This is a genomic window from Azospirillum soli (assembly GCF_017876165.1).
Lineage (GTDB): Bacteria > Pseudomonadota > Alphaproteobacteria > Azospirillales > Azospirillaceae > Azospirillum > Azospirillum soli.
This window is the reverse complement of the sequence record NZ_JAGINQ010000001.1, coordinates 339,321-394,511: the sequence shown is the minus strand read 5'-3', so window position 1 is coordinate 394,511 and position 55,191 is coordinate 339,321. Positions and strand designations below refer to the sequence as shown.

At 66.4% G+C, this 55,191-nt stretch carries 58 protein-coding genes and 4 tRNA genes (1 of these 62 cut by a window edge); 53 read left to right on the top strand and 9 right to left on the bottom strand.

What is annotated here, in order from left to right; all coding sequences use genetic code 11:
• Positions 1-28: 28 nt before the first annotated feature.
• On the bottom strand, positions 29-310 hold the full coding sequence (locus tag J2852_RS01910; RefSeq protein ID WP_209870035.1) for a hypothetical protein: 282 nt from the start codon (positions 308-310) through the stop codon (positions 29-31).
• Positions 311-403: 93 nt separating this feature from the next.
• Positions 404-479, bottom strand: a tRNA-Thr gene (locus J2852_RS01905).
• Between the two features lie 143 nt (positions 480-622).
• Between J2852_RS01905 and J2852_RS01900 the strand changes: the two genes are divergently transcribed.
• Positions 623-2,557 (top strand): bifunctional 2',3'-cyclic-nucleotide 2'-phosphodiesterase/3'-nucleotidase, encoded by a 1,935-nt coding sequence (locus tag J2852_RS01900; protein ID WP_209870032.1) that lies wholly within the window; start codon positions 623-625, stop codon positions 2,555-2,557.
• Positions 2,558-2,680: 123 nt separating this feature from the next.
• Here J2852_RS01900 and rlmB read toward each other — a convergent pair whose 3' ends face one another.
• Positions 2,681-3,547 carry a 23S rRNA (guanosine(2251)-2'-O)-methyltransferase RlmB gene (gene rlmB, locus J2852_RS01895; RefSeq protein ID WP_209870029.1) on the bottom strand — a complete coding sequence of 289 codons (867 nt, stop codon included), beginning with the start codon at positions 3,545-3,547 and terminating at the stop codon, positions 2,681-2,683.
• Positions 3,548-3,690: 143 nt separating this feature from the next.
• Between rlmB and J2852_RS01890 the strand changes: the two genes are divergently transcribed.
• From J2852_RS01890 to J2852_RS01700, 39 genes are all read left to right on the top strand, one after another.
• Positions 3,691-3,776: transfer RNA gene (locus J2852_RS01890), tRNA-Tyr, on the top strand.
• Between the two features lie 66 nt (positions 3,777-3,842).
• A tRNA-Gly gene (locus tag J2852_RS01885) sits at positions 3,843-3,916 on the top strand.
• Between the two features lie 79 nt (positions 3,917-3,995).
• The gene (gene tuf / locus J2852_RS01880) at positions 3,996-5,186 is read left to right on the top strand and encodes an elongation factor Tu (RefSeq protein ID WP_209869998.1); all 1,191 of its coding nucleotides are present in this window, start codon (positions 3,996-3,998) and stop codon (positions 5,184-5,186) included.
• 140 nt (positions 5,187-5,326) lie between these two features.
• Positions 5,327-5,402, top strand: a tRNA-Trp gene (locus tag J2852_RS01875).
• Between the two features lie 81 nt (positions 5,403-5,483).
• On the top strand, positions 5,484-5,681 hold the full coding sequence (gene secE, locus J2852_RS01870) for a preprotein translocase subunit SecE (protein ID WP_209870026.1): 198 nt from the start codon (positions 5,484-5,486) through the stop codon (positions 5,679-5,681).
• A gap of 5 nt (positions 5,682-5,686) precedes the next feature.
• Positions 5,687-6,217 (top strand): transcription termination/antitermination protein NusG, encoded by a 531-nt coding sequence (gene nusG / locus J2852_RS01865; protein ID WP_209870022.1) that lies wholly within the window; start codon positions 5,687-5,689, stop codon positions 6,215-6,217.
• A gap of 139 nt (positions 6,218-6,356) precedes the next feature.
• Positions 6,357-6,788, top strand: coding sequence for a 50S ribosomal protein L11 (gene rplK, locus J2852_RS01860; RefSeq protein ID WP_209870019.1), 432 nt, complete (start codon positions 6,357-6,359; stop codon positions 6,786-6,788).
• A 4-nt stretch (positions 6,789-6,792) separates the two neighbouring features.
• The gene (gene rplA / locus J2852_RS01855) at positions 6,793-7,497 is read left to right on the top strand and encodes a 50S ribosomal protein L1 (protein ID WP_209870017.1); all 705 of its coding nucleotides are present in this window, start codon (positions 6,793-6,795) and stop codon (positions 7,495-7,497) included.
• Positions 7,498-7,776: 279 nt separating this feature from the next.
• Positions 7,777-8,295 carry a 50S ribosomal protein L10 gene (rplJ, locus tag J2852_RS01850; protein WP_209870014.1) on the top strand — a complete coding sequence of 173 codons (519 nt, stop codon included), beginning with the start codon at positions 7,777-7,779 and terminating at the stop codon, positions 8,293-8,295.
• A gap of 58 nt (positions 8,296-8,353) precedes the next feature.
• Complete coding sequence (gene rplL, locus J2852_RS01845) at positions 8,354-8,731, top strand: 50S ribosomal protein L7/L12 (RefSeq protein ID WP_209870012.1); 378 nt, start codon at positions 8,354-8,356, stop codon at positions 8,729-8,731.
• 227 nt (positions 8,732-8,958) lie between these two features.
• The gene (gene rpoB, locus J2852_RS01840; RefSeq protein WP_209870009.1) at positions 8,959-13,152 is read left to right on the top strand and encodes a DNA-directed RNA polymerase subunit beta; all 4,194 of its coding nucleotides are present in this window, start codon (positions 8,959-8,961) and stop codon (positions 13,150-13,152) included.
• Positions 13,153-13,252: 100 nt separating this feature from the next.
• Positions 13,253-17,425, top strand: coding sequence for a DNA-directed RNA polymerase subunit beta' (gene rpoC / locus J2852_RS01835; RefSeq protein WP_209870007.1), 4,173 nt, complete (start codon positions 13,253-13,255; stop codon positions 17,423-17,425).
• A gap of 372 nt (positions 17,426-17,797) precedes the next feature.
• On the top strand, positions 17,798-18,169 hold the full coding sequence (rpsL, locus tag J2852_RS01830) for a 30S ribosomal protein S12 (RefSeq protein WP_012973201.1): 372 nt from the start codon (positions 17,798-17,800) through the stop codon (positions 18,167-18,169).
• Between the two features lie 12 nt (positions 18,170-18,181).
• A complete protein-coding gene (gene rpsG / locus J2852_RS01825; RefSeq protein ID WP_209870004.1) occupies positions 18,182-18,652 on the top strand; it encodes a 30S ribosomal protein S7 in 471 nt (156 codons plus the stop codon).
• A 26-nt stretch (positions 18,653-18,678) separates the two neighbouring features.
• Positions 18,679-20,757 (top strand): elongation factor G, encoded by a 2,079-nt coding sequence (gene fusA, locus J2852_RS01820; RefSeq protein ID WP_209870001.1) that lies wholly within the window; start codon positions 18,679-18,681, stop codon positions 20,755-20,757.
• Between the two features lie 37 nt (positions 20,758-20,794).
• Positions 20,795-21,985, top strand: coding sequence for an elongation factor Tu (gene tuf, locus J2852_RS01815; protein WP_209869998.1), 1,191 nt, complete (start codon positions 20,795-20,797; stop codon positions 21,983-21,985).
• 474 nt (positions 21,986-22,459) lie between these two features.
• Entirely contained in the window at positions 22,460-22,768 is a 309-nt protein-coding gene (gene rpsJ, locus J2852_RS01810; RefSeq protein ID WP_014241039.1) for a 30S ribosomal protein S10, read from the top strand.
• A 60-nt stretch (positions 22,769-22,828) separates the two neighbouring features.
• Entirely contained in the window at positions 22,829-23,539 is a 711-nt protein-coding gene (rplC, locus tag J2852_RS01805; protein ID WP_209869995.1) for a 50S ribosomal protein L3, read from the top strand.
• Positions 23,540-23,544: 5 nt separating this feature from the next.
• Entirely contained in the window at positions 23,545-24,165 is a 621-nt protein-coding gene (rplD, locus tag J2852_RS01800; RefSeq protein WP_209869993.1) for a 50S ribosomal protein L4, read from the top strand.
• Entirely contained in the window at positions 24,162-24,479 is a 318-nt protein-coding gene (locus J2852_RS01795; RefSeq protein WP_209869991.1) for a 50S ribosomal protein L23, read from the top strand. Before rplD ends, J2852_RS01795 begins: the two co-directional genes overlap by 4 nt.
• Before the next feature lie 16 nt (positions 24,480-24,495).
• Positions 24,496-25,326, top strand: coding sequence for a 50S ribosomal protein L2 (gene rplB, locus J2852_RS01790; protein WP_209869988.1), 831 nt, complete (start codon positions 24,496-24,498; stop codon positions 25,324-25,326).
• A gap of 12 nt (positions 25,327-25,338) precedes the next feature.
• On the top strand, positions 25,339-25,617 hold the full coding sequence (gene rpsS, locus J2852_RS01785) for a 30S ribosomal protein S19 (protein WP_209869985.1): 279 nt from the start codon (positions 25,339-25,341) through the stop codon (positions 25,615-25,617).
• A gap of 3 nt (positions 25,618-25,620) precedes the next feature.
• Positions 25,621-26,013, top strand: a complete 393-nt coding sequence (gene rplV, locus J2852_RS01780) for a 50S ribosomal protein L22 (RefSeq protein WP_209869982.1) — start codon at positions 25,621-25,623, stop codon at positions 26,011-26,013.
• A 1-nt stretch (position 26,014) separates the two neighbouring features.
• Complete coding sequence (rpsC, locus tag J2852_RS01775) at positions 26,015-26,785, top strand: 30S ribosomal protein S3 (protein WP_209869979.1); 771 nt, start codon at positions 26,015-26,017, stop codon at positions 26,783-26,785.
• 12 nt (positions 26,786-26,797) lie between these two features.
• Positions 26,798-27,226: a 50S ribosomal protein L16 gene (gene rplP, locus J2852_RS01770; RefSeq protein WP_035675044.1), complete on the top strand. Its 429-nt coding sequence runs from the start codon at positions 26,798-26,800 to the stop codon at positions 27,224-27,226.
• Positions 27,223-27,429, top strand: coding sequence for a 50S ribosomal protein L29 (gene rpmC / locus J2852_RS01765; protein ID WP_209869976.1), 207 nt, complete (start codon positions 27,223-27,225; stop codon positions 27,427-27,429). Before rplP ends, rpmC begins: the two co-directional genes overlap by 4 nt.
• 12 nt (positions 27,430-27,441) lie before the next feature.
• The gene (rpsQ, locus tag J2852_RS01760; RefSeq protein ID WP_209869973.1) at positions 27,442-27,696 is read left to right on the top strand and encodes a 30S ribosomal protein S17; all 255 of its coding nucleotides are present in this window, start codon (positions 27,442-27,444) and stop codon (positions 27,694-27,696) included.
• A 17-nt stretch (positions 27,697-27,713) separates the two neighbouring features.
• On the top strand, positions 27,714-28,082 hold the full coding sequence (gene rplN / locus J2852_RS01755) for a 50S ribosomal protein L14 (RefSeq protein WP_209869970.1): 369 nt from the start codon (positions 27,714-27,716) through the stop codon (positions 28,080-28,082).
• Positions 28,079-28,399, top strand: a complete 321-nt coding sequence (gene rplX / locus J2852_RS01750; RefSeq protein ID WP_209869967.1) for a 50S ribosomal protein L24 — start codon at positions 28,079-28,081, stop codon at positions 28,397-28,399. Before rplN ends, rplX begins: the two co-directional genes overlap by 4 nt.
• 11 nt (positions 28,400-28,410) lie before the next feature.
• Positions 28,411-28,953, top strand: a complete 543-nt coding sequence (gene rplE, locus J2852_RS01745) for a 50S ribosomal protein L5 (protein ID WP_209869964.1) — start codon at positions 28,411-28,413, stop codon at positions 28,951-28,953.
• A gap of 19 nt (positions 28,954-28,972) precedes the next feature.
• The gene (gene rpsN, locus J2852_RS01740) at positions 28,973-29,278 is read left to right on the top strand and encodes a 30S ribosomal protein S14 (RefSeq protein WP_209869961.1); all 306 of its coding nucleotides are present in this window, start codon (positions 28,973-28,975) and stop codon (positions 29,276-29,278) included.
• 12 nt (positions 29,279-29,290) lie between these two features.
• Positions 29,291-29,689 carry a 30S ribosomal protein S8 gene (gene rpsH / locus J2852_RS01735; protein ID WP_209869958.1) on the top strand — a complete coding sequence of 133 codons (399 nt, stop codon included), beginning with the start codon at positions 29,291-29,293 and terminating at the stop codon, positions 29,687-29,689.
• 13 nt (positions 29,690-29,702) lie between these two features.
• Positions 29,703-30,236: a 50S ribosomal protein L6 gene (gene rplF / locus J2852_RS01730; protein ID WP_209869955.1), complete on the top strand. Its 534-nt coding sequence runs from the start codon at positions 29,703-29,705 to the stop codon at positions 30,234-30,236.
• 8 nt (positions 30,237-30,244) lie between these two features.
• A complete protein-coding gene (gene rplR / locus J2852_RS01725; protein WP_209869953.1) occupies positions 30,245-30,607 on the top strand; it encodes a 50S ribosomal protein L18 in 363 nt (120 codons plus the stop codon).
• A 12-nt stretch (positions 30,608-30,619) separates the two neighbouring features.
• Positions 30,620-31,192 carry a 30S ribosomal protein S5 gene (gene rpsE / locus J2852_RS01720; RefSeq protein ID WP_209869950.1) on the top strand — a complete coding sequence of 191 codons (573 nt, stop codon included), beginning with the start codon at positions 30,620-30,622 and terminating at the stop codon, positions 31,190-31,192.
• 2 nt (positions 31,193-31,194) lie between these two features.
• The gene (rpmD, locus tag J2852_RS01715) at positions 31,195-31,386 is read left to right on the top strand and encodes a 50S ribosomal protein L30 (protein WP_209869947.1); all 192 of its coding nucleotides are present in this window, start codon (positions 31,195-31,197) and stop codon (positions 31,384-31,386) included.
• 4 nt (positions 31,387-31,390) lie between these two features.
• On the top strand, positions 31,391-31,876 hold the full coding sequence (rplO, locus tag J2852_RS01710; RefSeq protein ID WP_209869945.1) for a 50S ribosomal protein L15: 486 nt from the start codon (positions 31,391-31,393) through the stop codon (positions 31,874-31,876).
• A gap of 147 nt (positions 31,877-32,023) precedes the next feature.
• Positions 32,024-33,364, top strand: coding sequence for a preprotein translocase subunit SecY (gene secY, locus J2852_RS01705; RefSeq protein WP_209869942.1), 1,341 nt, complete (start codon positions 32,024-32,026; stop codon positions 33,362-33,364).
• Positions 33,364-34,011, top strand: a complete 648-nt coding sequence (locus J2852_RS01700) for an adenylate kinase (RefSeq protein WP_209869939.1) — start codon at positions 33,364-33,366, stop codon at positions 34,009-34,011. The genes secY and J2852_RS01700 overlap by 1 nt, the downstream gene beginning before the upstream one ends.
• A gap of 121 nt (positions 34,012-34,132) precedes the next feature.
• On the opposite strand, the gene J2852_RS01695 is transcribed toward J2852_RS01700, so the two are convergent.
• Both J2852_RS01695 and J2852_RS01690 read right to left on the bottom strand, forming a co-directional pair.
• The gene (locus tag J2852_RS01695) at positions 34,133-34,894 is read right to left on the bottom strand and encodes a FadR/GntR family transcriptional regulator (RefSeq protein ID WP_209869936.1); all 762 of its coding nucleotides are present in this window, start codon (positions 34,892-34,894) and stop codon (positions 34,133-34,135) included.
• A 74-nt stretch (positions 34,895-34,968) separates the two neighbouring features.
• Positions 34,969-35,919: a DMT family transporter gene (locus J2852_RS01690; RefSeq protein ID WP_343206659.1), complete on the bottom strand. Its 951-nt coding sequence runs from the start codon at positions 35,917-35,919 to the stop codon at positions 34,969-34,971.
• Between the two features lie 309 nt (positions 35,920-36,228).
• On the opposite strand from J2852_RS01690, the gene J2852_RS01685 reads away from it, so the two are divergent.
• On the top strand, positions 36,229-37,119 hold the full coding sequence (locus J2852_RS01685; protein WP_209869934.1) for an N-formylglutamate amidohydrolase: 891 nt from the start codon (positions 36,229-36,231) through the stop codon (positions 37,117-37,119).
• 3 nt (positions 37,120-37,122) lie between these two features.
• Positions 37,123-38,265 (top strand): carboxylate-amine ligase, encoded by a 1,143-nt coding sequence (locus J2852_RS01680; RefSeq protein WP_209869931.1) that lies wholly within the window; start codon positions 37,123-37,125, stop codon positions 38,263-38,265.
• A gap of 39 nt (positions 38,266-38,304) precedes the next feature.
• On the opposite strand, the gene J2852_RS01675 is transcribed toward J2852_RS01680, so the two are convergent.
• Entirely contained in the window at positions 38,305-39,999 is a 1,695-nt protein-coding gene (locus J2852_RS01675) for a methyl-accepting chemotaxis protein (protein WP_209869928.1), read from the bottom strand.
• 308 nt (positions 40,000-40,307) lie between these two features.
• Here J2852_RS01675 and J2852_RS01670 point away from each other — a divergent pair, with 308 nt between their 5' ends.
• The 3 genes from J2852_RS01670 to J2852_RS01660 all read left to right on the top strand — a co-directional run bounded on the left by J2852_RS01670 (position 40,308) and on the right by J2852_RS01660 (position 44,426).
• Positions 40,308-41,618 (top strand): O-acetylhomoserine aminocarboxypropyltransferase, encoded by a 1,311-nt coding sequence (locus J2852_RS01670; RefSeq protein WP_209869925.1) that lies wholly within the window; start codon positions 40,308-40,310, stop codon positions 41,616-41,618.
• A 10-nt stretch (positions 41,619-41,628) separates the two neighbouring features.
• Positions 41,629-42,423: an alpha/beta fold hydrolase gene (locus tag J2852_RS01665; protein ID WP_209869922.1), complete on the top strand. Its 795-nt coding sequence runs from the start codon at positions 41,629-41,631 to the stop codon at positions 42,421-42,423.
• A gap of 110 nt (positions 42,424-42,533) precedes the next feature.
• Positions 42,534-44,426 (top strand): PAS domain S-box protein, encoded by a 1,893-nt coding sequence (locus tag J2852_RS01660; RefSeq protein WP_209869919.1) that lies wholly within the window; start codon positions 42,534-42,536, stop codon positions 44,424-44,426.
• A 95-nt stretch (positions 44,427-44,521) separates the two neighbouring features.
• Here J2852_RS01660 and J2852_RS01655 read toward each other — a convergent pair whose 3' ends face one another.
• Positions 44,522-44,980 carry an Hsp20 family protein gene (locus tag J2852_RS01655; RefSeq protein WP_209869917.1) on the bottom strand — a complete coding sequence of 153 codons (459 nt, stop codon included), beginning with the start codon at positions 44,978-44,980 and terminating at the stop codon, positions 44,522-44,524.
• Between the two features lie 267 nt (positions 44,981-45,247).
• Between J2852_RS01655 and J2852_RS01650 the strand changes: the two genes are divergently transcribed.
• The gene (locus J2852_RS01650; protein WP_209870694.1) at positions 45,248-45,661 is read left to right on the top strand and encodes a DUF1465 family protein; all 414 of its coding nucleotides are present in this window, start codon (positions 45,248-45,250) and stop codon (positions 45,659-45,661) included.
• Between the two features lie 101 nt (positions 45,662-45,762).
• Here the strand turns inward: J2852_RS01650 and rpmE are convergent, their stop codons facing one another.
• Positions 45,763-45,984 carry a 50S ribosomal protein L31 gene (gene rpmE / locus J2852_RS01645; protein WP_209869914.1) on the bottom strand — a complete coding sequence of 74 codons (222 nt, stop codon included), beginning with the start codon at positions 45,982-45,984 and terminating at the stop codon, positions 45,763-45,765.
• Positions 45,985-46,172: 188 nt separating this feature from the next.
• On the opposite strand from rpmE, the gene J2852_RS01640 reads away from it, so the two are divergent.
• The 3 genes from J2852_RS01640 to J2852_RS01630 all read left to right on the top strand — a co-directional run bounded on the left by J2852_RS01640 (position 46,173) and on the right by J2852_RS01630 (position 49,861).
• Complete coding sequence (locus tag J2852_RS01640; protein WP_209869911.1) at positions 46,173-48,014, top strand: ABC transporter transmembrane domain-containing protein; 1,842 nt, start codon at positions 46,173-46,175, stop codon at positions 48,012-48,014.
• A 273-nt stretch (positions 48,015-48,287) separates the two neighbouring features.
• Positions 48,288-48,758 (top strand): spore coat protein U domain-containing protein, encoded by a 471-nt coding sequence (locus J2852_RS01635; protein ID WP_209869909.1) that lies wholly within the window; start codon positions 48,288-48,290, stop codon positions 48,756-48,758.
• A 437-nt stretch (positions 48,759-49,195) separates the two neighbouring features.
• Positions 49,196-49,861, top strand: coding sequence for a DedA family protein (locus J2852_RS01630; protein WP_209869906.1), 666 nt, complete (start codon positions 49,196-49,198; stop codon positions 49,859-49,861).
• Here the strand turns inward: J2852_RS01630 and J2852_RS01625 are convergent.
• A complete protein-coding gene (locus tag J2852_RS01625) occupies positions 49,830-50,483 on the bottom strand; it encodes a LysE family translocator (protein ID WP_209869903.1) in 654 nt (217 codons plus the stop codon). The two genes, J2852_RS01630 and J2852_RS01625, sit on opposite strands and share 32 nt — an antisense overlap.
• 309 nt (positions 50,484-50,792) lie before the next feature.
• Between J2852_RS01625 and J2852_RS01620 the strand changes: the two genes are divergently transcribed.
• The 4 genes from J2852_RS01620 to J2852_RS01605 form a co-directional block, all read left to right on the top strand.
• A complete protein-coding gene (locus J2852_RS01620) occupies positions 50,793-51,776 on the top strand; it encodes a BMP family lipoprotein (RefSeq protein ID WP_209869900.1) in 984 nt (327 codons plus the stop codon).
• 131 nt (positions 51,777-51,907) lie between these two features.
• Entirely contained in the window at positions 51,908-53,437 is a 1,530-nt protein-coding gene (locus J2852_RS01615) for an ABC transporter ATP-binding protein (RefSeq protein WP_209869899.1), read from the top strand.
• A gap of 116 nt (positions 53,438-53,553) precedes the next feature.
• Positions 53,554-54,681, top strand: coding sequence for an ABC transporter permease (locus J2852_RS01610; protein WP_209869896.1), 1,128 nt, complete (start codon positions 53,554-53,556; stop codon positions 54,679-54,681).
• A 1-nt stretch (position 54,682) separates the two neighbouring features.
• A protein-coding gene (locus tag J2852_RS01605; protein WP_209869894.1) for an ABC transporter permease crosses the window boundary here: on the top strand, positions 54,683-55,191 show its 5' portion. 466 nt of this gene lie beyond the right edge of the window; the window shows 509 of its 975 coding nt (coding positions 1-509); its start codon is at positions 54,683-54,685; the stop codon falls past the right edge of the window.

The window sequence follows — 55,191 nt, the reverse complement described above, 5'->3', positions numbered from 1 at the left end:
TCGCTTTTTTCGCCTTTATTCACTGGCCTTACTCGTCCCGCTTGGCGCGGGAACCGTAATCGCCCTTCATGAATGCGTCGTCGCCCTTGGCGTGGCCGGACGGGGTGCGCTGGTCCTTCGGGACCTCCCGGTCGACGGCCATCTCGGGCGGGGAGCGGGTGCCGGCGGCCTCGTCGTCGGTGCCCAGCGGGGCGGCGGCGGGGTCGGCGGCCGGCACCTTGTCGCCGGTCAGCCCCCGGTCGGTGGCGTCGCGCAGGCGCTGCGCCGCCGCGTTCGGCGGCGGGACGGACTTGTCGGTGTGATCGGCCATGAAAGGGACCTCGGCGGGTGATTCTGGTTGCGGATGCTCGTCCGCACCAACCCGTAGAGCCTTGGTCTGGTTCCCGCCGTTTCGACGGGGGAATGGTGCCGGTTGCAGGGCTCGAACCCGCGACCTTCGGTTTACAAAACCGCTGCTCTACCAACTGAGCTAAACCGGCGCGCCCTTGCGGCGGGCGCATACACTAGCGTCCCGCGCCGCGCGGGACAAGCGGCACCTGCACCTTCGGCCAAGCGATGACGGATCGGTTGCGGCTTCGCGTCCCTTGGGCGAACGTTCATAATTCCAAAACGGGGAGAGCTCATGAGACCGACGTCCGCTCTGTTCGCGCTGGCGCTGGCCGCCACCACGGCCCTGACGCTTCCGGCGCTGGCCGCCGACAGCACGGTGAAGCTGCGCATCCTGGAGACGACCGACCTGCACGTCGCGATCCTTCCCTACAACTACTACAGCGACAAGGAGGACGTGACCCAGGGCTTCGCCCGCACCGCCACACTGATTCGCAAGGCGCGGGAGGAGGCGAAGAACACGCTGCTGTTCGACAATGGCGACATCATCCAGGGCAACCCGCTGGGCGACTATGTGGCGCGTGAGAAGGGGCTGAAACCCGGCGAGGAGCATCCGGTCTACGCGGCGCTGAACCAGCTCGGTTACGCTGCCGGCACGCTCGGCAATCATGAGTTCAATTACGGCCTCGACTATCTGAAGACGGTGATGGCGGGGGTGAAATTTCCCATCGTATCGGCCAACGTCTTCCACGCCGACGGCAAGCCCTATTTCGACCAGTACCGGATCATTGACGCCAAGGTCACCGACGAGGCCGGCAAGGAACAGGCGTTGAAGGTCGGCGTCATCGGCCTCGTCACGCCGCAGATCGTGAATTGGGACAAGAGCCATCTGGACGGTAAGGTGGTCACCCGCGACATCGTGGACACCGCCAGGGCCCTGGTGCCGGAAATCCGCGCCAAGGGCGCCGATCTCGTCGTTGCGCTGGCCCACACTGGCATCTCGCCGGACCCGCGCCAGGGCGGGGAGGAGAACGCCGGCTATCACCTGACGCAGGTGGAGGGCATCGACGCCATCCTGACCGGCCACCAGCACCGCGTCTTCCCCGGCCCTGATTTCGCCAAGCTGCCCGGCGCCGACATCGAGAAGGGCACCATCAACGGCAAGCCGGTGGTCATGCCGGGCTTCTGGGGCAGCCATCTGGGCATCGTGGACCTGACGCTGGAGAAGGACGGCGGCCGCTGGACCGTCGCCGACGGGCGAACCTCGACTCGCGCCATCTCCGAACTGAAGGACAAGCAGCGCGTGCCACTGGTCGACTCGGAGCCGGCGGTGGAGCAGGGCGCCAAGGCGATCCATGAGGAAACCCTGGCCTATGTCCGCAAGCCGGTGGGCGAGACGAACGCCCGCATCCACAGCTACTTCGCGCTGGTGCAGGACGACCCGTCGATCCAGATCGTCACCAACGCCCAGACCTGGTACGTGCAGCGGCTGGTGAAGGGGACGGAGCTGGAAACGCTGCCGATCCTGTCGGCCGGCGCCCCCTTCAAAGCGGGCGGGCGCAACGGGGCCGACTATTACACCGACGTGGCGCCCGGCCCGATCGCCATCAAGAACGCCGCCGACCTCTACCTCTACCCCAACACGCTGCGCGCGGTCGTGATGACCGGCGATCAGGTGCGGGAGTGGCTGGAAATGTCCGCCGGTATGTTCAACACCATCGACCCGAAGAAGACAGAGGAGCAGCCGCTGCTGAACGCTGCCTTCCCGTCCTACAACTTCGACGTCATCGATGGCGTGACCTACGAAATCGACCTCAGCCAGCCCTGGCGCTACGACATGGATGGCAAGGTCGTGAATCCCGAGTCGCACCGCATCCGGAACCTCGCCTACCAGGGCAAGCCCATCGACGGCGCACAGAAGTTCCTGGTAGCCACCAACAACTACCGGGCTGGCGGCGGCGGTAAGTTCCCCGGCCTCGACGGCAAGAGCATCGCCATCGAGGCGCCGGACGAGAACCGCACGGCGCTGATCACCTACCTCTACGACCAGAAGACCATCAACCCGTCGTCGGACGGCAACTGGCGCTTCGCCGCGCTGGACGGCAACCCGCTGGTGACCTTCGAGTCGTCGCCGAAGGCGAAGGACGTGCTGCCGGCGGATGGCCGAATCACCCCGGCCGGCGACGCGCCGAACGGCTTCGCCAAATACGCGATCAGGCTGGCGAAGTAAGCGCCCGCACAGGAGAGAATTCACCACCAAGACACCAAGACACCAAGGAGCTTCAGCGCGGCCAAGCCGAGGATTCTTGGTGTCTTGGTGTCTTGGTGGTGAATCTCTGATCCGTCTGCCGCCTTAGCGCAGCCGGGCGACCTCGTACAGCGCCACGGCGGCGGCGTTGGAAACGTTCAGGCTGCCGACCGGTCCCTGGGTCGGCAGGCGCGCGATCACGTCACACCGTTCCATGGTCAGGCGGCGCAGGCCGCTGCCCTCCGCGCCCATGACCAGGGCCGTGCGTCCGGTCAGGTTGCATTGCGCCAGCGTCTGCGCCCCCGACTCGGCGAGGCCGACGCTCCAGAAGCCCGCCTCCTGCAGCTCCCCGAGCGCGCGGGCGAGGTTGGTGACGCGCACCAGCGGCACGACCTCCAGCGCGCCGGACGCGCTCTTGGCCAGCACGCCCGTGGTCTCCGGCGCGTGCCGCTCCGTCACCAGCACCGCCTTGGCCCCGAAGGCGGCGGCGGAGCGCAGGATGGCGCCGACGTTGTGCGGGTCGGTCACTTGGTCCAGCACGACCACCAGAGCCGACGAATCGGATTCGGACGCCGCGCAGATATCCTCGATGCCGACCTCGGGCAGCGGGGCGACGTCCAGCGCGATTCCCTGGTGCACCGCGCCGGGCGGCAGCAAGCGGTCCAGATCGGCCCGTTCCACCCGCGTGATGCCGGGACGGTTCAGCCCCTTCGCCTTGGCCTCGGCCATCGCCGGTTCCATGGCCGCGCGGCCCGACTCGGTCACCAGCAGGCGGTGGATGCGCCGTTCCGAATTGACCCAGGCGGCGGCCGACGGGTGCAGGCCGTAGAGCCACACGCCCTGCGCGCCGCGCGGAGCGGAGCCCCGGTCCGGGCGCGGCTCCCGGCGCTCCGCGCCAGCGTAGTCGCGGCGTTCGGCACTGGAGGAATGGCCATGGGAATGGGAGGGGGAGGGCTTCTTCGAACGGGTCATGATGTCCGGCTGGCAGGGGAGGAGAGTGCGTCGAACCGCTTATTCACAGATTTCTGGTTTGGACTGCTTCAGACGTGTTGACAAGGCCCGAAAAATTCTCATAGTGCCGAACTCCGCGACGGGCCCAGCCCGAAGCGGACTGAGGAAGGGTGGCCGAGTGGTTAAAGGCAGCAGACTGTAAATCTGCCCGCGTCAGCGTACGCTGGTTCGAATCCAGCCCCTTCCACCACTACTTTCCACGGCTTGTCCGTGATCGCATTGCCCGGACAGTCGCGCCGGCGGGGCTTGAGTTTAGGCGGGTGTAGCTCAATGGTAGAGCAGAAGCCTTCCAAGCTTACGACGGGGGTTCGATTCCCCTCACCCGCTCCAGCCCGCGCGCGAAAAGGGGTGACGATCTCGGCCGGGCCATTGTGTGCGTCCGGAACGTCGGGAACGAAAGACCAAAGCGATGGCGAAGGCAAAGTTTGAGCGGAACAAGCCGCACTGCAACGTTGGCACGATCGGCCACGTCGACCACGGCAAGACGTCGCTGACCGCGGCGATCACGAAGGTGCTGGCCGAGTCCGGCGGTGCGACCTTCACCGCTTACGACCAGATCGACAAGGCGCCGGAAGAGAAGGCGCGCGGCATCACGATCTCGACGGCGCACGTCGAGTACGAGACGACCAACCGCCACTACGCGCACGTCGACTGCCCGGGCCACGCCGACTACGTCAAGAACATGATCACCGGGGCGGCGCAGATGGACGGCGCCATCCTGGTCGTGTCGGCCGCCGACGGCCCGATGCCGCAGACCCGCGAGCACATCCTGCTCGCCCGCCAGGTCGGCGTGCCGGCGCTGTGCGTGTTCATGAACAAGGTCGACATGGTCGACGACCCGGAGCTGCTGGAGCTGGTCGAGCTGGAGGTGCGCGAGCTGCTGTCCTCCTACCAGTTCCCCGGCGACGAGATCCCCATCGTCAAGGGCTCGGCCCTGTGCGCGCTGGAGGACCGCTCGCCGGAGATCGGCCGTGACGCGGTGCTCAAGCTGATGGCCGAGGTCGACGCCTACATCCCGCAGCCGGAGCGTCCGAAGGACCGTCCGTTCCTGATGCCGATCGAGGACGTGTTCTCGATCTCCGGCCGTGGCACGGTGGTGACCGGCCGCGTCGAGCGCGGCATCGTCAAGGTCGGCGACGAGGTCGAGATCGTCGGCCTGAAGGCGACGCAGAAGACCACGGTGACCGGCGTCGAGATGTTCCGCAAGCTGCTCGACTCGGGCGAGGCCGGCGACAACATCGGCGCGCTGCTGCGCGGCACCAAGCGCGAGGACGTGGAGCGCGGCCAGGTTCTGGCCAAGCCGGGCTCGATCACCCCGCACACCAAGTTCAAGGCCGAGGCGTACATCCTGACCAAGGAAGAGGGTGGCCGCCACACGCCGTTCTTCACCAACTACCGGCCGCAGTTCTATTTCCGCACGACCGACGTGACGGGCATGGTGTCGCTGCCGGAAGGTGTCGAGATGGTGATGCCGGGCGACAACGTCGCCATGGACGTCGAGCTGATCGCCCCGATCGCCATGGACGAGGGCCTGCGCTTCGCCATCCGCGAGGGTGGCCGCACCGTCGGCGCCGGCGTCGTTGCCAAGATCGTTCAGTAATGGTATAGCCTGCCTCCGCCGTCGGTCCGGTGGGCCGACGGCGGAGTTTTTACCGACCTTAGTCATTTTTCTCTAGGTTCTAAGGTCGTAGTACGCTATAAGCTCCGCTCCCTCCGGGGGTAGCAGAGCCGGACGGCGATAGGAGTGTAGCTCAATTGGTAGAGCACCGGTCTCCAAAACCGGGGGCTGGGGGTTCGAGCCCCTCCACTCCTGCCATCCCGTCTCGCTAAAAAAGAGCAGATAACAAAGGGCAGAAAGCGGCGCCCATAAGTCGCTCCGGAGCTCGCACGGTCTACGATGGCTAAAGTGAATCCCGCAGAATTCGCGCGCGAGGTCCGCCGCGAGGTCGCCAAGGTGACGTGGCCGACCCGCAAGGAGACCGGCGTGACGACCGCCATGGTCTTCGTGATGGTGGTGCTGGCTGCGCTCTTCTTCCTCGTCGTGGATCAGGTGCTGGCCTTCTCCGTCCGAACGATTCTTGGGCTGGGAGCCTGATCGCCATGGCCGCGCGCTGGTACGTCGTACACGTCTATTCGGGCTTCGAAAAAAAGGTCTGCCAGGCCATCCGCGAAAAGGCGGCTCAGAAGGGTCTGGAAGACAAGTTCGAAGAAATTCTGGTGCCGACCGAAGAAGTGGTCGAGGTGCGCCGGGGTTCCAAGATCAACACCGAGCGTAAGTTCTTCCCCGGCTACGTCCTGATCAAGATGGATCTGACGGACGAGTCCTGGCATCTCGTGAAGAACACGCCGAAGGTCACCGGCTTCCTGGGTGGCGGCGGCAAGCCGCAGCCGATTTCCCAGCGCGAGGCCGAGCGGATCATCCATCAGGTGCAGGAAGGCTTTGAGCGCCCGAAGCCCTCGATCACCTTCGAGGTGGGCGAGCAGGTGCGCGTGAGCGACGGCCCCTTCACCTCCTTCAACGGCATCGTCGAGGAAGTCGACGAGGAGAAGGCCCGCCTCAAGGTTGCGGTGTCGATCTTCGGCCGTTCCACCCCGGTCGAGCTGGAGTACACCCAGGTCGAGAAGGTCTAAGGTCCTTGTAAGGTTTTTCCCGGGGCACGTGATTGAAAGTCACGTGCTCCTTTCTGCTGCGGAAGGCCCGCCATAGCCGCACCGCAGAACCCCGCGACGCTTCAAAGCCTATCGGGGCGTCGTATTTGGAGGTTGTGACATGGCAAAGAAAATCGTCGGTTACATCAAGCTGCAGGTTCCGGCCGGCAAGGCGAATCCGTCGCCGCCCATCGGCCCGGCGCTCGGTCAGCGCGGTCTGAACATCATGGAGTTCTGCAAGGCGTTCAACGCCAAGACGCAGGACATGGAAGTCGGCATGCCGATTCCGGTGGTGATCACCGCCTACGGCGACCGTACCTTCACCTTCGTCACCAAGACCCCGCCGGTCTCCTACTTCCTGAAGAAGGCCTCGGGCGTCGACAAGGGTTCGCAGACCACCGGCAAGGGCTTCGTCGGCAAGGTGACGACCGCCCAGATCCGTGAGATCGCCCAGAAGAAGATGGCCGATCTGAACGCCCACGACGTCGAGGCCGCCGCGCGCATGATCGCCGGCTCGGCCCGCTCGATGGGCCTCGAAGTGGTGGAGGGCTGATCCCATGGCGAAGCTGGGCAAGCGTCTGAAGGACGCCTACTCGAAGGTTGACCGCGACTCGTTCTACAAGCTGGAAGACGCTGTCGGCCTGCTGAAGGGTTCGGCCAAGGCGAAGTTCGATGAGACCATCGAGATCGCCATGAACCTCGGCATCGACCCGCGCCACGCCGACCAGATGGTCCGTGGCGTCGTGAACCTGCCGAACGGCACGGGCAAGACCGTCCGCGTCGCCGTGTTCGTCCGTCCGGGCCCGAAGGCCGACGAGGCGCTGGCCGCCGGTGCGGACATCGTCGGTGGCGACGATCTGGCCGAGAAGATCCTGGCCGGCAACATCGACTTCGACCGCTGCATCGCGTCCCCGGACATGATGGGCGTCGTCGGCAAGCTCGGTAAGGTGCTCGGCCCGCGCGGCCTGATGCCGAACCCGAAGCTCGGCACCGTGACCCCGGACGTCGCTGGCGCTGTCAAGGCCGCCAAGGCCGGCGCCGTTGAGTTCCGCGCCGAGAAGACCGGCATCGTGCACGCCGGCGTGGGCAAGGCCAGCTTCTCGGAAGAGGCTCTGGTCCAGAACGTCCGCGCCTTCGTTGACGCGATCACCCGCGCCAAGCCGACCGGTGCCAAGGGCCAGTACATCGAGAAGGTGTCGCTGTCCTCGACCATGGGTCCGGGCGTGAAGCTGGATCTCGCCACTCTGGCCGGCCAAGCCTGAGTGACCTGAGTTTCACCGCCGGTCCTTCGCAAGAGGGCTGGCGGTGACCGGGTGTCTCCCGCGGGAGGCGCCCACCCTGTCCGAGACCGCTGGTGCTTCCAATCCCGATAGGGAAAGGAGGCATAATACCCAGCCAGCGCAGACGGGAGTTGAACCGTTAACCACGCGGGGCCTGCCTCGCGCACCGGAACGGCTTGAACTTCTGGGACAGGTTTTCACCGGGGCGTCGACCCGAAAGGGAAGGGGCTCCTCGTAAACCTCTGTGCAAGGAGGCGATCCGTGGATCGTACACAAAAAGAAGCGACGATCGCGGACCTGCATTCGAAGCTCCAGGACACGGGCCTGGTGGTGGTCACCCACCATCTCGGCCTGACGGTGGCGGAAGTCACCGACCTGCGTGCGAAGGTGCGGGCCGCGGGTGCCAGCTTCAAGGTGACGAAGAACCGGCTCGCCCGCCGCGCCCTTCAGGGCACGCAGTTCGAAGGTCTGGACGGTCTCTTCAAGGGGCCGACCGCGATCGCTTATTCGAAGGACCCCGTCGCGGCCGCCAAAGTGGTGGCCGACTTCGCCAAGTCCAACGATAAGCTTCAGATCGTCGGTGCCGGTCTCGGCGACCAGCTCCTCGACGCGGAGGGAGTCAAGGCTCTCGCCACGCTCCCGTCGCTGGACGAACTGCGCGCCAAGCTCGTGGGCATGATCCAGACCCCGGCGACCCGCATCGCTGGTGTCCTCCAGGCTCCGGGCGGCCAGGTCGCCCGCGTGCTGGCGGCCTACGCGAAGAAGGACGAGGCGGCCTGAGCCGCTTGAAGCCTAGCTTATCACTGAACCCAGAAATTCGAGTTGTTGGAGTAGTAAAATGGCTGATCTGCAGAAGCTCGTCGACGACCTGTCGGCCCTGACCGTTCTCGAGGCCGCCGAGCTGTCGAAGCTCCTCGAAGAGAAGTGGGGCGTCTCCGCCGCCGCTCCGGTTGCCGTCGCCGCCGCTGGCCCGGCCGCCGCTGCCGCCGCCCCGGCCGAAGAGCAGACCGAGTTCACGGTCATCCTCGCCGACGCCGGCGACAAGAAGATCAACGTCATTAAGGAAGTCCGCGCCATCACCGGCCTGGGCCTGAAGGAAGCCAAGGACCTCGTCGAGGGCGCTCCGAAGACCGTCAAGGAAGGCGTGTCGAAGGACGAGGCCGGCAAGATCAAGAAGCAGCTTGAAGAGGCTGGCGCGAAGGTCGATATTAAGTAAGACCGTCTTGCTGCGACGGATACCATATATCCACGCCGAACGGCGGCTGGCTCCCGAAACGGAGCCCGCCGCCGCACGGCGTTTTCTGCCTTCCACCGGACCGGGTTCCCCGGTCCGGCTCTTTCCGTCCCAATTTCCGGGCCGATAACCGGGGAGGGGGACGGCCCGCGCGGCCGCCGCCGTACCTAGGTCCAGCGCACTCACGATACAGACGTTTGGGGACATCCATGGCCAAATCCTTTACGGGTCGTAAGCGTGTTCGTAAGAGCTTCGGGCGCATCCCGGAAGTCACCCAGATGCCCAACCTCATCGAGGTTCAGCGCAGCTCCTACGATCACTTCCTGCAAATGGACGTCCCGCCGGAGAAGCGGGCCAACCTCGGCCTTCAGGAGGTGTTCCGGTCGGTGTTCCCGATCAAGGACTTCTCCGACCGCGCCGTTCTGGATTTCGTGAAGTACGAGCTTGAGCAGCCGAAGTACGACGTCGAAGAGTGCCAGCAGCGCGGCATGACCTTCGCCGCCCCGCTCAAGGTGACCCTGCGCCTCTCCGTCTTCGACGTGGAAGAGGACACGGGCCTGCGCTCCATCCGCGACATCAAGGAGCAGGACGTCTACATGGGCGACATGCCCCTGATGACGGCCAACGGCACCTTCATCATCAACGGCACCGAGCGCGTCATCGTCTCCCAGATGCACCGGTCGCCGGGCGTTTTCTTCGACCACGACAAGGGCAAGACCCACTCGTCGGGTAAATACCTCTTCGCCGCCCGCGTCATCCCGTACCGTGGCTCCTGGCTGGACTTCGAGTTCGACGCCAAGGATCTGGTGTACGTGCGCATCGACCGCCGCCGCAAGCTGCCGGCCACCACGCTGCTGTTCGCCCTGGACGGCGCGGACACCGCCGAGCTGCGCGCCGAGCGCAAGGCCCAGAAGAAGGACCTGCTGCCGTACGAGGCGCAGGGCATGTCGAAGGAGGAGATTCTCAACTTCTTCTACGACACCATCACCTATTCCCGCGCGTCGGGCGGCTGGAAGACCCCCTTCAACGCCGACCGCATGAAGGGCGTCAAGATCGCCTCCGACCTCGTGGACGCGGCCTCCGGCCAGGTCGTCGCCGAGGCCGGCGCGAAGATGACCCCGCGCCTGATCAAGAAGCTGGTCGAGGCCGGCCTGACTGAGCAGCTCGTCTCCACCGAGGAGCTGACCGGGCGCTACCTCGCTGTCGACATCATCAACGAGCGGACCGGCGAAGTCCTGTTCGAAGCCGGTGACGAATTGTCGGCGTCGGATCTGGAGAAGCTGGAGAAGGCCGGCGTGGACGAGCTGCCGGTGCTGGCGATCGACCACCTCAACGTCGGCGCCTACATCCGCAACACCATGGCCGCCGACCGCAACGCGTCCCGCGAGGACGCGCTGATCGACATCTACCGCGTCATGCGTCCGGGCGAGCCGCCGACCCTGGAGTCGGCCGAGGCTTTGTTCGCGGGCCTGTTCTTCGACAGCGAGCGCTACGACCTGTCGGCCGTGGGCCGCGTGAAGATGAACTCGCGCCTGGGCTTCAAGACCGACGACTCCATGCGCGTCCTGCGCAAGGAGGACATCCTGTCGATCCTGAAGGTTCTGGTGAACCTGAAGGACGGCCGCGGCGAGATCGACGACATCGACCACCTCGGCAACCGCCGCGTCCGCTCGGTCGGCGAGCTGATGGAGAACCAGTACCGCGTCGGCCTGCTGCGCATGGAGCGCGCGATCCGCGAGCGCATGAGCTCGGTCGAGATCGACACGGTCATGCCGCACGACCTGATCAACGCCAAGCCGGCCGCCGCCGCCGTGCGCGAGTTCTTCGGCTCGTCGCAGCTGTCGCAGTTCATGGACCAGACCAACCCGCTGTCCGAGATCACGCACAAGCGTCGTCTCTCGGCCCTCGGCCCGGGCGGTCTGACCCGCGAGCGCGCCGGCTTCGAGGTGCGCGACGTGCATCCGACGCACTACGGCCGCATCTGCCCGATTGAGACGCCGGAAGGCCCGAACATCGGTCTGATCAACTCGCTGGCCACCTACGCCCGCGTCAACCAGTACGGCTTCATCGAGAGCCCGTACCGCAAGGTGATCGACGGCGTGGTGACCGACGAGGTCGTGTACCTCTCCGCCATGGAGGAGGGCCGCTACGTCGTCGCCCAGGCCAACGCCGAGCTGGACGAGAACAACCGCTTCGCCGCCGACCTCGTGTCGTGCCGGCAGGGCGGCGAATATCTGATGTTCCGCCCCGAGGCCATCGACCTGATCGACGTGTCGCCGAAGCAGCTGGTGTCCGTCGCCGCGGCGCTGATCCCGTTCCTTGAGAACGACGACGCGAACCGCGCGCTGATGGGCTCGAACATGCAGCGCCAGGCGGTGCCGCTGGTGAAGGCCGACGCGCCGCTGGTCGGCACGGGCATGGAGGCCACGGTCGCCCGTGACTCCGGCGTGACCATCGTCGCCAAGCGTAAGGGCATCGTCGACCAGATCGACGCCACCCGCATCGTGGTCCGGGCCGCCGACGCCTCCGATTCGACCGCGCCGGGCGTGGACATCTACAACCTGCTGAAGTTCCAGCGCTCCAACCAGAACACCTGCATCACCCAGCGTCCGCTGGTGAAGGTGGGCGACCGCGTGGCGGCCGGCGACATCATCGCCGACGGCCCCTCGACGGAGCTGGGCGAACTGGCTCTCGGCCGCAACGTGCTCGTCGCGTTCATGCCGTGGAACGGCTACAACTTCGAGGACTCGATCCTCATCAACGAGCGCATCGTCAAGGACGACGTCTTCACCTCGATCCACATCGAGGAGTTTGAGGTCATGGCCCGCGACACCAAGCTGGGCCAGGAGGAAATCACCCGCGACATTCCGAACGTGGGTGAGGAAGCTCTGAAGAACCTCGACGAGGCCGGCATCGTCTACATCGGCGCCGAGGTCCGTCCGGGCGACATCCTGGTCGGCAAGGTCACGCCGAAGGGTGAAAGCCCGATGACGCCGGAAGAGAAGCTGCTGCGCGCCATCTTCGGCGAAAAGGCGTCCGACGTCCGCGACACCTCGCTGCGCCTGCCGCCGGGCGTGGCCGGCACGATCGTCGAGGTCCGCGTGTTCAGCCGCCGGGGCGTCGACAAGGACGAGCGCGCGCTCGCCATCGAACGCGCCGAGATCGAGAAGCTGGCCAAGGACCGCGACGACGAGCGCGCGATCCTGGAGCGCAGCTTCTACACCCGCCTGAAGGAAGTGCTGCTCGGCCAGACCGCGCAGTCCGGCCCGAAGGGCATGAAGGCCGGCACCGTCATCACCGACGCCGAACTGGGCAACCTGACCAAGGGCCAGTGGCGCCAGATCTCCGTGGCCGACGAGCAGGTCATGGAGACGGTGGAGAACCTGGGCAAGGTCTTCGACGATTCGATCCAGGCGCTGCAGAACCGCTTCGAGAACAAGGTCGAGAAGCTGCAGCGCGGCGACGAGCTGCCGCCGGGCGTGATGAAGATGGTCAAGGTCTTCGTCGCCGTGAAGCGCAAGCTTCAGCCGGGCGACAAGATGGCCGGCCGTCACGGCAACAAGGGTGTCGTGTCGCGCATCATCCCGCAGGAGGACATGCCGTACCTTGAGGACGGCACCCCGGTCGATCTGGTGCTGAACCCGCTGGGCGTGCCGTCGCGCATGAACGTCGGTCAGATCCTGGAGACGCACCTGGGCTGGGCCGCCGCCGGCCTTGGCAAGCAGATCGGGCGCTGCATCGACCAGTACCGTCTGGCCACCAAGGGCAAGGGCGAGCCGCAGCAGGCCATCGAGAACCTGAAGGGCACGCTGAAGACCGCCTACGGCGAGAAGATCTACAGCGAAGACATCGCCGACATGAACGAGTCGGAGCTGTTGGAGCTGGGCGGCAACCTGCGCAAGGGCGTGCCCTTCGCGACGCCGGTCTTCGACGGCGCGCGCGAGGACGACATCTGCCGTCACCTGGAGATGGCCGGGCTCGACCGCTCGGGTCAGGTCAGCCTGACCGACGGCCGCACCGGCGAGACGTTCGACCGCAAGGTGACCGTCGGCTACATCTACATGCTGAAGCTGCACCATCTCGTGGACGACAAGATCCACGCGCGCTCCATCGGCCCGTACTCGCTGGTCACCCAGCAGCCGCTGGGCGGCAAGGCCCAGTTCGGCGGCCAGCGCTTCGGTGAGATGGAGGTGTGGGCGCTCGAAGCCTACGGCGCCGCCTACACGCTGCAGGAAATGCTCACGGTCAAGTCGGACGACGTGTCCGGCCGTACTAAGGTCTACGAGGCCATCGTCCGCGGCGACGACAACTTCGAGGCCGGCATCCCCGAGTCTTTCAACGTGCTGGTCAAGGAGCTGCGCTCCCTGGGTCTGAACGTCGAGCTGAACCAGCGGACGTACTGAGCCAAACAGACTTGAACTCGCCGGAGGGGTGACCATCTTGGCCCCTTCCGGCGAGAACTGCCCTTAACCGACAACGCGGCGCTGCCAGCGGGAGACGGTCATGAATGAGTTGATGAACATTTTCGGCCAGGTCCAGGGTCCCCAGAGCTTCGATCAGATTCGCATCCAGATCGCGAGCCCCGAGCGGATCCGCTCCTGGTCGTTCGGCGAGATCAAGAAGCCGGAAACCATCAACTATCGCACTTTCAAGCCTGAGCGCGACGGCCTGTTCTGCGCCCGCATCTTCGGCCCGATCAAGGACTACGAGTGCTTGTGCGGCAAGTACAAGCGCATGAAGTATCGCGGCATCATCTGCGAGAAGTGCGGTGTCGAGGTCACCCTGTCGAAGGTCCGGCGCGAGCGCATGGGCCACATCGAGCTGGCCTCGCCGGTCGCGCACATCTGGTTCCTGAAGTCGCTGCCGAGCCGCATCGGCCTGCTGCTCGACATGACGCTCAAGGACCTTGAGCGCATCCTGTACTTTGAAAACTACGTTGTCATCGAGCCGGGCCTGACCCCGCTGAAGCTGCATTCGCTGCTCAGCGAGGAGGAGTACATCTCCGCCCAGGACGAGTACGGCGAGGACGCCTTCACCGCCTCCATCGGTGCCGAGGCGCTGCGCATTATGCTGTCGGCGCTCGACCTCGAGGAGGAGAAGAAGACCTGCCGCGAGGAGCTGCGCGAGACCGCGTCGGAGGCCAAGCGCAAGAAGCTCGTGAAGCGGCTGAAGCTGATCGACGCCTTCCTGTCGTCGCAGTCGCGCCCGGAATGGATGATCCTGGAAGTCATTCCGGTGATCCCGCCCGAGCTGCGCCCGCTCGTCCCGCTGGACGGCGGCCGCTTCGCGACGTCCGACCTGAACGACCTGTACCGCCGCGTCATCAACCGCAACAACCGTCTGAAGCGGTTGATCGAGCTGAAGGCGCCGGACATCATCGTGCGCAACGAGAAGCGCATGCTGCAGGAGGCCGTCGACGCGCTGTTCGACAACGGCCGCCGTGGCCGCGTCATCACCGGCGCCAACAAGCGTCCGCTGAAGTCGCTGTCCGACATGCTGAAGGGCAAGCAGGGCCGCTTCCGTCAGAACCTGCTCGGCAAGCGCGTCGACTACTCGGGCCGTTCGGTCATCGTGGTCGGTCCGGAGCTGAAGCTGCACCAGTGCGGCCTGCCGAAGAAGATGGCGTTGGAGCTGTTCAAGCCCTTCATCTACGCCAAGCTGGAGCTGTACGGCCTCGCCTCGACCATCAAGGCCGCCAAGCGCATGGTCGAGAAGGAGCGTCCCGAGGTCTGGGACATCCTGGAAGAGGTCATCCGCGAGCATCCGGTGATGCTGAACCGCGCGCCGACGCTGCACCGCCTGGGCATCCAGGCGTTCGAGCCGACGCTGATCGAAGGCAAGGCGATCCAGCTGCACCCGCTGGTCTGCACCGCCTTCAACGCGGACTTCGACGGTGACCAGATGGCCGTGCACGTCCCGCTGAGCCTTGAGGCCCAGCTGGAAGCGCGCGTCCTGATGATGTCCACCAACAACATCCTGTCGCCCGCGAACGGCAAGCCGATCATCGTGCCGTCGCAGGACATCGTGCTGGGTCTCTACTACATCACAATGGACCGGCCGGGCGAGAAGGGCGAGGGCATGGTCTTCGCCAACGTCGGCGAGATCGACCAGGCGCTGGACGCCAAGGTCGTGACGCTGCACGCCAAGGTGAAGGCGCGCTACAAGGGCGTGGACGAGAACGGCAACGAGAAGATCTCCATCGTGGAGACGACTCCGGGCCGCATGCTGCTGTCCGAAATCCTGCCGCGCCACCCGAACGTGCCGTTCAGCCTGATCAACCGCCTGCTGACCAAGAAGGACGTCGGCAACGTCATCGACGCCGTCTACCGCCATTGCGGTCAGAAGGAGACGGTGATCTTCGCCGACCGCCTGATGAAGCTCGGCTTCGGCCACGCCTGCCGCGCGGGCATCTCCTTCGGCAAGGACGACATGGTCATCCCCGCCGCCAAGGAGAAGCTGGTCAACGAGTCCAAGGAGCGAGTCAAGGAGTTCGAGCAGCAGTACCTCGACGGCCTGATCACCCAGGGCGAGAAGTACAACAAGGTCGTCGACGTCTGGTCGGAGTGCACGGAAAAGGTCGCCTCCGAGATGATGAAGGTCATCTCCGACACCGCGCCGGGCAAGCCCGTGAACTCGGTGTACATGATGGCCCACTCCGGCGCGCGCGGTTCGGCCGCACAGATCCGCCAGCTGGCGGGCATGCGCGGCCTGATGGCCAAGCCGTCGGGCGAGATCATCGAGACGCCGATCATCTCGAACTTCAAGGAAGGCCTGACCGTGCTGGAGTACTTCAACTCCACCCACGGCGCCCGCAAGGGTCTGGCCGACACCGCCTTGAAGACGGCGAACTCCGGTTACCTCACCCGCCGTCTCGTCGACGTGGCGCAGGACGCCATCATCGTCGAGCACGACTGCGGCACCAAGAAGGGCATCACCGTCAAGGCCGTCATCGACGGCGGCGAGGTCATCTCCCCGCTGGGCGACCGCATCCTCGGCCGCACGGCCGTGGGCGACGTGGTCGACCCGCTGAACGGCGAGCTGATCATCGAGGACGGCGGCCTGATCGAAGAGCCGATCGTCGACCGCATCGAGCGGTCGGGCATCGACAGCGTCATGATCCGCTCGGTCCTGACCTGCGAGACCAAGGACGGCGTCTGCGCCAAGTGCTACGGCCGCGATCTGGCCCGCGGCACGCTGGTGAACACCGGCGAGGCGGTCGGCGTCATCGCCGCCCAGTCGATCGGTGAGCCGGGCACGCAGCTGACGATGCGCACGTTCCACATCGGTGGCGCGGCGCAGCGCGGTGCGGAGCAGAGCCAGGTGGAGGCGGCGTTCGATGCCACGGTGCGGATCAACAACCGCAACGTCGTCATCAACTCGTCCAACATCCCGGTCGTGATGGGCCGCAACTGCGAAGTGATCCTGCTGGACGAGCAGGGCCGCGAGCGGGCGCGCCACCGCGTGCCGTACGGCGCGAAGCTGCTGGCCGACGAGGGCGTGAAGGTCGAGCGCGGCCAGAAGCTGGCCGAGTGGGACCCGTACACCCTGCCGATCATCACCGAGCGCGAGGGTACCGCCCACTACGTCGACCTCGTGGAAGGCATCTCCATGCGCGAGGTGATGGACGAGGCGACCGGTATCTCGTCGAAGGTGGTCGTCGACTGGCGCCAGCAGCCGCGCGGTGCCGATCTCAAGCCGCGCATCACGCTGCGTGACGAGCGGGGCGAGGTCATCACGCTCGCCAACGGTCTGGAAGCCCGTTACTTCATGTCCGTGGACGCCATCCTCTCCATCGAGAACGGCGCCCATGTGAAGGCCGGTGACGTGCTGGCCCGTATCCCGCGCGAGTCCTCCAAGACCCGCGACATCACGGGCGGTCTGCCGCGCGTGGCCGAGCTGTTCGAGGCGCGCCGTCCGAAGGACTTCGCGATCATCTCGGACCTCGACGGCCGCGTGGAGTTCGGCAAGGACTACAAGACCAAGCGCCGCATCGTCGTCCGCAACGACGAGACGGGGGACGAGCGCGAGTATCTGATCCCGAAGGGCAAGCACATCTCCGTGCAGGAGGGTGACTATGTCCAGCGCGGCGACCTGCTGATGGACGGCAACCCCGTCCCGCACGACATCCTGTCGGTGATGGGTGTGGAGGCTCTGGCCAACTACCTCATCAACGAAATCCAGGACGTCTATCGACTGCAGGGCGTGAAGATCAACGACAAGCACATCGAGGTGATCGTCCGCCAGATGCTGCAGAAGGTCGAGATCACCGACGCCGGCGAGACCACCTTCCTGGTGGGCGAGCAGGTGGACCGTCAGGAGTTCGACGAGGAGAACGAGAAGACGGTTGCCGAGGGGCTGAAGCCGGCCTCCGGCCATCCGGTGCTCCAGGGCATCACGAAGGCGTCGCTGCAGACTCGTTCGTTCATCTCCGCCGCCTCGTTCCAGGAAACCACCCGCGTCCTCACGGAAGCGGCGGTGTCGGGCAAGACCGACAACCTGGAAGGCCTGAAGGAGAACGTCATCGTCGGCCGCCTGATCCCGGCCGGCACGGGCTCCGTGGTGAACCGCCTGAAGCAGATCGCCGCCGAACGGGACCGCGCCGCGGCCCTGGAAGGCGGTGCGGAGGAGGCCGAAGCTCCGGCCCTGCCGCACGCGGGCGAGAACACCGCCGCCTGATCGGTGGTGTGAGAGTAGGGAAGGGGGCGCGTTCCGAAAGGGACGCGCCCTTCTTCTTTGCGGGCTGTCCGTGCCTCGCGAAAGCGCGTTCCGCCTACCTCGAACCGTCATTTGCGCGCTTGACGGGCCTTTGACCTCCCCATATAGTCCGCGAACTTCAAGGGGACCCCCGTGGGCGTCCGCGCCCCAACCGGTCCGTTGAACCCAAGCGACATAGCCGCGCAGAGATCATCTGACGGTGTTCGATCATTGGGCCCGCTCGAAGCTCCAGGGCTTCGCAGGCGGGCTTTTGCATCGTCCGGCTCCGCCGGGCGAACGACCAGAATCGTCCGGCTCCGCCGGCCGAGTGACCTGAAGGGATGAAGGGCAGATATGCCGACGATCAACCAGTTGATCCGTAAGCCGCGTGAGCCCTTGGCCGCGCGCAACAAGGTTCCCGCGATGGAGGCGTGCCCGCAGAAGCGTGGCGTCTGCACCCGCGTGTATACGACGACCCCGAAGAAGCCGAACTCGGCCCTTCGTAAGGTGGCCCGCGTTCGTCTGACGAACGGCTTCGAGGTCACCTCCTACATCCCCGGTGAGGGCCATAACCTCCAGGAGCACTCGGTGGTTATGATCCGTGGCGGCCGCGTGAAGGACCTTCCCGGCGTTCGCTACCACATCATCCGCGGCACGCTTGACACCCAGGGCGTCAAGGATCGTAAGCAGCGTCGTTCGAAGTACGGCGCGAAGCGTCCGAAGTAAGGAGTATTCACGATGTCCCGTCGTCGTCGCGCCGAGAAGCGTGAGGTCCTGCCGGACGCCAAGTATGGCGACCGCGTCCTGACCAAGTTCATGAACTGCCTGATGTATGACGGCAAGAAGTCTGCCGCCGAACGCATCGTCTATGGCGCCCTGGGTCGCATCGAGACCAAGACCAAGAACGACCCCGTTCAGGTCTTCCACGACGCCCTGGCGAACGTGAAGCCGCACCTGGAAGTCCGTTCCCGCCGCGTCGGCGGTGCGACCTACCAGGTTCCGGTCGAGGTCCGTTCGGACCGCGCCCAGGCTCTTGCCATCCGTTGGCTCATCGGCGCTGCCCGCGCCCGCTCGGAAAACACCATGACCGAGCGTCTGTCGGGTGAGCTGCTGGATGCCGCCAGCCAGCGCGGCACCGCCGTGAAGAAGCGCGAGGACACCCATCGTATGGCGGAAGCCAACAAGGCGTTCTCGCACTATCGCTGGTAAGGCACCCACCGACCCAGGTGCTTGTCATGCCCCGTTCCCACCCTCTCGCCCGTTACCGCAACATCGGCATCATGGCTCACATCGATGCCGGGAAGACCACGACCACCGAGCGGATCCTGTACTACACTGGAAAGTCGTACAAGATCGGCGAGGTGCACGAGGGCACCGCGGTCATGGACTGGATGGAGCAGGAACAGGAACGGGGCATCACGATCACGTCGGCGGCCACGACCTGCTTCTGGCGCGATCACCGCATCAACATCATCGACACGCCGGGTCACGTCGACTTCACCATCGAAGTCGAACGGAGCCTGCGCGTGCTCGACGGTGCGGTCGCGGTGTTCGACTCCGTGGCGGGGGTGGAGCCCCAGTCTGAAACCGTGTGGCGGCAGGCCGACAAGTACGGCGTGCCCCGCATGTGTTTCGTCAACAAGATGGACCGTATCGGCGCGGACTTCTTCCGCAGCGTCGATATGATGAGGGAGCGACTGGGCGCCGTTCCGCTCGTGCTCCAGTTGCCGATCGGATCCGAGGCAAGTTTTGTCGGCCTCGTCGATCTGGTCACCATGCGCGCGATCATCTGGAAGGATGAGACGCTCGGCGCCGAATTCTACCACACCGACATTCCCGACGATCTGAAGGACCGCGCGGCCGAATACCGCCAGACGCTCCTCGACACCGTGCTCGAACTCGATGACGCGGCGATGGAAGCCTATCTGGAAAGCGGCCAGGACCCGTCGGTGGACACGCTGAAGGCCTGCATCCGCAAGGGCACCATCGGGCTGAAGTTCGTGCCCGTGCTGTGCGGCTCGTCCTTCAGGAACAAGGGCGTGCAGCCGATGCTGGACGCCGTCGTCGATTACCTGCCGGCCCCCGTGGACATCGGGTCGGTGAAGGGGCACCGCGTCGAGAGCAGCGAGCCGGACGAGCGCGCGCCCGACGACTCCGCACCCTTTTCGGCGCTCGCCTTCAAGATCATGAACGACCCCTTCGTCGGGTCGCTGACCTTCGTGCGTGTCTATTCCGGCGTCGTCGAGGCCGGCAGCACCGTGCTAAATCCCGTGAAGGGTGAGCGCGAGCGCATCGGCCGCATGCTGCTGATGCACGCCAATTCGCGCGAGGAGATCAAGGAAGCCTACGCCGGCGACATCGTGGCCTTCACAGCGCTGAAGGCGACGACCACCGGCGACACGCTGTGCGATCCCGCCAAGCCCATCGTTCTGGAGCGGATGGAGTTCCCGGAGCCGGTCATCGAGGTGGCCGTTGAGCCGAAGTCCAAGGCTGACCAGGAGAAGATGGGCATGGCGCTCGCCCGCCTCGCCCAGGAGGACCCGTCCTTCCGCGTCTCGGTCGATCACGAGAGCGGTCAGACGGTCATCAAGGGCATGGGCGAACTGCATCTGGAGATCATCGTCGACCGCATGAAGCGGGAGTTCAAGGTGGATGCGAACGTCGGCGCGCCGCAGGTGGCGTACCGCGAGACCATCACCAAGTCCGCCGAGGTCGACTACACCCACAAGAAGCAGACCGGCGGCACGGGCCAGTTCGCCCGTGTGAAGCTGGTCTTCGAACCGCTGCCTCCCGGCGGCGGCTTCGCCTTCGAGAACAAGGTCGTCGGCGGCGCCGTGCCGAAGGAGTATGTGCCGGGCGTCCAGAAGGGGCTCGATTCGTCGATGGCCACCGGCGTCATCGCCGGCTTCCCGGTTATCGATCTGAAGGTCGCTCTGGTCGACGGCGCCTACCACGACGTCGACTCCTCGGTCCTGGCCTTCGAGATCGCCACCCGCGCTGCATTCCGCGAGGGCGTGCAGAAGGCCGGTCCGACGCTTCTGGAGCCGATCATGAGGGTTGAGGTGGTGACGCCCGAAGATTACATGGGCGACGTCATCGGTGACCTGAACAGCCGCCGTGGGCAGATCAGCGGCATGGACCAGCGCGGCAATGCCCGTGCGCTCACGGCCATGGTGCCGCTGGCCAACATGTTCGGTTATGTGAACACCCTGCGCTCCATGAGCCAGGGGCGCGCGCAATACACCATGCAGTTCGACCACTACGAACCGGTGCCGCAGGCCATCGCGGAGCAAATCCGCGCCAAGATGGCCTGAAACCGCTGGAACGACCAAGAGACGGAGAGAGCAACCCATGGCCAAGGCAAAGTTCGAGCGGAACAAGCCGCACTGCAATGTTGGCACGATCGGCCACGTCGACCACGGCAAGACGTCGCTGACCGCGGCGATCACGAAGGTGCTGGCCGAGTCCGGCGGTGCGACCTTCACCGCTTACGACCAGATCGACAAGGCGCCGGAAGAGAAGGCGCGCGGCATCACGATCTCGACGGCGCACGTCGAGTACGAGACGACCAACCGCCACTACGCGCACGTCGACTGCCCGGGCCACGCCGACTACGTCAAGAACATGATCACCGGGGCGGCGCAGATGGACGGCGCCATCCTGGTCGTGTCGGCCGCCGACGGCCCGATGCCGCAGACCCGCGAGCACATCCTGCTCGCCCGCCAGGTCGGCGTGCCGGCGCTGTGCGTGTTCATGAACAAGGTCGACATGGTCGACGACCCGGAGCTGCTGGAGCTGGTCGAGCTGGAGGTGCGCGAGCTGCTGTCCTCCTACCAGTTCCCCGGCGACGAGATCCCCATCGTCAAGGGCTCGGCCCTGTGCGCGCTGGAGGACCGCTCGCCGGAGATCGGCCGTGACGCGGTGCTCAAGCTGATGGCCGAGGTCGACGCCTACATCCCGCAGCCGGAGCGTCCGAAGGACCGTCCGTTCCTGATGCCGATCGAGGACGTGTTCTCGATCTCCGGCCGTGGCACGGTGGTGACCGGCCGCGTCGAGCGCGGCATCGTCAAGGTCGGCGACGAGGTCGAGATCGTCGGCCTGAAGGCGACGCAGAAGACCACGGTGACCGGCGTCGAGATGTTCCGCAAGCTGCTCGACTCGGGCGAGGCCGGCGACAACATCGGCGCGCTGCTGCGCGGCACCAAGCGCGAGGACGTGGAGCGCGGCCAGGTTCTGGCCAAGCCGGGCTCGATCACCCCGCACACCAAGTTCAAGGCCGAGGCGTACATCCTGACCAAGGAAGAGGGTGGCCGCCACACGCCGTTCTTCACCAACTACCGGCCGCAGTTCTATTTCCGCACGACCGACGTGACGGGCATGGTGTCGCTGCCGGAAGGTGTCGAGATGGTGATGCCGGGCGACAACGTCGCCATGGACGTCGAGCTGATCGCCCCGATCGCCATGGACGAGGGCCTGCGCTTCGCCATCCGCGAGGGTGGCCGCACCGTCGGCGCCGGCGTCGTTGCCAAGATCGTTCAGTAACCAGTCTCCGCGACTGGAACGTTCGACCGAAGTGAGGGGGGCCGGCCGAAACGCCGGCCCCTTTCTCGTTCTTAGTTCCTGATTTCAGGCCGTGGCATCCCAAACGCCCTCGATGCTTCCTCCTCCCGACGCAAGGGGGAAAATGTGGGTTGACACCGGGGCGCCTTGGGCATACACGTTACGCCCTCTGGAATTTGGGTTGGTAGTAGGCACGTCCGGCCTAGACGCAGCCCGATATCGAACGGCACGGCGAGCCTCGCTCGCACCGCATGCTGACCGGAACATCCCGGCCGCGCCCAGGCGCGGGGGGATGTTCTTTTCGTATCGGCCGTCACATCGGTTTGGACGAACCGCCGCCCGACGCTTCGGTGAACCGGCGCAGGGTGACCTGACGCTGCCGGTCCCCGGGGAAAAGTTTTGGGGTACCGGTGGCGCGGTCGCGTCACCGAAACGAGGTGCAAGGGACGTTTGGACATGGACAGCCAGAACATCCGCATCCGCCTGAAGGCGTTCGATCATCGCGTGCTCGACCAGTCGACCAGCGAGATCGTCAACACCGCCAAGCGGACCGGTGCTCGGGTGCGGGGCCCGATCCCGCTGCCGACGCAGATCGAGAAGTTTACCGTGAACCGCTCGCCGCACGTCGACAAGAAGTCGCGCGAGCAGTTCGAAATTCGCACCCACAAGCGTCTGCTCGACATCGTCGATCCGACGCCGCAGACGGTGGACGCGCTGATGAAGCTCGACCTCGCCGCGGGTGTGGACGTCGAAATCAAGCTCTAAGTCGTTGCTGTTGAGGGACCTCTCCGTTTGAGGATGTCCCTGGTCAGGAGATAAAGAACAATGCGATCCGGTTTGATCGCGCAGAAAGTCGGCATGACCCGCGTCTTCACGGACGAGGGCCAGCACGTGCCGGTGACTGTGCTGAAAGTCGACAGCTGCCAGGTCGTCGCCGTTCGCACCGAGGACAAGGATGGCTACACCGCCGTCCAGCTCGGCGCGGGCGCCATCAAGGTGAAGAACGTCACGAAGCCTGAGCGCGGGCATTTCGCCAAGGCGCGCGTGGAGCCGAAGCGCAAGCTGGTCGAGTTCCGCGTCGATGCCGATGCGCTGATCGAGGTTGGCGCCGAGTTGTCGGCCGCGCACTTCGTTCCGGGCCAGTACGTGGACGTTACCGGCACCTCCATCGGTAAGGGCTTCGCCGGTCCGATGAAGCGCTGGAACTTCGGTGGTCTGCGCGCCACGCACGGCGTGTCGGTGTCGCACCGCTCGCACGGTTCGACGGGTAACCGCCAGGATCCCGGCAAGGTCTTCAAGAACAAGAAGATGGCCGGTCATCTGGGCGACGAGAAGGTCACGGTCCTGAACCTGAAGGTCGTGTCGGTCGACGAAGAGCGCGGCCTGATCTTCCTGAAGGGCGCCGTTCCGGGCTCCGAGGGCAGCTGGCTGCGCATCCGCGACGCGGTGAAGAAGAAGGCGCCGGAAGGTCTCCCGTTCCCGGCCGGCATCAAGGCTGCGCCGGCGGCTGAGTCCGCGGCCGAGCCGCAGGAGTGAAGGCCATGAAGGCGACCGTCAAGAACCTGAACAACGAGGCCGTCGGCGAGATCGAACTCGCAGACGAGGTGTTCGGCCTCCCCGCCCGCACCGATCTGCTGGCCCGCATGGTCAACTGGCAGCTGGCCAAGCGCCGCGCCGGTACGCACAAGACCAAGGGCGTCAGCGAGATCTCCGGCACCGGCAAGAAGCCGTACCGTCAGAAGGGCACCGGCCGCGCCCGCCAGGGCTCGCTGCGTTCGCCGCAGTTCCGTGGTGGCGCGACGATCTTCGGCCCGGTTGTCCGCTCGCACGAGCACAGCCTGACCAAGAAGGTCCGCAAGCTGGCCCTGAAGACCGCCCTGTCCACCAAGGCTGCCGAAGGCAAGCTGATCGTGCTCGACGCCGCCACGGCCGACACGCACAAGACCAAGGAGCTGTTCGCCCGCCTGGGCGCGCTCGGCCTGACCTCCGCGCTGATCATCGATGGCGCCAACCTGAACGAGAACTTCGTGAAGGCCGCTGGCAACATCCCGCTGATCGACGTGCTGCCGGAGCAGGGCGCCAACGTCTACGACATTCTTCGCCGCGATACGCTGGTCCTGACCCGCAACGCGGTCGAGCAGCTGGAGGCTCGCCTGAAATGAGCAAGCAGTCGAAACCTGCGGTGAGCCGGGAGCGGATGTACGACCTGATCCTGGCTCCGGTCATCACCGAGAAGTCGACGATGGCGTCGGAGCACAACCAGGTCACGTTCCGTGTGCCGCTGTCGGCCACGAAGCCGGAGATCAAGGCGGCGGTTGAAGGTCTCTTCAACGTGAAGGTGACCGCGGTCAACACCCTGATTTCCAAGGGCAAGACCAAGCGGTTCCGCGGCACCATCGGTCGTCGCTCGGACTTCAAGAAGGCCGTCGTCACCCTCGCCGAGGGTAACAAGATCGACGTGACCACGGGCATCTGAGCGGGAGTGTGATCCGATGGCTCTGAAGCAATACCGCCCGATTACGCCGTCGCTCCGCCAGCTGGTCATCGTCGACCGCTCGGAGCTGTGGAAGGGCAAGCCGGTCAAGTCCCTCACCGAGGGCCTGACCAAGTCCGGCGGCCGCAACAACACCGGCCGCATCACCGCGCGCCGGATGGGTGGCGGTCACAAGCGCACCTATCGTCTGGTCGACTTCAAGCGTCGCGCCAAGTTCGACGTGCCGGCCACCGTTGAGCGGCTGGAATACGATCCGAACCGCACGGGCTTCATCGCCCTCATCAAGTATGAGGACGGCACCCTGTCGTACATCCTGGCGCCGCAGCGCCTGAAGGTGGGTGACACGGTCATCGCCGGCGAGAAGGTCGACGTGAAGCCCGGCAACGCCATGCCGCTGAAGAACATCCCGGTCGGCTCGGTCATCCACAATGTGGAGCTGAAGCCCGGCAAGGGTGGCCAGCTGGCCCGTTCGGCCGGTACCTATCTGCAGCTGGTCGGCCGCGACAGCGGCTACGCCCAGCTGAAGCTGCCCTCGGGCGAGCTTCGCATGGTGCGCGGCGAGTGCATGGCCACCATCGGTGCCGTGTCGAACCCGGACCAGATGAACATCAACCTGGGCAAGGCGGGTCGCAACCGTTGGCTGGGCAAGCGTCCGTCGGTCCGTGGCGTCGTCATGAACCCGATCGACCACCCGCACGGTGGTGGTGAGGGTCGCACCTCGGGCGGCCGTCATCCGGTCACCCCGTGGGGCAAGCCGACCAAGGGCAAGAAGACGCGTCGCAACAAGAAGACGGACGGCCTGATCCTGCGCCGCCGTCATTCGAAGTAAGGAGGTCGGACGATGGCACGCTCCGTTTGGAAGGGCCCGTTCGTCGACGGCTATCTGCTGAAGAAGGCGGACAAGAGCCGCTCTTCGGGCCGCAACGAGATCATCAAGATCTGGTCGCGTCGTTCGACCATCCTGCCGCAGTTCGTGGGTCTCACGTTCGGCGTCTACAATGGCCACAAGTTCCTGCCGGTTCTGGTGACCGAGAACATGATCGGCCACAAGTTCGGTGAGTTCGCTCCGACGCGCACCTTCTACGGTCACGCGGCGGACAAGAAGGCGAAGAGGAAGTAAGCCATGGGCAAGCCCTCCAACCCCAGCCGTATCGCGGAGAACGAGGCCCTGGCCTCCAATCCGATGATCCGCACCAGCCCGCGCAAGCTGAACCTCGTCGCCCAGCTCATCCGCAACATGGATGCCAGCAAGGCCGTGGCCGAGCTGACCTTCTCCAAGCGCCGCATCGCCGGCGAGGTGAAGAAGGTCCTCCAGGCCGCGATCGCGAACGCCGAGAACAACCACCAGCTGGACGTTGACCGCCTGTACGTCTCCTCGGCGACGGTCGGCCGCGCTCTGGTGATGAAGCGCTTCCACGCCCGGGCCCGCGGTCGCGGCGCCCGTGTCGAGAAGCTGTTCAGCAACCTGACGATCATCGTGCGCGAGCGCGAAGCCGCTGCCGAAGGGGCCGAGTAAGATGGGTCAGAAAGTCAATCCGATCGGGCTGCGCCTCGGCATCAACCGGACCTGGGACAGCCGCTGGTTCGCCAAGCGCGACTACGCCAACCTGCTGCACCAGGACCTGAAGCTGCGCGGCTATCTGCAGGGCCGCCTGCAGCAGGCCGGCTGCTCGCGCGTCGTGATCGAGCGTCCCGCCAAGAAGGCCCGCGTCACCATCCACTCGGCTCGTCCGGGCGTGGTGATCGGCAAGAAGGGCGCGGACATCGAGAAGCTGCGTTCCGAGCTGTCGAAGATGACCGGCAGCGAGGTGAGCCTGAACATCGTCGAGATCCGCAAGCCGGAGATCGACGCTCGCCTCATCGCCGAGAACATCGCCAGCCAGCTGGAGCGCCGCGTCGCCTTCCGTCGCGCCATGAAGCGCGCCGTGCAGTCGGCCATGCGCCTCGGCGCCCAGGGCATCCGGATCAACTGCTCCGGCCGTCTCGGCGGCGCCGAGATCGCTCGTCTGGAGTGGTACCGCGAGGGTCGCGTTCCGCTGCACACCCTGCGTGCGGACATCGACTATGGCACCGCCACCGCGAAGACCACCTACGGCACCTGCGGTGTCAAGGTGTGGGTCTTCAAGGGCGAGATCATGGCCCATGACCCGATGGCCCAGGACAAGCGCATGGGCTCCGAGCCGGTGTCCACCGATGGCGAGCCGCGCCGCGAGCGTCGCGAGCGTGGCGACCGTGAGGATCGGGGCGGCCGTGGCCGTGACCGTTCCGAACGGGCTGACCGCGAGTAAAGGGGCAGAGCGATGCTTTCTCCGAAGCGTACCAAGTACCGCAAGGCCCACAAGGGCCGCATCCACGGCAACGCGAAGGGCGGCACCCAGCTGAACTTCGGTTCCTTCGGCCTCAAGGCTCTGGAGCCCGAGCGCATCACCGCGCGCCAGATCGAGGCGGCCCGCCGCGCGATCACCCGCGCCATGAAGCGTCAGGGCCGCGTGTGGATCCGCGTGTTCCCGGACCTGCCGGTCTCCACCAAGCCCGCCGAAGTCCGCATGGGTTCCGGTAAGGGCACGCCCGAATACTGGGCGGCGCGCGTTCATCCGGGCCGCATCCTGTTTGAGCTGGACGGCGTGCCCGCGGATGTGGCAAAGCAGGCGTTCGCCCTGGCGGCCGCCAAGCTGCCGATCAAGACTAAGCTGGTGACCCGCCTCGGCGGTGAGGAGGTGGCGGCATGAAGTCCGTCGACGTTCGTAGCAAGAGCACGGATGAGCTGAACGATCAGCTCCTCCAGCTCAAGAAAGAGCAGTTCAACCTGCGTTTCCAGCGGGCTTCCGGCCAGCTGGAGAACACCGCGCGGGTGCAGGTGGTGCGTCGCGACATCGCCCGCATCAAGACGATCCTCGGCGAGCGTTCGCGCTCGGCCGAAGCCGGCAAGTAAGGAGGGCTACCTATGCCTCGCCGCGTTCTGCAGGGCACGGTGGTCAGCGACAAGGGCGACAAGACGGTTATCGTCCTGGTCGAGCGCCGCGTCATGCACCCCGTGTACAAGAAGTTCATTCGTCAGTCGAAGAAGTACGCCGCCCACGACGAGGGCAACCAGTTCAAGGTCGGCGATACCGTTTCGATCATCGAGTGCCGTCCGATCTCCAAGCGCAAGCGCTGGGAGGTCGTGCTTGAGTCCGCCGCCGTTGGCGGCGCCGCCTAAACGGAAGGGTACAAACCATGATCCAGATGCAAACCAACCTGGAAGTCGCCGACAATAGCGGGGCGCGCCGGGTGCAGTGCATCAAGGTGCTTGGTGGGTCCAAGCGGAAGGTCGCGACCGTTGGCGACATCATTGTCGTCTCGGTCAAGGAGGCCATTCCGAAGGGTCGCGTCAAGAAGGGCGACGTGCATCGCGCCGTCATCGTCCGCACCGCGAAGGAACTGCGCCGGGAGGACGGATCGGCGATCCGTTTCGACCGTAATGCCGCCGTGCTGATCAACAAGCAGGGCGAGCCGATCGGCACCCGTATTTTCGGGCCGGTCACCCGTGAGCTTCGTGGCAAGAAGTTCATGAAGATCATCTCGCTGGCGCCGGAGGTGCTGTGATGGCCGCGAAGATCAAGACCAAGGACAAGGTCGTCGTTCTGGCCGGCAAGGACAAGGGCAAGACCGGCGAGGTGCTCAAGGTCATCCCGGCGGAAAACCGTGTCGTCGTGCAGGGCGTGAACGTGGTGAAGAAGCACCAGCGTCCCAGCGCCCGCTCGCAGGGCGGCATCGTTGAGTTCGAGGCGCCGATCAACGTCTCGAACGTCGCTCATGTCGACCCCAAGGACGGCAAGCCGACCCGCGTCGGTTTCAAGGTCCTTGAGGATGGCCGCAAGGTGCGTGTCGCCAAGCGGTCCGGCGAAGTCATCGACGTGTGAGGACCGGACCCATGGCTGCACGTTTGAAAGAAGTTTACGACTCCAAGATCCGCGCCGCGCTCAAGAGCGAGTTCGGCTACAAGAACGACATGGAAGTTCCGCGGATCGAGAAGATCGTCATCAATATGGGTGTCGGCGAGGCTGTCGGCGACTCCAAGAAGATCCAGAACGCGGTGAGCGAACTCGCGGCGATCACCGGCCAGAAGCCGGTCGTCACGAAGTCCCGCAAGTCGATCGCGCAGTTCAAGCTGCGTGAGGGCATGTCGATCGGTTGCAAGGTGACCCTGCGCCGCGATCGCATGTACGAGTTCCTGGATCGTCTGGTCACGATCGCGCTGCCGCGTGTCCGCGACTTCCGCGGCATCCCCGGCAGCAGCTTCGACGGCCGTGGCAACTATGCCATGGGCGTCAAGGAGCAGATCATTTTCCCGGAGATCGACTACGACAAGATCGATCAGATCCGCGGCATGGACATCATTTTCGTCACCTCGGCGAAGTCCGACCAGGAAGCCAAGGCTCTCCTGAAGGCCTTCGACATGCCGTTCGTGAGCTGATTGGCTGGAGCACGACCCCATGGCTAAGACCAGTGCCATCGAGAAGAACAAGCGTCGCACCAAGTTGGTGAAGCAGTTCGCCAACAAGCGTGCGCGCCTCAAGGCCATCGCTTCCGACCGTACCCTCCCGCCGGAAGAGCAGTTCGCCGCCCGCCTCAAGCTGGCCGAAATGCCGCGCAACTCTTCGAAGGTGCGCATCCGCAACCGCTGCGAAATGACCGGCCGTCCGCGGGCGTTCTATCGCAAGTTCAAGCTGTCCCGCGTCACCCTCCGTGAACTGGCCTCCACCGGCCAGATTCCCGGCATGGTGAAGTCGAGCTGGTAAGGAGGGTCGAATATGTCTTTGAGCGATCCGCTCGGCGATATGCTGACCCGCATCCGCAACGGTCAGCACGCCCGTATGTCTGTTGTGGAAAGCCCGGCGTCCAAGCTGCGCAGCAACGTGCTTGAGGTGCTCAAGCGCGAGGGTTACATCCGTGGCTACTCCGAACAGGAGCTGCGCCCGGGTGTGAAGAACCTGAAGATCGAGCTGAAGTACCACGAAGGCGAGCCTGTCATTAAGCAGATCGCCCGTGTGTCCAAGCCCGGCCGCCGCGTCTATTCGAAGATCAACGACCTGCCCCGCGTCTTCAACGGCCTGGGCATCGCGATCCTTTCGACTCCGCGTGGCGTGATGTCGGACAACGAGGCCCGCGCCGCCAACGTCGGCGGCGAAGTCCTCTGCCGCGTGTTCTAAGGGGGACCTCGCGATGTCGCGCATTGGCAAGCATCCCGTGCCGGTCCCGGCTGGCGTTGACGTTTCCGTCAACGGTCAGCAGGTGACGGCCAAGGGCAAGCTGGGCTCGCTCAGCATGACCCTGATCGACGACATTTCGGCCAAGCTGGAAGACGGCAAGGTCGTGGTGGCGCCGGCGAACGACAGCAAGCGGGCCCGCGTCATGTGGGCCACCTCGCGCACCCTGATCAACAACATGGTCACGGGCGTCAGCCAGGGCTTCACGATCAACCTCGAGATCAACGGCGTCGGTTACCGCGCGGCCGTGCAGGGCAAGGAGCTGGTCATGCAGCTCGGCTTCTCGCACGACGTGAAGTACGCGATCCCCGAGGGCATCTCGATCAAGTGCGACAAGCCGACGTCGATCTCGGTGTCGGGCTTCGACAAGCAGAAGGTCGGCCAGGTCGCCGCGGAAATCCGCGGTTGGAAGAAGCCGGAGCCCTACAAGGGCAAGGGCATCAAGTACGAGACCGAGACCGTCCTCCGCAAGGAAGGCAAGAAGAAGTAAGGTCCGCCATGCTGAAGCCAAAGCAACTCCACGAGCGCCGCAAGCAGCGCGTGCGCGCGCAGATTGCCAAGAAGGCCGGCGGGCGGGCTCGCCTCTCGGTCTTCCGGTCCAATCTGCACATCTACGCCCAGATCATCGACGACGAGGCCGGCAAGACGCTGGCCTCCGCCTCCTCGCTGGAGAAGGAGCTGCGCGAGCAGCTCAAGCACGGCGGGAACGTCGAGGCCGCCAAGAAGATCGGCGCCCTGATCGCCGAGCGCGCCAAGGCGGCGGGCGTCACCGAGGTCGTCTTCGACCGCGGTGGTTACATTTACCATGGCCGGGTCAAAGCCCTGGCCGACGCCGCCCGCGAGGGCGGGCTGTCGTTCTAAGGAGGCCCCGATATGGCACGTGAACGAGGCGAGCGGAGCGACCGCGAGCGGCAGCCCCGCGACCGGGAAGAGAGCGAGCTGATTGAAAAGCTCGTCGGCATCAACCGCGTCGCCAAGGTGGTGAAGGGTGGCCGTCGTTTCGGCTTCGCCGCCCTGGTGGTGGTCGGTGACGGCAAGGGCCGCGTCGGCGTCGGTTCCGGCAAGGCCCGCGAGGTCCCGGAAGCCATCCGCAAGGCGACGGACCAGGCGAAGCGCGGCATGATCCGCGTTCCGCTGCGCGAAGGCCGCACGCTGCACCATGACTCCAACGGCCACTTCGGTGCCGGCAAGGTTGTGCTGCGGGCCGCCCCGGCCGGTACCGGCATCATCGCCGGCGGTCCGATGCGCGCGATCTTCGAGGCGCTGGGCGTGCAGGACGTGGTGACGAAGTCGATCGGCACCTCCAACCCGCACAACATGATCAAGGCGACCTTCGACGCCCTGTCGCAGGTGGTCAGCCCGCGCAGCGTCGCCGCCCGCCGCGGCCGTCGCGTGAGCGACATCCTCGGCAAGCGCGAGACCGGCGCCGCCGGTCAGGAGGCCTGATCATGGCCGAGAAGAAGACCGTCATCGTCACCCAGACCCACAGCCCGATCGGTCGCAAGCACGACCAGCGGGAAACCCTGATCGGTCTGGGCCTGAACAAGCTGCACCGGACCCGCGAGCTGGAGGACACTCCGGCGGTGCGGGGCATGATCGCCAAGGTCGCGCACCTGGTCCGCGTCGAGAACGAGGGCTGAAGCCATGACGAAGCTGAACGAACTCCGGGACAACCCCGGTGCCCGTAAGGAGCGCATGCGCGTCGGCCGTGGTATCGGCTCGGGCAAGGGCAAGACCGGCGGCCGTGGCGTGAAGGGTCAGACCTCGCGCACCGGCGTTGCCATCAACGGCTTCGAAGGCGGCCAGATGCCCCTTCATCGTCGCCTTCCGAAGCGCGGTTTCCGCAACATCTTCGCGAAGGAATACTCGGTGGTGAACCTGGGCTCCGTCCAGAAGGCCATCGACGCCGGCAAGCTCGACGCGTCGAAGACCATCGACGCCGAGGCCCTGAACGCCGCGGGCGTGACGGGCAAGGTGAAGAAGGACGGCGTTCGTCTGCTGGGCAAGGGCGCCCTGACGACGAAGGTCAGCTTCACCGTCGCCGGTGCGTCGAAGTCGGCGATCGAAGCGGTCGAGAAGGCGGGTGGCAGCGTTACGCTGACCGCGCCCGCCGCCGAAGCCGCCGAGTGATAGACGTCGGGTGACCGACGTCGGGTGAACGGATAAGCTCGCGCTTGCGCGTGGGCCGCCTCCGGCACTAAAAGAAGCGAAGTCGCGAGGGGCGGCCTGCATCGCGCAGGACCGCCCCTTTGCACATACCGGACAGGGAATCGACCCATGGCATCAGCGGCCGAGCAGCTTGCCGCGAATATGAATTTCGGTGCCTTCGCCAAGGCGACCGAGCTGAAGAAGCGGATCTGGTTCACCCTCGGTGCCCTGATCATCTACCGCCTGGGCACCTACATCCCATTGCCCGGCGTGAACCCGCAGATTCTCGCCGACGTCTTCCGCCAGCAGGGCGGGGGCATTCTCGGCATGTTCGACATGCTGGCCGGCGGCGCGCTGAGCCGCATGACCATCTTCGCGCTCAACATCATGCCGTACATCTCGGCGTCGATCATCGTGCAGCTGCTGACCGCCGTGTCGCCGCAGATGGAGGCGCTGAAGAAGGAAGGCGAATCGGGCCGCAAGAAGCTGAACCAGTACACGCGCTACGGCACGGTGCTGCTGGGCACGGTGCAGGCCTGGGGTCTCGCGGTCGGCCTTGAATCCATGTCCGGCTCGATGGGGCCGGCGGTGGCCGATCCGGGCATGTTCTTCCGCATCGCCACGGTCATCACGCTGGTCGGCGGCACGCTGTTCCTGATGTGGTTGGGCGAGCAGATCACGGCGCGGGGCATCGGCAACGGCATCTCGCTCATCATCTTCGCCGGCATCGTCGCGGAACTTCCGCGCGCGCTGGTCAGCACGCTGGAACTGGGCCGCACGGGTGCCCTGTCCACGGTGTTCATCATCGTTCTGCTGCTGATGGCCGTGGGTGTGGTGTTCTTCATCGTGTTCATGGAGCGCGCGCAGCGCCGCCTGCTGGTGCAGTATCCGAAGCGCCAGGTCGGCAACCGCGTGTTCGGCGGCGAGGCGTCGCACCTGCCGCTGAAGCTGAACACCTCGGGCGTCATTCCGCCGATCTTCGCCTCGTCGCTGCTGCTGCTGCCGCTGACCGCGGTCGGCTTCGCGGGCGGGGAGGGGCCGGAGTGGCTGCAGACGGTGTCGCGCTATCTGGCGCACGGCACGCCGCTGTACATGTTCCTGTACGCCGCGCTGATCGTCTTCTTCTGCTTCTTCTACACCGCCATCGTGTTCAACCCGGCGGAAACGGCGGAGAACCTGCGGAAGTACGGCGGCTTCATCCCCGGCATCAGGCCGGGCAAGAACACGGCCGACTACATCGACTACGTGCTGACCCGCCTGACGGTGATCGGCTCGGCCTACCTTGTGGCGGTTTGTCTCCTGCCCGAAATCCTGATTTCCCAGCACTCGGTTCCGTTCTATTTTGGCGGCACCAGTCTGCTGATCGTGGTCACGGTCACCATGGACACGGTCGCGCAGATCCATAGCCATCTGCTGGCGCACCAGTACGAAGGGCTGATTAAGAAAGCGAAGCTTCGGGGGAGAAAGTAATGAACCTCATTCTGCTCGGACCGCCGGGCGCCGGGAAGGGGACCCAGGCGCGCCGTCTGGAGGACACGCGTGGACTCGTCCAGCTTTCGACGGGCGACATGCTCCGCGCGATGGTCGCCGAGGGTGGTCCGCTGGGGCAGCAGGCCAAGGAGATCATGGCCGCCGGCAAGCTGATGCCGGATGACCTGATGGTCCAGATGATCGGCGAGCGCATTTCCAAGCCGGACGTCAAGAACGGCTTCATCCTCGACGGCTTCCCGCGCACGGTCGCCCAGGCCGAGGCGCTGGACAAGATGCTGGCCGACAAGGGCCTGAAGCTCGACCACGTGATCGAGATGAAGGTCGTGGACGACGTTCTGGTGGAGCGCATCACCGGCCGCTACACCTGCGCCAAGTGCGGCAAGGGCTATCACGACACGTTCGAGAAGCCAAAGGTCGAGGGCGTGTGCGACTCGTGCGGGGGCACGGAGTTCAAGCGCCGCGCCGACGACAACGCCGACACGGTGAAGACCCGTCTGGCCCAGTATCACGAGCAGACCGCGCCGATTCTGCCCTACTACCGGGATCGGGGCGTGCTGAAGACGGTGGACGGCATGGCCGACATCGACGAAGTGACGAAGCAGATCGAGGGGCTTCTGGCCGCCTGAGGCGGCCGGGACCGTTCGCAACGCTGAAACAAAAAAGCCGCAGACTCCTGATGGAGGCTGCGGCTTTTTTGTCGAGCACGTCCGGGGCGGGGGAGGGCGGGTCGGAACCGACGGGCGCCGTTCAGGCCTTGGGTGCGTCGGTCTTCGCCGCCGGTGCCGTTTCCGGGTCCTTGGGCATGTCGTTGTAGCGTTCGAGGACCCAGCCCAGATGGGCAATGGCCGCCGCCGAGGCGGCGTCGGCGTCGCGGCGGGCAATGGCTTCGTAGATGGCGCGATGATGGTCGATCATCAGCGCCTCCTTGCCCAGAGCGAAGGGCTCGGTGTGGTGGTAGTCCATCATCTGGCCGAGGATGTCGCGGATCGTCGCGAGCAGATGCAGGTAGACGGGGCTGCCCGCCGCCTGCGCCACGGCGAGGTGGAAGTCCATGTCGTCGGCGGCCTGCTTGCCGTCACGGCCGGTCTGGCCCATGGCGGTCAGAACCTTGCCGATGTGCGCGATCTGCTCGGGCGTCGCGCGCTCGGCGGCGCGGCGGGCCGCCCAGCCTTCCAGTGCCTGGCGGATCTCCACGAGGTCGCAGAGGTTGGCGTGCTTGACGCGCACCATTTCGGTCAGCGCGCCGTCCATGGCACCGGCGGAGGAGACCACGCGGGTGCCGCCGCCCTGGACGGCGGTTAGGAAGCCCTGGGTCTTCAGCTTCTGCAGAGCCGCGCGAACGGACACGCGGCTGACGTGCAACTGCTCGGCCAGCTGGCGTTCGCCCGGCAGGCGCTCGCCCGGCACCAGCTCGCCACGCGCGATGCGATCGAGAAGCTGCTGCGCCACCCACTCGGAGATGCGTTGCGAGGAGGCGGGGACATGGAGGGATTCTTCGGCTTCGGACACGGAGGAGTCCCCTTCATAAGCAATCAGTCATAGGTCGTACCCGGCTGCCGCACAGGCGTCAACCGAGTCGTCAGTTATCGGCTTCCCCGGCGCGCCAGCAGGATGCCGGCCAGGACGATCACCGCCCCGACCGCTTGCAGCGCGCCCAGCGGCTCGCCCAGAAGCACCCACGCGAGCACCGCCGCTGCGGCCGGCTGGAAGAGCAGGCTGACCGAGGAAAAGGCGGCCGGCAGATGGGCCAGCGCGTAGGCGATCAGGCTTTGTCCGCCCGCGTGGCTGACCAACGCCAACCCCAGCAGCACCGCCCAGCCGGTGGCCGTGCCCGCGATCAGGCTCTCTCCCGACAACAGCGCAATGGGCAGAAGCGCGGCGCCGGTGACGACGCCGCTCCAGGTCATGATGGTGGCGGTCGAGAACTCGGCGCGCAGCCGCCCGACCGACAGGATGTAGCCGCCATAGAACACGGCGGTCAGCAGGCCCAGCGCGTCGCCGAACAAGTGGTCGGGGCTGAGCTGAAGACTGCGCCCCATCAGCACCACCGCGCCGCCCAGCGCCAGCGCGAGGCCCAGCACGAAGGTGCGCGTGAAGCGCTCCTTGAACACCAGCCAGGAGACCAGCGTCACGAAGATCGGCGCGAAGTTGGCGAGCAGCGTGGAATTGGCGACCGACGTGTATTTGATCGACCAGTGCCACACGGCGAGGTCGCCGGCGAAGAACAGGCCGGCGGCGGTCAGGCGCCCGTAGTCGGACAAGGACGATGGCCGGCGCGCGCGCCCCGCGCCCTTCGGCTCCAGCGCCATCCACAGCCACAGGACCGGCACCGAGAAGCCCAGCCGCCAGAAGGCGGTGGCGACCGGCCCCAACTCCGACAGGCGGACGAAGATCGGCGCGAAGGCGATCCCCAAAGCCCCGGTCAACAGCGCGATCAGCGCGACGCGTTGCGCGCGGTCGATGCGGGTGGCGGGAGAGAGGGGGGCGGCGTCGAGCATACCCGCGTTATAGCGGGCGCAACCATCGCGCGCCATGGCCGCCCGCCGCATGGCTCATCTGCAAAGGGCGGTCCCGACGATGCTTCCTGTTGCGGAGGGCGCAGGTTCCTCGGCAGGACGTTCCGGTCTTCTTCTTCGCGGCGGCGTTCTTGATGGACCGGGCGACCGCGTCTCGTTCAAGGGGCCGCAGGCGGAAAACGGCAGCAGGACGATGAACAAAAGCGCCCCGATCTGTTTCAGCATCATCTATGCCGATTCTCGCGAAACTCCCGCCAGTTTCGATGCCGTTCTACCACGTTTGCCGGAGCTTCCGGTTCGCCCTGTCCCCTGCGATACTGCTCGACGATGACGCCGCACTCCCCCTGCCAGCCGGCTGAGCACGAACCGGCTGAACATCGCCGCCCGGTGACCGCCCCGACGCCGCCGCGTGCCGCGCCGCCGCCGCCGTTGCTCGGCCCCGACGACCCGCCGCCGGTCACGGTGCTGAACCCGGATTCGGAAAGCGCGCTGCTGCTGGTCTGCGACCACGCCACGCGGGCCATTCCCAAGGCGCTCGACCAACTCGGCCTGACCGAGGAGCAACTGTGCCGGCACATCGCCTACGACATCGGCGCGGCGGAACTGACCAAGCGGCTGGCCGAGCGGTTCGGGGCGACGGCGGTGCTGTCCGGCTATTCCCGGCTGGTCATCGACCCCAACCGGGCGCTCGACGATCCGACCGCCATTCCGGTCATCAGCGACGACGTCATCATTCCCGGCAATCGCGCGCTGGACGCGGCGGAGGAGCAGCGGCGGGTGGAGGCCATCTTCAACCCCTACCACGCCGCCGTCGCCGCCGAGGTTGCCAAGCGGCGCGCGCGCGGGCAGGTGCCGGCGATGGTCTCCATCCACAGCTTCACGCCGGCGATGCGCGGCGTGGCGCGGCCCTGGCACGTCGGCGTGTTGTGGGACCGCGACCCGCGCATTCCGCTGCCGATGATTGAGCGGCTGCGCGCCGACGGGCGGTGGTGCGTTGGCGATAACGAACCCTATTCGGGGCGCAACACGGCGGGCGGCACGGTGGAGACGCACGCCACGCCCGCCGGCCTGCCCAACGTGCTGATCGAGGTCCGCCAGGATCTCATCGCCATCGCCGAGGGCGTGGCCCTGTGGGCCGGGGTGCTGGGCGACGCGCTGGAGCCGATCCTGGCCGACCCGGCCCTTTACCAAATCGAGCTTTATCCGCGGGAGCGTTGAGTCATGGAGCCGGCCTTCACACTGGGCCTTGAGGAAGAATACCTGCTGGTGGACCGCAACACGCGGGACATCGCGCAGAACCCGCCGGAGGAGATGCTGGCCGCCTGCCAGGAGATGGCGCCGGGCCGCATCCACCCGGAATTCCTGCGCTGCCAGATCGAGGTCGGCACCCCCGTCTGCGCCACGGTCCAGGAGGCGCGGGCAGAACTGGCGTCCCTTCGCGCCACCGTGGCCGGTGTGGCGAACCGGCACAATCTGGCGCCCATCGCCGCCTCCACCCACCCCTTCGCCGCGTGGGAGCCGCAGAAGCACACCAACCGCGACCGCTACAACATGCTGGCGCGCGACCTCGGCGCGCCGGCCCGCCGCCTGATGATCTGCGGCATGCACGTCCATGTGGGCATCGAGGACGACGATCTGCGCATCGATCTGATGAATCAGGTCCGCTATTTTCTGCCGCATTTGCTGGCGCTCTCCACCTCCTCGCCCTTCTGGCGCGGGCGGGACATGGAGCGCAAATCCTACCGCCTGTCGGTGTGGAACGAACTGCCGCGCACCGGCATGCCCGACGCCTTCCAGAGCTTCGGCGAGTACCAGCAGCAGGTGAACGTGCTGGTGGACGCCGGCATCATCGAGGACGCGAGCAAGCTGTGGTGGGACATCCGTCCGTCCTCGCGCTTCCCAACGCTGGAAATGCGCATCACCGACATCTGCACGCGCCTGGATGACGCGGTGACGGTGGCGTCGCTTTACCGCTGCCTGCTGCGCATGCTGTGGCGGCTGAAGCTGAAGAACGTGACTTGGCGTCCCTACAAGAACCTGCTGATCGAGGAAAATCGGTGGCGCGCCCAGCGCTACGGCCTCGACGACGGTCTTGTGGACTTCGGGCAGGGGCGGATCGTGCCCTGCGCCGACCTGATGGAGGAACTGATCGACCTGACCCGCGAGGACGCCGAACGTTTCGGCTGCGTCGCCGAGGTCGAGCGTGTCCGCGACATCCTCCGGCGCGGCACCAGCGCCCACCGTCAGGTCGCCACCTACCGCGCCGCGCTGGAAGAGGGCGCCACCGGCTGGGAGGCCTTGGCGAAGGTGGTGGACTGGCTGGTCGAGGAGACGATGGTGGGGGTGGAGGCGGTCGCCGCCTGACCCCGGCGCCCGCCCTCCGTCCCCGATTAGCCGTCCCCGTTACGCCGCGCGAATGTCGGCGAGGAAGTTCTCCACCTCGCGGCGCAGGGACTCCGCCTGACGCGACAGGTCGCTGGAGGCGCTCAGCACCTGACTCGCGGCGGAACCGGTCTGCGTGGCGGCGTGGCTCACCTGGACGATGTTGGCGCTCACCTCCTCGGTGCCGTGGGCGGCCTGCTGCACGTTGCGGGTGATCTCGCCGGTCGTGGCGTTCTGCTCCTCAATGGCGGCGGCGATGGCCGACGCGATCTCGTTGATCGAGGTGATCGTCTGGCCGATCCCTTCGATGTCGCCGACCGTGCCCTGGGTGGCGTTCTGCACCTCGGCGATCTGCGCGGCGATCTCCTCGGTCGCCTTGCCGGTCTGGTTGGCCAACGCCTTCACCTCGCTCGCCACCACGGCGAAGCCCTTGCCGGCCTCGCCGGCCCGCGCCGCCTCGATGGTGGCGTTCAGCGCCAGCAGGTTGGTCTGCTCGGCGATGTCCTGGATCAGTTTGACCACCTCGCCGATCCGGTTGGCGGCGTCGGCCAGACTGCGCACCGACCCCGTGGTCTGCTGGGCCTGCCGTGCCGCCCGCGAGGCGATTTCGTTGGAGGTCGCGACCTGCCGGCTGATCTCCTGGATCGAGGCGCCCATCTCCTCGGCGGCCGAGGCCACCGTCTGCACGTTGGCCGAGGTCTGCTCCGCGGCAGCGGCGGAGGCGGTCGCCTGTCGATTGGTCTGCTCGGCCAGCGCGGCCATGCTCTCGGCGGTCTGGCTCAACTCGGTCGAGGCCGAGGCGACGCCGTTCAGGACGTTCGACACCGCGCGGTCGAAGGTGGTGATGAAGCCCTCGATCCGCCGCTGGCGCTCCTCCTTGCGGACCTGCTCCTCGCGCTGCTCCTGCTCGTGCTGGCGGTTGGCGATGGCGGCATCCTTGAAGACCTGAAGCGAGCGGGCCAGCGTGCCGATTTCGTCGGCGCGGTTGGTTCCGGCCACCTCCGTGTTCAGATCGCCCCGCGCCAGCCGCTCCATCGCCCTCGTCATGCCGGCCAGCGGACGGACGACGAAGCTGCTGATGAGCCAGACGAGCAACGCCAGGGCGATGGCCGTGCCGGCACCGGCGACGACGAACATCATGGTGCGCACGTTGCCTGTCAGTTCGGTCACGGCCTGCGTCGCCTCTTCCATATCGCGCTCGTTCGTCTTCACGCGCGTTTCGATGGCTTCAACGACTTTGCTCCGGGCTTCGCGGCCTTCCGTGCCGGAAATCCGGAACGCCTCCGTGTTCTCGTTGATCAACGCGTGGGCCAGCACCCGCTGCGCGATCGCGTCATAGGCGCGGATTCGCTCCTTGATCTCTTGGTTCGCGGCCCGGCGCTCCGCCGAATCCGCCAAGGCGATCAACTGATCGGCGTGGGCGAGGGCGTCCGCCATGCTTTCCGTGTAGAGGGCTTTGTACGCCTCGATGGACTTTCGGTCGTTGTCGAGGATAGCGTTCTTTTCGTTCACCGACGCGTCGTTGACCGCCGCCTGCATCGCCAATGCGTTTTGCAGCCGCCGCGCGACCGTTCCGGAGACATGCTCCGACGCATCGGACACATGCTTGAGTCCGGTCCCCGCCTCCCAAACGATCCCGCCGATGACGGCGACGAGAATGGCGATCGGCAGCGCGATCTTCTTCGCGAATGACAAGTTGCTGAGCCAGTGGAACATGCGGGCTTCCTGGAGTGGGCGGGCTTGGGATGCTTGGCGGCCCATCCCATCGGCATAGGTCATCAGTCTAGCATACTGTGGTATGTGAAACAAAAGCTGCCGAATGCGACCGATTGGCCGCACGGTCCTTCACATGCCGCTCTTCACAAGGCCGTGCTGACGTATCCGGCGCCGCTTGACGTTTGCGGCATCCCTCAATACCCTCACGCCGAATCAGCTCATAGAGTTGAGCAGGGCAGGCAAAAAACGCATAAACAACAGAGGGCCGCTCGGCGCCGGGCGGTCCTCAACTTTTTAGGGGGGAGGTCATGGCCGAGGCCAAGTTCCTCAAGTTCGACACGCTGAGCCTGCACGCGGGCCAGCGGCCCGACCCGGCGACGGGGGCCCGCGCCGTGCCGATCTATCAATCGACGTCCTTCGTCTTCAACGACACGGACCATGCGGCCTCGCTGTTCAACCTGGAACGCGCCGGGCACATCTACTCCCGCATCTCCAACCCCACCGTGGCGGTGCTGGAGGAGCGGCTGGCGGCCCTGGAAGGCGGCGTCGGCGCGGTCTGCACGGCCAGCGGCCAGGCGGCTCTGACGCTGGCGATCATGACGCTGATGGACGCGGGCGGGCACATCGTCGCCTCCTCCTCGATCTACGGCGGCAGCCGCAACCTGCTGGCCTACACGTTGCCGCGATTCGGCATCACGACCACCTTCGTGAACCCGCGCGACCTCGACGGCTTCCGCGCCGCGATCCGCCCGGAAACCCGCCTGATCTTCGGCGAGGTGCTGGGCAATCCGGGGCTTGAAGTGCTGGACATCCCCAAGGTCTCGCAGATCGCGCACGAGGCCGGGGTGCCGCTGATGGTCGACGCCACCTTCGTGACGCCGTACCTGTGCAAGCCGCTCACCCACGGTGCCGACCTCGTCATGCACAGCTGCACCAAATGGCTGGCCGGGCACGGCGTCGCCATCGGCGGCGTCATCATCGACGGCGGCACCTTCGACTGGGAAGCGTCCGGCAAGTTCCCGACCCTGACGGAGCCTTACGCCGGCTATCACGGCATCGACTTTGTGGAGGAGTTCGGCCCGGCCGCCTTCATCATGCGCGCCCGCGCGGAGGGCCTGCGCGACTTCGGCGCCTGCATGAGCCCAATGAACGCCTTCCAGATCCTCCAGGGCGTGGAGACGCTGCCGCTGCGCATGAAGGGTCACATCCACAACACCCGCAAGGTGATCGGCTTCCTCGAATCGGAGGCCTACGCCGAGAAGGGCACGGTCGCCTGGGTCACCTACCCGGAACTGGTGGACCATCCCGACCACCGCCTGTGCGCGCAGCTTCTGCCGCACGGCGCCGGCTCCATCATCTCCTTCGGCATCAAGGGGGGACGCGAAGCCGGACGGCGCTTCATTGAGAAGCTGTCGCTGTTCTCGCATCTCGCCAACGTCGGCGACGCCAAATCGCTGGTCATCCACCCGGCCAGCACCACCCACGCCCAGCTCGACGCCGAGGCGCTGAAGGCGTCCGGCGTGGGCGAGGACATGATCCGCCTGTCCATCGGGCTGGAGGATTGCGAGGACCTGATCGAAGACCTGCGGCAGGCTCTGCGCGCCGCGACGAAGGGGTGAGGGGCGATCCATGGAAGTGACCGTCAACGGCCAGAGCGTCTACGCCCACACCGGCGGACAGCCCTTCGACCCCGCCAAGCCGGCCGTGGTGCTGATCCACGGCGCCGGCATGGACCACACGGTGTGGAGCCTGCAAAGCCGCTACCTCGCCCATCACGGCCGTTCGGTGCTGGCGGTGGATTTGCCGGGCCACGGCCGCTCCGACGGCGCGCCGCTGGTCTCCATTGCCGAGCTGGCCGACTGGATCGTCGCCCTGCTGGACGCCGTCGGTGCGGAGAAGGCGGCGCTGGTCGGCCATTCCATGGGCGCCCTGATCGCCCTGGAAACCGCGTCGCGCTTTGCGGCCCGCGTCGAAGCTCTGGCCCTTCTCGGCGTTGCCGAGACGATGCCGGTGCACCCGGACCTTCTCGCCGCCGCCGCGCTCAACGACCCTGCGTCCATCGAGCTGGTCATCGGTTGGGGCCACGGTCCGCGCGGCCATGTCGGCGGCAGCACGGCGCCCGGCCTCGCCCTGGTGCCCGGCGGGCGGCGGCTGATGCAGCGCGCCCGGCCCGGCGTCCTTGGCGTCGATCTCAGCGCCTGCAACGCCTACAGCCGTGGGGCGGAAGCCGCCGCCGCCGTGTCCTGTCCGGCGCTGTTCGTGCTGGGTGCGGCCGACCGCATGACCCCGGCGAAGGCCGGACGCGCGTTGGCCTTGCGGATCAAGGATTCGGAGGTGGTCGTGCTGCCGAACATCGGGCACATGGTCATGACCGAGGCCCCCGACGCCACCATCGACGCGCTCGCCGCACGGCTTCGAACCTGAAAAATCTTATCGTTTTGGGTTTGATTACAGGCGTGACATCACGGGTTAACGACCGGAGGGCTAAGTCGTAAGGGGACCGTGGCGGTCGCGGTAAGCGGGAGGTTTTGGCGGTGCAACTCAGCAAGCGTTTCATCCGCGTGTTGCTGAAGAACTCCGGCGACGTCGTGGCCGTGCTGTCGCGCGACGGCCGGTTCCAGGATGTCTACGGGGCTTCGCGGAGCGTCTTCGGCTATGAGCCGGACAGCGTGGTCGGCAACGCCATGCTCGACTACGTCCACCCCGACGACCGCGACGAGGCCGCCCGGCGGCTCGCCCAGCGCGTCGGCGTCCCGACCGATGAACCGTCCGACGGCATGATCTGCCGTCTGCGCCACGCCGACGGCGGCTGGCGGCATGTGGAGGCGACCGCCCACGATCTGCTGGACGATCCGGAGGTGCGCGGCATCGTCGTCAACGTCCGCGACGTGACCGACCGGATCGAGGCCGAACAGCGCCTGCGCGCCAGCGAGGCGCTGTACCACACGCTGGCCGAATCGGCCCCGGTCGGCATCTTCCAGACCGACCGCGTTGGGCGGATCACCTTCGCCAACGCGCGCCTCGCCGTCATCGCCGGCTTGCCGCAAGACGCGGTGCTGGGCCACGGCTGGCTCGCCGCCGTCCATCCGGACGACCGGCCGCGCCTGGAGGCCGAATGGGCGCGCTGCATGGGGGAGGGGCGGCCCATGCTGATCGACCTGCGCTTCCGTGGGGCGGAGGGTGCCATCACGTCGGTCCTCTGCCAAAGCTCGCCGCTGACCGACGCGGAGGGCAAATGCCGGGGCTGCGTTGGCACCATCACCGACATGACCGAATACGTGCGCACGGCCGAGGCCCTGCTGATGGCCGAGGCGCGCACCAACGCCATCGTGGACACCGCCGCCGACGCCATCCTGACCATCGACGAGGAAGGGATCGTCCACAGCTTCAACCGGGCGGCGGAGGAGATGTTCGGCATTCCGGCGGCCGACATTCTGTGGCGGAAGATCGACCGGCTGATCCCGGCGTCGGATGCCGTGCGGCATGCCGATCGCCTGCACGCCTACCAGCCGGGCCGGTCCACCCGCGTCGTGGGGCCGGCGCGCGACATCCTGGCCCTGCGCGGCGATGGCACGCCGTTCCCCATTGAGCTGTCGGTCAGTTCCATCGAGGCGAACGGCCGGCGCATGTTCACCGGCATCGTCCGCGACATCACCGAGCGCAAGCGCATCGAGCGCGAGCTGATCCAAGCGAAGGAAGCCGCGGAGTCCGCCGACAACGCCAAGAGCGCCTTCCTCGCCACCATGAGTCACGAGCTGCGCACGCCGCTGAACGCCGTCATCGGCTTCGCCCAGGTGATCGAGATGCGCATTCTCGGCACGGCGGAGGTGGACCGCTACACCGAATACGCGGCCTCCATCCGCCAGTCCGGCGAGCATCTGCTGGGCATCATCGACGACATCCTCGACATCACGAAGATCGAGGCGGGTGATCTGGACCTTGTCGAGCAGCCCGTGGATCTGACCGATCTGGTCGGGCAGGGGGTGAATCTGGTCGCCATCCAGGCGGGGCAGCGCAACGTGGGCCTGTCCATCGACCTGGAAGGCGACCTGCCGCCGGTGCGCGGCGATTCGCTGCGCCTGCGCCAGGTTCTGGTCAACCTGCTGTCCAACGGCGTGAAGTTCTCCCAGCCCGGCGGACCGGTGACCGTCGGCGCCCGCCGGAACGGGGAGGGCGGCGTGGATTTGTTCGTGCGCGACGCCGGCATCGGCATGGCGCCGGAGGACATCCCGAAGGCCCTGGCACCCTTCTTCCAGGTGGACCAGTCCATGGCCCGCCGCTACGAGGGAACCGGCCTCGGCCTGCCGCTGTCCAAGCGTCTGGTGGAGCGCCACGGCGGCACGCTGCTGATCGACAGCGCGCCGGGGCAGGGCACCACCGTCACCGTCCGCCTGCCCCCCGAGCGCGTGATGAGCACCGACGAGTAGTTGCAGACGATGGGTGTGTAGGGGGCAAGCGCGCACACGCAAAAACGGCGCCCCGGTTTCCCGGAGCGCCGCTGTTCAAATCCCCCACCGGTCCGTTAGGCGGCCTGCTGGGTCAGAGCCGGCTGCGCGCCGGCGGCCTCGATCTTGATGGTCCGGGGCTTCATCGCCTCCGGCACTTCCCGCACCAGATCGATGTGCAGCAGCCCGTTCACGAGGTCGGCCTTCCCCACCTTGATGAAGTCGGCAAGCTGGAAGCGGCGCTCGAAAGCGCGCCCGGCGATACCCCGGTAGAGGAATTGGCCAGCCTCCTGCTCCTTCTTAGCTTTCCCTGTGACCACCAGGGAGTTCTGCTGAGCGGTGATTTCCAGATCCTCCGGACCGAAGCCGGCAACGGCCATCGTGATCCGGTAGGCGTCCTCGCCAGTCTTCTCGATGTTGTAGGGCGGGTAGGACGCAGCCGCCTCGTCACCGGTCATCGCGGACTCCAGAAGCCGCGAGAGGCGATCGAACCCGACGGTCGAACGGAACAGAGGCGAAAGGTCGTAGGTACGCATGACATATCCTCCAATCGAGCGATATAGCGTTCGGGGACCACGGCAATCGTCGATCCCCATTTCGGCAACGCCGACGCACCCCATACGGGCGTCCGCCGGCAACGCAAGACATAGTCAGGCTTTTGGCCTGTTCAAGAGGGTCGATGCCGCGTCGGTCGGCGTCCTGGCGGACGCTCTTTCGTGGCACCACCTGCACTCATTCATTGTTAATCAGTTGCGGCGAGGCTCAAGGTTGGGCCATCCGGCCGCGGGAGGGGTACGGCCGTGATGCACTCACCGACCTTCTTCAATGGCACCTATGACGAGACGATGGCGCTGCTGATCGAGGCGCGCAATTACATCGCCTATCACGACGCTATGGAACATCGGGCGCTGCCCCCGCACGTCCGCCTTCAGATTTCCTACGAATCCATGCGGGTGACCAGCCGCCTCACCCAGGTCATGGCCTGGCTGCTGGCGCAGAAGGCCGTCCACGCCGGGGAGATCACCCGCGAACAGGCGGCCGGCGATGATTTCGCGCTGTCGGGCGGCGACGTCTGCACCGATCCCTCCGGCCCCGAGAACGAGGCCCTGCCGGCCGGCCTGCGCAGTCTGCTGGAGCGCAGCCACAGGCTCTACATGCGCGTGTCCCGCCTGGACGAGATGGTCCGCGAGGACGTGCGTCAGGCCGCCGTCGGCTGAAGGGCGGGCTGATCGCGGCCACACCGACGACAAGAGGAATCAACGCGAAAAGGGCGCCCGGCTGGCCGGACGCCCTTTTTCGTTTTGCAAAGAAGCAGCGATTACTTCAGGCCGAAGTTCGCGAAGCGCTTGTTGAACTTGGCGATCTGGCCGCCGGTGTCCAGCAGCTTCTGCACGCCGGTCCAAGCCGGGTGCGACTTCGGGTCGATGTCGAGGCGCAGCGTATCGCCCGGCTTGCCCATGGTGGAGCGGGTCTTGAACGTGCTGCCGTCGGTCATCACCACGTTGATCTCGTGGTAGTCGGGATGGATATCAGTCTTCATGGCCGGGGTTCCTGCAAAGCGAGCGGCGTCTATAGCAAAGCGAACCGCCCGATGCAACCCGCTTCCTTCCATCCGGTGCCCATCCGGTGCGCGCCCTTGCCTTGTTGGCGCCGGACCGCCTTGCTATATGCCAGCTTTCTTTGCGCCGCCACCACTCAGCCCCACGCCACAGCCGCTCAGGACCCCCGGTGTTTCGCGAATCCTCCACGCCCGAAACCACGCCCGAGACCGCCTCAGACAAGGCTTCGGCCGAGCCCCGCCGCCGCAAGCTGACGCCGCTGCGCCGGCTGGCGCCGTTCCTCGCACCTTATAAGATGCAGATCGCCGGTGCCGCAGTGGCGCTGACCGTCGCGGCCGGCACGGTGCTGGGGTTGGGGCAGGGGCTGCGGGTGCTGGTGGACCAGGGCTTTGCGGCGGGCGACGCGGCTCTGCTCGACCGGGCGTTGCTGGTGCTGCTGGGCGTCATCGTCCTGATGGCCGCCTCCACCTACGGGCGCTTCTATCTGGTCAGCTGGATTGGGGAGCGGGTGGTGGCCGACATCCGCCGCGCCGTCTACGACCATATCCTGACGCTGTCCCCCGGTTTTTTCGAGACGACCAAGACCGGCGAGATCCTGTCGCGCCTGACCACCGATACGACGGTGTTGCAGGTGGTCGTCGGCTCCTCCGTCTCCATCGCGTTGCGCAACACGCTGCTGTTTCTGGGCGGCACGGCGATGCTTCTGGTCACCTCGCCGAAGCTGACCGGGTTGGTCTTCCTGGTCGTTCCGCTGGTCGTCTTCCCCATCGTCCTGTTCGGCCGCCGCGTGCGTGCCCTGTCACGGGCCAGCCAGGACAAGGTCGCCGACGTCGGCTCCTTCGTGGAGGAGACGCTCAGCGCCATCCGCATCGTGCAGGCCTACACGCACGAGGCCATCGACCGCACCCTGTTCGGCGCGCGGGTGGAGGACGCCTTCGACACGGCGATTCGCCGGGTGCGGGTGCGCGCCATCCTGACGGTGATCGTCATCGTCCTGGTGTTCGGCTCGGTCGGCATCATCCTGTGGATCGGCGGGCACGACGTTCTGGCCGGCCGGCTGACGGCGGGCGAACTGTCGGCCTTCGTCATCTATTCGGTGGTCGTCGCCGGCTCGGTCGGCGCGATCAGCGAAGTGATCGGCGACCTCCAGCGCGCGGCCGGCGCCACCGAACGCCTGTTCGACCTGCTGGACACCCAGCCCGAGATCCGCGCCCCCGCCAGCCCGGTCTCCCTGCCGGAACCGCCGCAGGGCGCCTTGTCCTTCGCGGACGTGCGTTTCCACTACCCCTCGCGCCCCGACGACGCGGCGCTGGAGGGCTTCACGCTTGACGTGCGTCCGGGCGAGACGGTGGCTCTGGTCGGCCCGTCTGGTGCGGGCAAAACCACGGTGTTTCAGCTTCTCCTGCGCTTCTACGACCCGCAGGCCGGTGCGATTCGCCTGGATGGCGTGGACGTGCGCAACGCCGACCCGGTGGAGGTGCGCCGCCGCCTTGGCCTCGTCGCGCAGGACCCGGTGATTTTCTCCGCCAATGCCTGGGAGAACATCCGCTACGGTCGCCCCGACGCCACCGACGCCGAGGTTCGCGCCGCCGCCGAGGCCGCCCACGCGCTGGAATTCCTGGAGGCGCTGCCCGAGGGCCTCGACACCTTCCTCGGCGAAAAGGGCGTGCGCCTGTCCGGCGGCCAGCGCCAGCGCCTCGCCATTGCTCGCGCCATCCTACGCGACCCGCCGGTTCTCCTGCTGGACGAGGCGACCAGCGCGCTCGACGCCGAGAGCGAGCGCATGGTGCAGGACGCGCTGGACCGGCTGATGAAGGGCCGCACGACTCTCATCATCGCCCATCGGCTGGCGACGGTTCTGAACGCCGACCGCATCGTGGTGATGGAGCAGGGCCGCGTCGTCGGCACCGGCCGCCACGCCGATCTGGTCCGCGAAGGCGGCCTCTACGCCCGCCTCGCCGCCCTGCAATTCGACCGCGCTTCCGACGAAGCCCGTTTGGCCGGCGCGTAACAGGCCCTTTCCCTCTCAAACGCGCCTGAGCCCGCTCCTAAGCCCCGCGCCATCCGGTGACGGGCCGCGCCCTCGCGCGCTCACCCCAATCCTCTGACAAAACACGGCTTTTCACCTTCGCCCCTGCGACATCGGGGTGCGACACCGTGCATTCGTCAAAATTGCTTGCCAAATTCGCCTAAAATTTTATACAAATATCTCACAAGGACGGCGGGGCGGTAACCCACCCGCCCCAACCGAAAAAGAAACTCACCCCACCAAGGAGACAAAGCCATGTCGAAGATCGCCGCCATCGCCCGCACCGCCCTGATCGCCGCCGCTCTGGCTGGCGCTGCCGTGGCGCCCGCGATTGCCGCGACCACCGGCACGGTGAAGCTGTCCGGCACCGTCGCGCTGAACTGCTCGGTGGCGGTGACCGACCTGAACCAGGCGCTGAACCTCGTCGGCGGCGAAAGCGCGCGGCAGGTCGGCACGGTCGTGGAGAACTGCAACAGCGGCACCGGCTATTCGATCTCGATCAGTTCGGCCAACGGCGGCCTGCTGAAGAACGAGAACAGCGGCAGCGTCTCCTACCGGGTCGGCTACGACGGGCAGAACAACAACCTGACTGGCGGCCTGTCGGTGACCCGTTCCACCGCCCAGTTCGCCAAGAGCGTCCCGTTGACCGTGTCGCTCGACGCCAACGGCAACGCCATCGCCGGCAACTACTCCGACACCGTCACCATCACCATCGCAGCCAAGTAACACCCGATCCCGCACGGAACGGCCGGCCATCCACGGTCCGCTCCGCCCGCGCGGCAAACACATCTTGGGCAAATTTATCCTGGTGATCCTGGCCAGACCGTCCCCACGGTCTGGCCATTTTTCGTTGCGCGTGACAGCCGGCGGAAGCATAGGCTTGCCCTATCGAAGCATTCGTATCAATCGATTGGACCCTGTGCGCCGGCTGCGGCATGGTTTGTCCGCTTCTCATTGGCGAGCCAAGCCGAAGCAGACAGACCACACCGCCCGATTCCCCCGCCGGGCGGTGGTCGACGGACGGATGCCCGACCCTTCCCCCGGCACTGGGGCATCCGTCCGTCTCCCGTCATTCCCAACCAAGCTTCCCGCTCACCCATGGCACGGAACCGCGCAACCGACCGGAGTGTTCCCCGAATGACGGGAACTCAGGACGGTTGGCCATGGACGGCGGCTTGACGCATTGGCTGGTGGAGGTGATGCACCAGCTCGACTACATCGGCATCTTCCTGCTGTTGGTGCTGGCGCGCGTCATCCCGCCCATCCCCGCCGAATCGGTGATCCCGCTGGCTGGCATCGGCGCCGCGCATGGGGAATACAGCCTGATCGGCATCGCCTTGGCCGGCGGGCTCGGTTCGCTCGCCGGGCAGCTCGTCTGGTTCCTGCCGAGCCGCCTTCTCGGCCGCGAGCGGTTGGAGGCCTTTCTGAAGCGCTACGGCCACTGGCTGACCATCCACCCGAAGAAGGTCCGGCGCAGCACCGACTGGTTCGCCAAGCGCGGCGGCCTCGCCGTCTTCCTGACGCAGCCGGTGCCGGGGGTGCGCACGCTGATCTCCATTCCGGCGGGCGCCTGCCGGATGTCGATCCCGCTTTATTGCGCTTATTCAGGGCTTGGCTCGATCCTGTGGACGGGGGTGCTGGCCTGGACCGGCTACATGCTGTCCACTTGGCCCTTCGCGCACCGGCTGGTCGGCTATTTCACGGTGGGCCTTCTGGTCGTGCTGGTCGGCCTCTACGTTTTCCGCCTGATCCAGCATTTCCGCACCATCCGCCGGGAACGGACGGCGCGCGGGGGCCTCACCCCATCGCCCAGCCAGCCATCCCCGTGAAGGCCATTCCCAGCGCCCAGATCCCGAACCCCGCCAGCGCTATGCCGGTGCAGTGATTGAGCAGCGTCAGCCGCTCGTCGGAGATGCGGTGGCGTACGGCGGCGACGCCGGCCGACAGGGCCATCCACCACAGCGACGCGCCGATGAAGACGCCGGCCACCAACGTGCTGGCGTCGATCTTTCCCAGATTTCCGCCCAGCCCGAAGCCGGCGAAGATGGCGATGAAGGCCATGATCGTCGCTGGGTTGGTCAGCGTCAGCGACAGCCCGGTCATGAAGCCGCCGAGGAAGGATGGCGTGTCGGGGGCGGCGGCCGCCTCGCGCTCCTCCTCCTCCGGCTTCTGGCGGAAGGTGCGGATCGCCACGGCGATCAGGAAGATGCCGCCGATCAGCTGGAAGGCGATCTCGTGCCCCTGCAGGAAATCCAGCGCCGCCGAGACGCCGAAGGCCGCGATGCCGCCGTAGATCGTGTCCGCGACCGCCGCGCCGAACCCCGTGAAGAAGCCCATCAGGGGCCCGTGTTGAAGCGTGCGCCGGATGCACAGCAGCCCGATCGGCCCGACCGGAGCGGCGATGGCGATCCCAAGGACGATGCCCTGCAGCAGCACCACCAGCCCATGCACCGTCCAGCGCTCCTCACAAAAGCGTAACAATCCGAACGGAGTATGACGCCTGCCCGGCGGCGGCGAAACGCCTTTGTTCAGGCGTCCGCGTGCCGATGCCCGGTGTTTTCCGTTCGCAATCGGCCGGCGTGATAGCCGTCCTCCGCCCCTGCGTCAACCGGCCAAAGGCGGATTTGCTGCGCTTGAACCGTACGATGGCGTGTGGGATGCGACGGCAATTCCCCTGTTGTGCGGTGGGGCGACCGGCTATCCTTCGCGTCAGGTCCCGAAAGAAACGGGCCTTATAAGAACAGGGAAGGGAATTCGACGATGATGAAGCGCATCCTGACTGCCCTGGCCGTGTCGCTGGCCGCGAGCGCCACCCCGGTCTTGGCCGCCGAGGAATTCGTCCCCGCCGTCGTCTTCGACCAGGGCGGCAAGTTCGACAAGTCCTTCAACGAGGCCGCCTACAACGGGGCGGAGCGCTTCAAGAAGGAAACCGGCATCGCCTACCGCGACTTCGAGGTGACGAACGCCAGCCAGCGCGAACAGGCCCTGCGCAACATGGCGCGGCGCGGCGCCACCGTCATCACGGCGGTCGGCTTCGCCCAGACCGCCGCCGTGGACAAGGTCTCGCGCGAATTCCCCAACACCAAGTTCTGCCTGATCGACGACAAGCTGGAACTGCCCAACGTCCAGTCCGTGACCTTCAAGGAGCATGAGGGCTCCTTCCTCGTCGGCATGCTGGCGGCGCTGGCGTCGAAGACCGGCAAGGTCGGCTTCGTCGGCGGCATGGACATCCCGCTGATCCGCAACTTCCTGACCGGCTACGAGCAGGGCGTCAAACACGTCAAGGCGGACGGCGAGGTCTTCTCCAACATGACCGGCACCACCCCGGCCGCCTGGAACGACCCGACGCGCGGCGCGGAATTGGCCAAGAGCCAGTTCGGGCGCGGCGCCGACATCGTCTTCGCGGCGGCGGGCGCCACCGGCCTCGGCGTGCTCCAGGCGGCGGCGGACGCCGGCAAGCTGGGCATCGGCGTGGACAGCAACCAGAACTGGATCCATCCGGGCAAGATCCTGACCTCCATGGTCAAGCGCGTGGACGTGACCGTCTACGACTGCTTCAAGACCGCCAAGGACGGCAGCTGGAAGGCCGGCCACCGTCTCGTCGGCCTGAAGGACGACGGCGTCGGCTACGCGCTGGATGAGAACAACCGCAAGCTCATCACCGCCGACATGGAAAAGAAGGTCGAAGAGGCCAAGCAGCAGATCATCGCCGGCCAGCTTCAGGTGAAGGCGTATCAGCCGTAAAGCGCCTGCACCCGGCCCCCATCCCGGCCTTCCCCCACCTTGCGGCGGGGGAAGGGGCTAAAGTTCCCTCCCTCGCCGAAGGTGGGGGAGGGTTAGGGTGGGGGCTCCCCGCGACAACCTCCCAAGACACCATGACCCAACCCCCGCCCCCCGCCCTGGAAGCCCGCGGCGTGAACAAGTGGTTCGGCGCCAACCACGCCAACCGCGACGTGTCGCTAGCCGTGCCCAAGGGAACCATCCATGGCGTGATCGGCGAGAACGGGGCCGGCAAATCGACGATCATGAGCATCGTCTACGGCTACCTTCCCGCCGACAGCGGGGAGATCCTCGTGGACGGCCGCCCGGTCAGCGTCAAAAGCCCGCGCGACGCGCTGGCCGTGGGCATCGGCATGGTCCACCAGCACTTCATGCTGGTCGATCCCTTCACCGTCATCGAAAACGTCCTGCTCGGCGCCGAAGGCGGGGTGACCCTCGCGGCCGGCCGGGACCGCGCCCGCAAGGAACTTATCCACCTCGCCCGCGAATACGGGCTGGAGGTGGACCTCGACCGCCCGGTCGGCGAACTCCCGGTCGGCGCGCAGCAGCGTGTGGAGATCCTGAAGGCGCTCTATCGCGGCGCCGACATCCTGATCCTGGACGAACCCACGGGCGTCCTCACCCCGCAGGAAACCGACCACCTCTTCCGCATCCTCCGCGCGCTTCGCGAGCAGGGGAAGACCATCATCATCATCACCCACAAGCTCCGCGAAATCATGGAGCTGACCGACAACGTCACGGTCATGCACCGTGGCGAGGTGGTGGCGAACGTCCGCACGGCTGGCACCAGCCGCGAACAGCTGGCCGAACTGATGGTCGGCCGCAAGGTCCTGCTGCGCGTGGAGAAAACCCCCGCGAACCCCGGCCCCGTCGTCCTGTCCGTCGAGGGCCTGCGCGTCTGCGACCGCTCCGGCGTCGAGCGCGTCAAGGGCGTCGGCTTCACCGTCCGCGCGGGCGAGATCGTCGGCATCGCCGGCGTGTCCGGCAACGGCCAGTCGGAATTGCTGGAGGCGCTGGCCGGCATGCGCCCCATCGCCGCCGGCACCGTCCGCCTGCGCGGCGAGGATCTCGCGGGCCGGCCCGGCCTGTTCAACGCCCGCGCCCTGCGCCGGCTCCACGTCGGCCATGTCCCGGAGGACCGCCAGAGGGTCGGCCTCGTCACCAGTTTCGAGGCGCAGGAATGCGCCATCCTCGGCTACCACGACGAGGCGGTCTACAACGGCCGCGTTCTGATGGACCGCGCCGCCATCCTCTCCCGCTGCGAGTCGGAGATGGAGGCCTACGACGTCCGTCCCCGCGACCCGACTCTGCGCGCCGCGAACTTCTCCGGCGGCAACCAGCAGAAGATCGTTCTGGCCCGCGAGATGGAGCGCAACCCCGACCTTCTCCTCGTCGGCCAGCCGACGCGCGGCGTGGACATCGGCGCCATCGAGTTCATCCACAAGCGCCTCGTCGCCTTGCGTGACCAGGGCAAGGCCATCCTGCTGGTCTCCGTCGAACTGGACGAAATCCTCAGCCTGTCCGACCGCATCCTTGTGATGTTCGACGGCCACCTCGTCGGCGAGGTCACGCCGGAACAGGCCGACGAACGCCGTCTCGGCCTGATGATGGCGGGTGCCGCCTAAGCCTCGCGTCATAGCGCGAACGCTCAAGCTTGCGCTGTGCAGCGGGCCGGGGCACCTTCCATGCCGATTGTGCGTTGAACACGCGAACCACATCCGGGTTGGGCATGGCGCAGGGAATGGCGAGCAAGGGGTTCGGCATGCCGGGGGAGGTGCCCGGCTGGGTGAACTACGCTCTGCTGCCTCTGCTCAATCTGCTGGTCGCGCTGATCCTGTCCGGGCTGGTCATCCTGGTGATCGGCGAGAATCCGGTGGACGTGCTGTCCCTGATGCTGGTCGAGGCCGTGGGCTATCCGGAGGCCATCGGCTACACCCTCTATTACGCGACCAGCTACATCTTCACCGGGCTGGCGGTCGCCATCGCCTTTCACTGCGGGCTGTTCAACATCGGCGGGGAAGGGCAGGCGTATCTGGGCGGGCTGGGCGCCGGGCTGGTCGGGCTGGCGATGACCGGCTGGCCGTGGCCGGTGGTGGCCGTCGCGGCAATCCTCGTCTCGGCGCTGTTCGGGGCGGCCTGGGCCTGGATTCCCGGCTGGCTCCAGGCCAAACGCGGCAGCCACATCGTCATCACGACGATCATGTTCAACTTCATCGCCGCGTCCATCATGACCTACCTGCTGGTGGACGTGCTGATCAAGCCGGGCCAGCAGTCGCCGGAAACGCGGGAGTTCGACCCTGGAACCTGGCTGCCCTCCATGGAGCGGGCGCTGGGCTGGGTCGGCGTCACCATCCCCGCATCCCCCCTCAACCTGTCCTTTCTGTGGGCGCTGGCTTGCTGCGCGCTGTTCCAGCTGTTCCTGTGGCGGACGCGCTGGGGGTACGAGATCCGCACGGTCGGCCAGAACGAGCGCGCGGCGGTCTACGCCGGCATCTCGCCGTCGCGGAACATCATCCTCGCCATGCTGATCTCCGGCGCGCTGGCCGGATTCGTCGGGGTGAACGAGATCCTCGGCGTGCAGCACCGCATCCTTCTGAACTTCACGGGCGGCGTCGGCTTCGTCGGCATCGCCGTGGCGCTGATGGGGCGCAACCACCCGGTCGGGATCATTCTGGCGGCCCTGCTGTTCGGCATGCTGGCGCAGGGCGGCGGGCAGGTGTCGTTCGAGTATCCCAACGTGAACCGCGAGCTGGTGATGGTCATCCAGGGCCTCGTCATCCTGTTCGCGGGCGCCTTGGAAAACCTGTTCAAGCCGCAGGTCGAATCGCTGTTCCGGCGCCGGGGCAGCCGGGGAGAGGGGAGGTCTTGAGATGGACGACATCCTGATCCTCGCCCTGCTGCTGATCGACGCCACGATCCGCGTGGCGACCCCGCTCGTCCTCGCCGCCTTCGCCGGCCTTTATTGCGAGCGCGCGGGCGTGGTGGACATCGGGCTTGAGGGCAAGATGCTGGCCGGCGCCTTCTTCGCCGCCGCCGTCGCCTATTCGACGGGCAGCCCCTGGCTCGGCCTGCTCGCCGCCATCGCCGCCTCGGTCACCCTGGCCCTGGTGCACGGCTTCGCCTGCATCACGCACCACGGCAATCAGGTCGTCTCCGGCATGGCGATCAACATCCTGGTCGCTGGTCTTGCGCCGACGCTCGCCTATGCTTGGTTCAAGCAGGGCGGGCAAACGCCGCTTTTGCCCGGCGAGGCGCGCCTCCCGCAAATCCGCCTCCCCGGCGTGGAAGCGCTGTCGCCCATCCCCGTCATCGGCCCGATCTACCGGGAGCTGATCGACGACACCAACGTGCTGATCTGGCTGACCCTGCTGGTCGTGAT

What these genes read in the sequence shown, in the direction of transcription:
- rplD (WP_209869993.1), top strand. Translation starts at nt 23,545, where the DNA reads ATGAAGGCGACCGTCAAGAACCTGAACAACGAGGCCGTCGGCGAGATC.
- J2852_RS01650 (WP_209870694.1), top strand. Translation starts at nt 45,248, where the DNA reads ATGCACTCACCGACCTTCTTCAATGGCACCTATGACGAGACGATGGCG.
- J2852_RS01635 (WP_209869909.1), top strand. Translation starts at nt 48,288, where the DNA reads ATGTCGAAGATCGCCGCCATCGCCCGCACCGCCCTGATCGCCGCCGCT.
- J2852_RS01680 (WP_209869931.1), top strand. Translation starts at nt 37,123, where the DNA reads ATGGAGCCGGCCTTCACACTGGGCCTTGAGGAAGAATACCTGCTGGTG.
- rplP (WP_035675044.1), top strand. Translation starts at nt 26,798, where the DNA reads ATGCTTTCTCCGAAGCGTACCAAGTACCGCAAGGCCCACAAGGGCCGC.
- rpsQ (WP_209869973.1), top strand. Translation starts at nt 27,442, where the DNA reads ATGCCTCGCCGCGTTCTGCAGGGCACGGTGGTCAGCGACAAGGGCGAC.
- rpsL (WP_012973201.1), top strand. Translation starts at nt 17,798, where the DNA reads ATGCCGACGATCAACCAGTTGATCCGTAAGCCGCGTGAGCCCTTGGCC.
- rpsN (WP_209869961.1), top strand. Translation starts at nt 28,973, where the DNA reads ATGGCTAAGACCAGTGCCATCGAGAAGAACAAGCGTCGCACCAAGTTG.
- rpsG (WP_209870004.1), top strand. Translation starts at nt 18,182, where the DNA reads ATGTCCCGTCGTCGTCGCGCCGAGAAGCGTGAGGTCCTGCCGGACGCC.
- J2852_RS01685 (WP_209869934.1), top strand. Translation starts at nt 36,229, where the DNA reads ATGACGCCGCACTCCCCCTGCCAGCCGGCTGAGCACGAACCGGCTGAA.
- nusG (WP_209870022.1), top strand. Translation starts at nt 5,687, where the DNA reads ATGGCCGCGCGCTGGTACGTCGTACACGTCTATTCGGGCTTCGAAAAA.
- rpoC (WP_209870007.1), top strand. Translation starts at nt 13,253, where the DNA reads ATGAATGAGTTGATGAACATTTTCGGCCAGGTCCAGGGTCCCCAGAGC.
- rpmE (WP_209869914.1), bottom strand. Translation starts at nt 45,984, where the DNA reads ATGAAGACTGATATCCATCCCGACTACCACGAGATCAACGTGGTGATG.
- J2852_RS01900 (WP_209870032.1), top strand. Translation starts at nt 623, where the DNA reads ATGAGACCGACGTCCGCTCTGTTCGCGCTGGCGCTGGCCGCCACCACG.
- J2852_RS01690 (WP_343206659.1), bottom strand. Translation starts at nt 35,919, where the DNA reads ATGGCGCGCGATGGTTGCGCCCGCTATAACGCGGGTATGCTCGACGCC.
- rpsC (WP_209869979.1), top strand. Translation starts at nt 26,015, where the DNA reads ATGGGTCAGAAAGTCAATCCGATCGGGCTGCGCCTCGGCATCAACCGG.
- J2852_RS01620 (WP_209869900.1), top strand. Translation starts at nt 50,793, where the DNA reads ATGATGAAGCGCATCCTGACTGCCCTGGCCGTGTCGCTGGCCGCGAGC.
- rplV (WP_209869982.1), top strand. Translation starts at nt 25,621, where the DNA reads ATGGGCAAGCCCTCCAACCCCAGCCGTATCGCGGAGAACGAGGCCCTG.
- rplF (WP_209869955.1), top strand. Translation starts at nt 29,703, where the DNA reads ATGTCGCGCATTGGCAAGCATCCCGTGCCGGTCCCGGCTGGCGTTGAC.
- rpsE (WP_209869950.1), top strand. Translation starts at nt 30,620, where the DNA reads ATGGCACGTGAACGAGGCGAGCGGAGCGACCGCGAGCGGCAGCCCCGC.
- rplK (WP_209870019.1), top strand. Translation starts at nt 6,357, where the DNA reads ATGGCAAAGAAAATCGTCGGTTACATCAAGCTGCAGGTTCCGGCCGGC.
- rpsS (WP_209869985.1), top strand. Translation starts at nt 25,339, where the DNA reads ATGGCACGCTCCGTTTGGAAGGGCCCGTTCGTCGACGGCTATCTGCTG.
- J2852_RS01910 (WP_209870035.1), bottom strand. Translation starts at nt 310, where the DNA reads ATGGCCGATCACACCGACAAGTCCGTCCCGCCGCCGAACGCGGCGGCG.
- rplL (WP_209870012.1), top strand. Translation starts at nt 8,354, where the DNA reads ATGGCTGATCTGCAGAAGCTCGTCGACGACCTGTCGGCCCTGACCGTT.
- rpmD (WP_209869947.1), top strand. Translation starts at nt 31,195, where the DNA reads ATGGCCGAGAAGAAGACCGTCATCGTCACCCAGACCCACAGCCCGATC.
- rplA (WP_209870017.1), top strand. Translation starts at nt 6,793, where the DNA reads ATGGCGAAGCTGGGCAAGCGTCTGAAGGACGCCTACTCGAAGGTTGAC.
- J2852_RS01615 (WP_209869899.1), top strand. Translation starts at nt 51,908, where the DNA reads ATGACCCAACCCCCGCCCCCCGCCCTGGAAGCCCGCGGCGTGAACAAG.
- J2852_RS01670 (WP_209869925.1), top strand. Translation starts at nt 40,308, where the DNA reads ATGGCCGAGGCCAAGTTCCTCAAGTTCGACACGCTGAGCCTGCACGCG.
- J2852_RS01795 (WP_209869991.1), top strand. Translation starts at nt 24,162, where the DNA reads ATGAGCAAGCAGTCGAAACCTGCGGTGAGCCGGGAGCGGATGTACGAC.
- J2852_RS01610 (WP_209869896.1), top strand. Translation starts at nt 53,554, where the DNA reads ATGGCGAGCAAGGGGTTCGGCATGCCGGGGGAGGTGCCCGGCTGGGTG.
- tuf (WP_209869998.1), top strand. Translation starts at nt 20,795, where the DNA reads ATGGCCAAGGCAAAGTTCGAGCGGAACAAGCCGCACTGCAATGTTGGC.
- fusA (WP_209870001.1), top strand. Translation starts at nt 18,679, where the DNA reads ATGCCCCGTTCCCACCCTCTCGCCCGTTACCGCAACATCGGCATCATG.
- rplO (WP_209869945.1), top strand. Translation starts at nt 31,391, where the DNA reads ATGACGAAGCTGAACGAACTCCGGGACAACCCCGGTGCCCGTAAGGAG.
- J2852_RS01700 (WP_209869939.1), top strand. Translation starts at nt 33,364, where the DNA reads ATGAACCTCATTCTGCTCGGACCGCCGGGCGCCGGGAAGGGGACCCAG.
- secE (WP_209870026.1), top strand. Translation starts at nt 5,484, where the DNA reads ATGGCTAAAGTGAATCCCGCAGAATTCGCGCGCGAGGTCCGCCGCGAG.
- rpsJ (WP_014241039.1), top strand. Translation starts at nt 22,460, where the DNA reads ATGGACAGCCAGAACATCCGCATCCGCCTGAAGGCGTTCGATCATCGC.
- J2852_RS01665 (WP_209869922.1), top strand. Translation starts at nt 41,629, where the DNA reads ATGGAAGTGACCGTCAACGGCCAGAGCGTCTACGCCCACACCGGCGGA.
- rplC (WP_209869995.1), top strand. Translation starts at nt 22,829, where the DNA reads ATGCGATCCGGTTTGATCGCGCAGAAAGTCGGCATGACCCGCGTCTTC.
- secY (WP_209869942.1), top strand. Translation starts at nt 32,024, where the DNA reads ATGGCATCAGCGGCCGAGCAGCTTGCCGCGAATATGAATTTCGGTGCC.
- rplR (WP_209869953.1), top strand. Translation starts at nt 30,245, where the DNA reads ATGCTGAAGCCAAAGCAACTCCACGAGCGCCGCAAGCAGCGCGTGCGC.
- rplB (WP_209869988.1), top strand. Translation starts at nt 24,496, where the DNA reads ATGGCTCTGAAGCAATACCGCCCGATTACGCCGTCGCTCCGCCAGCTG.
- rlmB (WP_209870029.1), bottom strand. Translation starts at nt 3,547, where the DNA reads ATGACCCGTTCGAAGAAGCCCTCCCCCTCCCATTCCCATGGCCATTCC.
- tuf (WP_209869998.1), top strand. Translation starts at nt 3,996, where the DNA reads ATGGCGAAGGCAAAGTTTGAGCGGAACAAGCCGCACTGCAACGTTGGC.
- rplN (WP_209869970.1), top strand. Translation starts at nt 27,714, where the DNA reads ATGATCCAGATGCAAACCAACCTGGAAGTCGCCGACAATAGCGGGGCG.
- J2852_RS01655 (WP_209869917.1), bottom strand. Translation starts at nt 44,980, where the DNA reads ATGCGTACCTACGACCTTTCGCCTCTGTTCCGTTCGACCGTCGGGTTC.
- rplE (WP_209869964.1), top strand. Translation starts at nt 28,411, where the DNA reads ATGGCTGCACGTTTGAAAGAAGTTTACGACTCCAAGATCCGCGCCGCG.
- rpmC (WP_209869976.1), top strand. Translation starts at nt 27,223, where the DNA reads ATGAAGTCCGTCGACGTTCGTAGCAAGAGCACGGATGAGCTGAACGAT.
- rpsH (WP_209869958.1), top strand. Translation starts at nt 29,291, where the DNA reads ATGTCTTTGAGCGATCCGCTCGGCGATATGCTGACCCGCATCCGCAAC.
- J2852_RS01630 (WP_209869906.1), top strand. Translation starts at nt 49,196, where the DNA reads ATGGACGGCGGCTTGACGCATTGGCTGGTGGAGGTGATGCACCAGCTC.
- J2852_RS01675 (WP_209869928.1), bottom strand. Translation starts at nt 39,999, where the DNA reads ATGTTCCACTGGCTCAGCAACTTGTCATTCGCGAAGAAGATCGCGCTG.
- rpoB (WP_209870009.1), top strand. Translation starts at nt 8,959, where the DNA reads ATGGCCAAATCCTTTACGGGTCGTAAGCGTGTTCGTAAGAGCTTCGGG.